This window comes from Roseibium sp. QJM3NY_11 (assembly GCF_056173175.1).
This window is the reverse complement of sequence record NZ_CM149660.1, coordinates 1,698,070-1,754,869: the sequence shown is the minus strand read 5'-3', so window position 1 is coordinate 1,754,869 and position 56,800 is coordinate 1,698,070. Positions and strand designations below refer to the sequence as shown.

Here is a 56,800-nt window from a genome sequence, read left to right as displayed (position 1 = left end):
CGATGGAATCGGGTCAGCGCAAGGACAAGTCGGGTGAACTCGTCCCGCGCCAGATCATCAACAAGTTCACCTGCGAATTCAACGGACAGGTTGTCTTCAGTTGCGACATGGACCCGGCGGTTTCCGCCAACCCCTACATGGAGTTCAACGCGAAGGTGAATGAACCGGGCACGTTCAAGTTCACCTGGGTGGACGACGACGGCAGCGTCTACGAGACGGAGAAGAAGATCGCTGTTGAATAGGGCGCGGGACAACCATCCGCGCAAATCGGGAGGAGACGATTTGGCCAAGACATACAAAAGCATAGCCACCCTGTTCACGGCGCTCGCGCTCGGAACGGGCATGGCGCTGGCCGGGGGGCCATCCGAAGACAAGCTCGTCATCGACGGGGAAATGGAAATCAGGACGCGCGTCGCGGCTCCGGAAGATCATCCGCTGGATGAGATCATTTCCGGCTGGCACTATCGCACGGAAGAAACCCGCGATCTCGAGGCGGACAGCTTTCAGAACCCCGGCATGCTCTATGTGGAGCGCGGCGAGGAAATCTGGAACACCGCGGACGGAGCCGCCGGCAAGTCCTGTGCCTCCTGCCACGAGGACGGTGCGGAATTCCTGAAAGGGCTGGGCGCGACCTACCCCAAATGGAACGCCGACGCCGGCAAGCCGTTCAACATCGAGTTGCAGATCAACCAGTGCCGCGAAGCCAACATGGAGGCCAAACCCTACAAGTTCGACGCGGCCGACCAGAAGGCGCTCACCACCTATATCAAGCATCAGTCGATTGGCATGCCGGTGGAAGTCGATCTGACCCAGGGCGACATGAAGGCCTGGTGGGATCAGGGCAAGGAAGTCTACTACACCCGCACGGGACAGTTGAACCTGGCCTGCGCCACCTGTCACGAGGACTACAACGGCAACTACATCCGCGCCGATCACCTCAGCCAGGGCAATGTTAACGGGTTCCCGACCTACCGCCTGAAACAGTCGGCGATGGTCTCCCTGCACAACCGTTTCCGCGGCTGTATCCGTGACACACGGGCAGAGTTTCCGGCGGCCTTCTCGGACGAGCTGATGGCCCTGGAGGTCTATGTGACCTGGCGTGGAACGGGCCTGGACGTTGAAACACCGGCGGTTCGCCAGTAGGCGCACCCGTCCTTTCCGGCGCGGACACAACTGCCGCGCCGGCTCCCTTGCCGCCAGTTCAGGGGTCCGGATCAGGAATTTCAGATCACGGGCATCGGGCGGAAAGACCAGTCATCATCCCGCCTTCGGGATCTTGGAGGCGCATGAGAGATCGTGCGCCAACGGGAAAACAATGCGCAATTTCAGCAGGCCTGACCGGCCTGCAAGCCGATAGATCCGGCCAGCAAATGGAGTGAATGGGTATGTTCTCGAGACGTGAGTTCCTGATGGCGGCGACGGCGACGAGCGCGCTGCTCGGCTCCGGCATGGCGGGATCCTGGTCGCGGCTGATGGCGCAGCAGGCGCTCACCGAGGACCAGTTGCTGACCATGGAGCCGGCCGGCCGGCTCACGCTTGTCCATATCACCGACATTCACGCGCAGCTCAAGCCGATCCATTTCCGTGAGCCGTCCATCAATCTCGGCATCGGCAACGTCGCCGGCAAGCCGCCCCATGTGACCGGGGCCGATTTCCTCAAGCTCTACAATATCGAGCCGGGCTCGCCGGATGCCTATGCGCTGACCTCCGAGGACTACGTCGCGCTCGCCCGGACCTACGGCAAGATGGGCGGCATGGACCGGGTCGCCACCGTGATCAAGCGGATCCGCACCGAGCGCGGTGCCGACAATGTCCTGCTTCTGGACGGCGGCGACACCTGGCAGGGCAGCTACACGTCCAACGAGACGCTCGGCCAGGACATGGTCACTGTGATGAACGCCCTGGAGCCGGACGCCATGACCGGCCACTGGGAATTCACCTACGGCACCGACCGGGTTGAAGAACTCATCGAAAGCCTGCCGTTTTCCTTCCTGGGGTCCAACATCTACGACAACGAATGGGACGAACCGGCCTTCGAGGCCTGGAAGATGTTCGAACGCGGCGGCGCCAAGGTCGCCGTGATCGGTCAGGCGTTCCCCTATACCCCGATCGCCAACCCGCGCTGGATGATCCCCGGCTGGTCCTTCGGCATCCGCGAGGAAGACATCGCCAAACACGTCGCCGAGGCCCGCGACGAAGGTGCGGAACTGGTGGTACTGCTGTCCCACAACGGCTTCGACGTCGACCGCAAGCTGGCCTCGCGGGTCGACGGCATCGACGTGATCCTCACGGGCCACACCCACGACGCCCTGCCCGAACCGGTGATCGTCAACGACACGCTGGTGATCGCCTCCGGCTCCAACGGCAAATTCGTCTCCCGGCTGGACCTGGACATCAAGGACGGCAAGCTGGCCGGCTATGCCTACCGTCTCATCCCGGTCTTTTCCGACATCATCACCCCGGACGCCGGCATGTCCGCGCTGATCGACGAGGTCCGGGCGCCCTTCGAGGACCAGCTTTCCCGCGTGCTCGGCAAGACCGAAAGCCTGCTCTACCGGCGCGGCAATTTCAACGGCACCTTCGATGACCTGATCTGCCAGGCGCTCCTGTCCGAGCGCGACGCCCAGATCGCGCTGTCCCCGGGTTTCCGCTGGGGCACCACATTGATACCGGGCCAGGACATCACCTTCGAGGACGTCCACAACGCCTGCGCCATGACCTATCCGGCGGCCTATCGCTCGACCATGACCGGCCAGACGCTGAAGGACATCCTGGAGGATGTCGGCGACAACCTGTTCAACAAGGATCCCTATTACCAGCAGGGCGGCGACATGGTCCGCGTCGGCGGCATGGGCTACACGATCGACCCGAACAAGGCGATCGGCGAACGCATTTCCGCCATGACCCTGCTTGCCACGGGCGAAGCCATCGATCCGGCGAAAGACTATGTCGTTGCCGGCTGGGCCTCCGTGAACGAGGACACCGTGGGCCCGCCCATCGACGAGGTCGTCGAAGCCCACATTCTCAAGAATCCCGTCGTCAGCCTGCCGGACAACCAGTCCGTCAAACTGGCCGGCTGACCGCATTTCCAAGCAAATCCTGAGGACACCCCCAAGGACACGATCATGAGTGATACCAAGGTTTCCCCACCCTCAAGTCTTTCCCGCCGTTCCCTGCTGAAAGCAGGTCTTGCGGCCGGCGCCGGTGCCGGCGCGGTCGCCGGCTCCGCTGTTGCCGCCCGCGCGGCGGGAGATCCCCTGATTACCGAGATCCAGGACTGGAACCGGTATCTCGGCGAAGGCGTCCAGGCGCGGCCCTATGGCGTGCCGTCGGAATTCGAGGCCCATGTGGTGCGCCGCGACGTCGAATGGCTGACGGCGTCCACGGAAAGCTCGATCAACTTCACGCCGCTTCATGAACTCGACGGCATCATCACGCCCAACGGCGTGTGCTTCGAGCGTCACCATGGCGGCGTAGCGGAAATCGACCCGGCGGACCACCGGCTGATGATCAACGGCCTTGTCGACACGCCGCTGGTGTTCACCATGGAGGACCTGAAACGGTTCCCGCGCGAGAACAGGATCTATTTCCTGGAATGCGCCGCCAACTCGGGCATGGAATGGCGCGGCTCCCAGCTCAACGGCTGCCAGTTCACCCACGGCATGGTCCATTGCGTGATGTATACCGGCGTGCCTCTGAAACTGATCCTGGAAGAGGCCGGCATCAGGACCAACGCAAAATGGGTGATGCCCGAAGGCGCCGATGCCTCCGCCATGACCCGGTCGATCCCGATGGACAAGGCGCTCGACGATTGCCTTGTCGCCTTCAAGATGAACGGCGAGGCCTTGCGCCCGGAACAGGGCTACCCGCTGCGCCTGGTCGTTCCCGGCTGGGAAGGCAACATGTGGGTCAAGTGGCTGCGCCGCCTCGAAGTCGGCGACGAGCCGTGGCACCAGCGCGAGGAAACCTCCAAATACACCGACCTTCTGGATACCGGCAAGGCCCGCCGCTTCACATGGGTGATGGATGCCAAGTCGGTGGTCACCAACCCGAGCCCGCAAGCCCCTGTCCCCCATGGCAAGGGCCCGCTGGTCATCTCCGGCGTCGCCTGGTCCGGCAACGGCCGCATCACCCGGGTGGATGTCTCCATCGACGGCGGCCGCAACTGGAAGACCGCCCGCATCGACGGCCCCAGCCTGCCGAAGGCGATGCATCGCTTCTATCTCGACATCGACTGGGACGGCTCCGATCTTCTGATCCAGTCCCGGGCCATGGACGAGAGCGGCTTCTATCAGCCGACCAAGACCGAATTGCGCGCCGCCCGCGGCGAGAATTCGATCTACCACAACAACGGCATCCAGACCTGGCATGTCAAAGCAGACGGGACGGTGGAAAATGTCGAAGTTTCTTAAATCAATCTGTCTCGCAACTGCTCTTGCCGCCCTGCCCGGACTTGCTGTCGCGGGCGATGCCGCCAAGGGCAAGAAGGTCTTCAAGAAATGCGCCGCCTGCCATGCGGTCGGCGACAACGCCAAGAACAAGGTCGGCCCCCAGCTCAACGACGTGTTCGGCCGGACGGCCGGCGCACTCGAGGGCTACAAGTATTCCAAGGCCATGATCAAGGCCGGCGAGGAAGGCCTGGTCTGGGACGAGGCCACCATGACCACCTACCTTGAAAAGCCGAAGGCCATGATCAAGGGCACCAAGATGGCCTTTGCCGGTCTGCGCAAGGAAGCCGATCTGGACAACATCATCGCCTATCTGGCGACCTTCTCCAGCGCAGCACCGGCCGCGCAGGAAGAAAGCGCTGCCGAGCCGGAAACCGATGAAGACAGCGAGGCCACGGCGGTCACGGCCGCTCCGGCGGCAGCTCCGGCAGCAGCTCCGGTCTCGGCAACCCGTGACGGCGGCGTGTTCGGCCTCGGCCGCAAGGCAACCGATGACGAGGTCTCTGCCTGGGACATCGACATTCGTCCCGACGGCCAGGGGCTGCCCATCGGCTCGGGTACGGTCGCGGACGGCGAACCGCTCTATACGGACAATTGCGCGGTCTGTCACGGCGACTTCGGCGAAGGCGTCGGCCGCTGGCCGGTGCTGGCGGGCGGTCACGACACCTTGACCGACGAACGTCCGGAAAAGACCATCGGCTCCTACTGGCCGTATCTGTCGACCGTCTACGACTATGTTCGAAGGGCCATGCCCTACGGCAATGCGCGCTCGCTCTCCGATGATAACGTCTACGCCATCACCGCCTATCTTCTCTATCTCAACGACATCGTCGAAGACGAGGATTTCGAGCTCTCCAACGAGAACTTCGTTGAAATCCGCCTGCCGAACGAAGACAATTTCATTGCCGACGACCGTTCGGAAGAAGAGCAATATGCGCGCAAGGGCGATCCCTGCATGAGCGACTGCAAGGCGGAACCCGTCAGCATCACCATGCGCGCAAGGATCCTCGACGTGACCCCCGGTTCCGTCGACGACAATGACGCCTCGGGGCTTGGAGGCGTCGACTGATCTGACGTGACCTGACGGGTTTGGGAGGGCCCTCAATGGACGGAGCGAAACGAACCGAACCCCTGAAAGCGCTCCTTGCCGGGAGCAGGACCATCGCCGCCTTGCCATGGCACGGCCCGGTGCCGTCCGATCTGACTGCAACCGCCGTTCAACCCCGGACCTCCCGCCTTGCGCCCCTCTCCCCCCTGAAGGGCGGAGAGGGGCGCAGGCGGAAAGGCACTCTCCTCTCTCGGGGCCTCGCGATCGCAAGAACGGCTCTCACACGCGCCTTGTCCCTGCTGGCACTGGCCATCCCCGTCCTTTTGCCGGTCCAGGCCACCGCCGAAGAAGGCAACCCGGTCAAAGGCGAGCAGGTTTTCAGGGCCTGCAAATCCTGCCACCAGGTCGGCGCGGAAGCCCGCAGCGGGGTCGGCCCGCATCTGGACGGATTGTTCGGCCGCCAGGCGGGGGTGCTGGACGGCTTCAAGTATTCCGGCGCCATGAAGAAGCTCGGCAAGGACGGGCTCGTCTGGAACGATTTCACCCTTGATCAATATCTGGAAAAGCCGCGTGCCTATGTGCCCGGAACGCGCATGTCCTATCGCGGCATGGCCAGCGAGGACGACCGCTCCGACGTGATTGCCTATCTGAAGGCCCTGTCCCGGGAAGCTCCGGCGGCGGACCAGAGCGAGGCAGAGGCCTCCCGGCCCGAACTCGGCGCGGCAGCAATGCATCTGGACGGCGATCCGGAGTTCGGCGAATATCTGGCCAGCGAATGCGTCACCTGCCACCAGGTTTCCGGCCGGGCCGACGGCATTCCGTCGATCGTCGGCTGGCCCAGGGAGCCGTTCATCCGGGCCCTGTTCGAATACAAGTCAAACATACGCAGCCATCAGGTCATGCAGAACATGACCACCAATCTCGGCAACGAGGAAATCGCAGCGCTTGCGGCCTATTTCGGCTCTCTTGATCCACAATAACAACACTCCGGGGAGCCTCCCGCCGCGCTGCACATCTGGGAGGAAGACAATGCCAATTATCTCACGCCGCACCTTCGGTCTGATGGTCGGGGCCGGAGCCTCGACCCTGGCGATGCCCTATTACGCCCGCGCCCAGGGCAAGCCGCGCGCGGTCGTCATCGGCGGCGGCGCCGGCGGCGCGACAGCCGCCCGCTACATGGCCAAGGACGCAGGCGAGGATCTCGACGTCACCCTGATCGAGGCCAACCCGCAATACACGACCTGTTTCTTCTCCAACCTGTATCTCGGCGGCTACCGCGACTTCGATTCCATCACCCACGGCTATGACCGGCTTGCCGGCAACTACGGCATCACCGTCGTCAACGGCATGGCCGCGGCCGTCGACCGGGACGCCAAGGAAGTCGTGATGGCCGACGGCTCGAAGGTGCCCTTCGACCGGCTGATCGTGGCACCGGGCATCGACCTGATCTACGACAGCGTCGAAGGCTATTCGGAGGCAGCAGCCGAAGTCATGCCCCATGCCTGGAAGGCCGGGCCGCAGACACAGCTCCTGAAGGCAAAGCTCGACGCCGTCGAGAACGGCCAGCAGATCATCATGGTCGCCCCGCCGAACCCCTATCGCTGCCCCCCCGGCCCCTATGAGCGTGTCTCCATGATGGCCCATATCCTCAAGGAGAAAGGCTTCAACGACACCAAGATCATCATCATCGATCCGAAGCCGAAATTCTCCAAGCAGGCGCTGTTCACCGAAGGCTGGGACAAGCACTATCCCGGCATGATCGAATGGTACGGCCCGGACGTGCATGGCGGCATCACCAGCGTCAATGCGGACACCGGCGCGGTCGAGACCGACTTCGACACGTTCACCGGCGATCTGGTCAACGTCATCCCGGCGCAGAAGGCCGGCATGATTGCCGCCAGCACCGGCCTGACCAACGACAGCGGCTTCTGCCCGATCGATCCGGCCTCGATGCGCTCAAGCGCGGATGACAACATCTTCGTCATCGGCGACGCCTCGATCGCCGGCGACATGCCCAAGTCCGGCTTTTCGGCCAACAGCCAGGCCAAGGTCGCGGCGATGGCGGTGCGCGGCGACCTGACGGGCTCGAAAGTGTTCCCGGCCAAATACTCCAACACCTGCTGGAGCCTGATCGAGACCAACGACGGCGTCAAGGTCGGCGCCCAATACGCCCCGGGCGACGACAAGATCGCCTCGACCTCGTCCTTCATCAGCCAGACCGGCGAAGACGCGGCCCTCCGCCAGGCCACCTACGAGGAATCCGTCGGCTGGTACAACGGCATCACGGCGGATATTTTCGGGAGCTGAGGGAAGTGAAGGGGTCTGCGGCCGGGTAGGTGCCCGGCCGTGGGGGGAAGCGTGCAAAGGCAGAGCATCGGGCGCCGAACGTTTGCTGCGCGTTCGTGCGAAACATATGCTGAGGTGAATTGACCTCGAAACTCAGGCTGAGACAAGGCGCTTGTTTCCGCGTCCAGGAATGATCCGAACGGGCCGAAAGCGGACTGGAGGATTGCGGGTCCTGTGTTCATCGAAGCGGACATTCACTTTGAACAGGCCGATGACCCTTTCCGGCCTCCGGACATTCGGGCCATGCCCTACGAAGGCCCGCTGTCCAAAGCCGTCATTGTGTCGAGGACTCACAATCAGAAAAGCCGCCTTACGCAGCAGCAAGGTCCGGCCCGCACCGCAGCGGGCTCTCGTTCAATCAGTCCTTGTCACACCTATTGCACAGGCGTCTAATTCCGAAACGTCAGGCTGCTTTGAGCGATCACCCTGCCTTTCAGGGCGGCGGTCATTCTTGCCCAATCAACTGCGCTGCTGTCGCGATGAGGCAAGGTTTCCGGAGCTGCCGTCAACGCAAAAAGCGTGATGGTGTATTCATGCAAGGCTGCCCCTGGAGAACACGGTGGCGTGTAACCCGTGAAGTTTCCATCCTTGTCGGACCCTTCATCTCCAAGCGAGCCGGGATTTCCCCTGGGGATCGCGCGCGTGTCGGCGGGGATGTTCCAGAGCAACCAGTATTGACCGGGGGCATCGCGGCCTTCGATTGTGCCGCGTGGATAATGATGCATGATCAGGGCAAAGCCTTTGGTGCCCTCGGGAGCACCTGCCCAGGCAAGCGGCGGAGAGACACCGTCGCCTCCATCCCGCACGCATTTCAGGTCGGCAGGAAGACGGTTCCCATCCTCCAGGGCTGGGCTTGTCAGATTGAAGAGGGCCTCTGCGGCGGCGCCCCCCGCGATGCCGCTAAGCACCGCAAGAAGCGACGTGATTGCCACGACCCGGAGCGGCGACCTCATCGGCAGAACTCGCCGGTTTGGATGTCGCCGCCATTGGTGACGGTTCTGGTCTCGAAATTGTAGCAGTTCTCGGTGTCTGATGGGCGGTAATGGATGTAATAGTCTTCCCCCTCATAGCTGTAATCCATACTGCGGCTGCCGTCTTCTTCCTGGGTGAAGATCAGGTTCTCGACGCCGCCCCGAGGAGGCCGCCCGGGGGCGGACCCACGACCCGTGGCGGCGTTGGTCAGCGGTGCGGTTCGGGGCAGTTCTCGCAGGTCTTCGACCTCTCCCATCAGGCACTGCACGATATAGGGGGCCTCTTCAGATGTGTGATAGCGATAGCCATACGTCTGGTCCGGCTGACCATTGCAGACGTCCAGCATGCCTTCGACAATCGGCGTGCCGTCGGGATTGTTGTCGCCGTAAATCGGGAAGCCGTCGAAGGCCCAGCCGATGATCGCGTCGTCGCCGGCGTTCTCCATCCGGGCAATCATGCAGACGGGTTTCATGTGGTAATGATAGTCGTCTCCGCGCCCCGCATGACCGCCGCAGATGTCGAGTTGCTGGGTCTGATAGGTGTCGTGCCGGGTTTGGTAATGGTAGAGATCTTCCTGTGCCATCTCGCCGCCGCCAGTATAGTCGAAAATCGGCACGCCATTGACCGCCACGCCAAGTGCAGCGTCACGGGTTTGCGGCGTGTCTCCCGGCACGGGCTCCAACGGGATTGGAGCATCATACTGTTTGGCGGGCACCGGCACCTGTTCGTTCGTGCCGACGATGCCGGTCATCAGATCGTGGTCGGGATAGGTGTCGGAAGAGATGATCGCCTTGCCGTCTTCACAGGTGACGGTAACGCTGTCGGAAAAGCCGGCTTCTTCGACCGAGGCCTTGACCGCATCGCACTGGTCCTGCACGCGGTGACTGTGATCTTCATGAGCCTGCGCCGGCGCGGCGAAACTTGCGGCTGAGCCAAACAGGATGGAGAGCATGCCAACGCCTTTGGCGGCAGAAAATTGTGTCATCGGAGGTTCTTTCGGAAAGGACTTCGGCGGCACAAGATCCGCTGAAGGAATGGAGCGTTCAGCGGTACAGGCGGGTTATTCGGCCGTCAGGCGGCACAGGACGGTGTTGTCCGTCTTCAGGTCGCCCCCCCAGATCAGCTTGGCGGACGGGACCCAGTCGACTTCGTCGTATCCGTCTTTCGGTCCGACTTCACGGGCGCTGTGCTCTGTGGCCGTGGTCCAGTCCGACGCGTCGAAGTCAGCTGTGTCCCAGCCCTCCGGCTCTTCGGTGATCTCAAAGCCGCAGACGCCTTCGCCCGCCACCGGATCGGTTTCGTCGGCGCAGGCGGTGTCCAGGGGGGCCTTGTGAACGACGAGGCATTGCCAGCCAGAATCCGACACCGCGACGAGCGCGCCATCAGCATCGTGAATCTGCACGATCGCCCCGCCATCGCCCATCTGCTGACGAGGGGTGCCGATATATTCAAGGCCTGTATCGTTTTGCTTGAAGTCCTTCATCTTCAGGCCGACCACGAAGGGCCGCTCGGCCTCGAAGATAAAGCTCTCCGCGTTGAAGGACCGTTCGGTTGTGATTGGCACGCTGTCTTCCGCAACCTGTTGCCCATCGACGCTCATGGAAAACCAGTTGTCCACCCAGACGTCGGCAGAGAAGGTTTCAGCTTGGGCCGCGCTGGCGAGGGCCACGCAAGAAGTCAGCATTGCGAGTTTGAGGCGCATGATCAGTTTCCTTGATTTTCGGGGCGCGAGGCCGCTTCTGCCATCCAGTATAGACACGCGGCTTTGCGGTGGCAGGAAGCGAAACTTACAAAGCTGTAAGGTAATTGCGCTTTGTCCTCGTGGACATTCACGACTAAGAATGAGGCGCGAAACGGCTGAATGTGTCCGGTGTCGGACCCGTCGCCTCTGAGAGTTGAGGCTGCAATTGAAAATCCTGCTGCTGGAAGATGATCTTGAGATCGGCGAGTGGGTGCGCGACGGGCTGAACCGTTGCGGCCATGTAATCGACTGGTTGCAAGACGGGCGCGAGGCGCTGGTCGCGGCGATGAGTACCGCCTATGACCTGTTGATCCTTGATCGCATGACCCCGGGGCTCGACGGACTGTCCGTGCTACGTGCCATCCGCGCGGCACAAAACAGCGTGCCGGTTCTTTTGTTGACGGCCCTGGGCGATGTGGATGACAGGGTCGAAGGACTGCATGCAGGCGCCGACGACTATCTGCCGAAACCCTTTGCCTTTTCGGAGCTTGATGCCCGTGTTGCCGCATTGGGGCAACGTCATGCCGAGTTGGACAACACTGAAGGTACCACCCTCGTCGCGGGTGATATCCAGCTTGATCTTCTCAAGCAGCGCTGCCTCAGGCAAGGCAAGCTGATCGATCTGAATCCAAAGGAATTTCGCCTGCTGGATACCTTTATGCGTTCGAACGGACGGGTGCTGACACGCGCTATGCTGCTGGAAAAGGTGTGGGACATGAACTTCGACCCCACCAGCAGTGTTGTGGAAACCCATGTCAGTCGCCTGCGCGCCAAGATCGAGAAGCCCTTTGGCGATGCGGTGATCAGGACAAGGCGCGGAGCGGGTTATGTTTTCGAACCGAAAATTTGACCTGATCTCCGTCTTGCGCATGTCGGCACTGCGCCAGGCCGTCATCATGACTTTGGCCTTTGTACTGATCGTCTTGGTCGCGGGCGGGATTGCGATTTCCGCCTTCGAGCGCGAGACGCAAAGGCGGATCGAAGATGATCTTCAAAGTCGGTTTGCAGAGGTGCGCGCCGACATTGACCGCCTCGGCTTTGATCTGGCCCGCTATCCTGATGCCAAGAACGAACGTATTGAATTTCGCCCCGGTCCCAGTGATATCCGGCCCGGAATTCACAATTCTCTGGATCTCAATTTGTGGTTCTGGACGAGCAACAGGGCCTCGTCGGCAGAAGGTCCTGATCCCGAAGGCCTTGAGGGTTGGATCTATCTGGCCGGTCCGGCAAAGGGTGGCCAGCTGATCGTTGCCACCGAACTGCACCGTCAGGATGACTTCCTGCAGATCATGCTGAAAACCATGGGACTTGTGGGGCTTGGCGCTGCACTTTCAGCTCTATGCCTGGGCCTCTATCTGGGCGCGCGGACGCAACGCCGGATCAATGCCATTTCCAGGGGCCTGACCGACTTTGGAGCCGGAAATTTGTCCGCACGCGTTGGAGGTCCCGCCCGGCGTGACGACCTTGGCGATCTGTCGCGCCAATTGGACACGACCCTGGATCAGCTCGACACGCTGATCCGACAGTCCCGTGATTTTGCCGGCAATATTGCCCATGATCTCAAAACGCCCCTGTCGCGACTGCGCATCCGGCTGGATCGTGCCTTGATGGCAAGCGAAGAAGACAGCGACAGCGCGACGGCCATCGAGGCGGCCATTGCGCAGACCGAACAGATCAACGCGATCTTTGATGCGTTCCTCCGCATTGCCAAGCTCGAAGCCAGAACGGCGCGTGCCTCTTTCTCGTCTGTGGATCTGGGGCAGTTGGCGGTCGAGATCTTCGAAACCTACCGCTATGTGATTGAAGCTTCGGGCCGGACCCTGGAGCTTGACAACTCCAACCCGGAAATCGTGCCCGGGGATCGCGTTCTGCTGTCTCAGGCGGTCGCCAACCTTCTGGAAAACGCAATCCGCCACACTCCCCGGGGGACGCAGATCTGGCTTTTGGCCCTTGGTCGCTCAATCGGCGTAGCCGATGCGGGACAAGGCATCCCTGCCGAAGAATTCGAGCACGTCACCCAACCACTATATCGCCTCGAACGCAGCCGAACCACCGAAGGCGCGGGGCTGGGTCTCTCCCTGGTAAAGACGATCGCAAATCTCCATGACGCGAAGTTGTTGTTCTCGAAAAACCCTCGGTTGCCGATGAATGCAGGGCTCTACGTGAAGATTGAAATGCCGTAGCCAGTCGCGTGACACTTGCCTGGCGTCACGAAAGAACTGTCATCACTCTACAACCCGAATTTGATCGAGCCGGAGACATCGCCCTGTCTGGGAACCGGTTTATGATGAAGGTATGGGAGGGCCTTGCACTGCCATACCTCCCGGAGGCCTTGGCTTTGCAAAGCTCCCTCACATTGCTGCCATTGGAGCATGACGCAGCGACTTCACGCTTCCCGCCCTTTACGCACGTCAGTGAAAAACGCAGCAAAAGACTGCTTCTCTGCCTCAACAGCTGCTGAAAAGCACCACGTTTCCGATCTCCGGCTTCAGGTCGCCGGTCTGCATGGAGGACGATCTGGACTTCCTGATCGTGCGGCAACCGCGACTGATGCGTTCCGCCAGATCGAGGTCTCCAACCGGTTGCGCAATCTGCCGACAACCTGCATCGTCAACAGCGTTCCTGGACAACCAGTCAGCTTGTCCCGTCCGAATTCGGCCACATCGACACAGCCTTCACCGACCCAACCGGCAAATCATCTCCCCCTCGAAAACAGGGCTGCGGCCCTTGCCCGGGCGAGTGCAGCACATGCTGGCGTCATCCCGGACAAGCGAAGCGCAGAGCCGGGGCCTGCTCGCAGGGCAATTTGTTGAACCGGTAGGAAGTTGGTCGGCGGCGTTTCTGCAAGTCATCCGCTCTCTGGAAATGAGTGGGCCCAGGCTCTCCCTCCGGTCGGCCGGGGTGACGCCAGCAAGTGCGGCAAATGTCCGGCCGACTGCGATGGCCCTGCCTTCAAATGCACCGGTCACGACAGGCAACCGGACCTGAAAAACAGGACATCCGCCCGCAATGTCACCATGACCGGATGCCCGATACGACTGCTCCGCCCGAAACTCCCCCTCAGCCCCAATCGCACAAAAACCGCTTTCAGGGTGACCGATTAAAATTTGTTCCATAGCCCAAATTTGGAGCAGGTGACCGGAATCGCCCACCATCCGGGATGTTTCCGGTAATGCCAAATTCTATGATAATACAATAATTTCAATATTTTAATTCAATACACAAGCCAGCAGAAGCCCGGCAATCCGGCACGCAGCCCCCTCCCGGCCCCGGCCCCTCCCGCCGTCGGCTGCCGCATTTTCAGGGCTTGCGCCGGACCAATTCCCCCTTGATACTGAGACCAATAAAGATTGGTTCACGATACGGTACGGCATGATTGAAGCGGAAAAGCCCTCACAGCGGAACTCGAGCCTGGCGCTCGAGCGGCTCAGGATCATCGTCGACCAGCTCACCGCCGAAGGCACCGAGCAGGTGCCGACCGAGCGCGAGCTGTCGGAGACCATCGGCGTCGGCCGCAGGGCGGTGCGGCGGGCGCTGGAAGTGCTGGAAACGGAAGGCAAGATCTGGCGACGGCAGGGAGCCGGGACATTCATCGGCCCCGAGCCCGCCCAGCCGGAAAAGCAGATCCGCGCTCTCAACGAGAATTCCAACATGCTGGAGGTGATGGAAGTCCGCCTGCAGATCGAGCCGGTGCTGGCCCGCCTGGCCGCCTTGCGCGCCACTCCGGCGGACATCGCCGCCATGCGCGACGTTGCCGGCCGCCTCGCCGAGGCCGAGGACATGGACGGACGGGAACTGTGGGACGGCGCGCTGCACCGGGCCATCGCACGGGCCGCCAACAACACCCTGTTCCTGGCGCTGTTCGATGTGGTCGACCGGGTCCGCCAGGATGCCGCCTGGCGCCATGTGCGCGAGGCGCTCAGGACCGATGACGCGATGACGCTCTACAAGTCCCAGCATGTCGACATCATCGGCGCCATCGAGACCCGCGACCCGATCTCGGCGGAAAAGGCCATGCGCGGCCACCTTCTGGCCCTTCAGCAGCGCCTTCTCTTCCAGAGCGCGACAGAGGTGGGCGATGACGAAGACCGCTGAAGCGCAGGGGGCGCCAGTCCTCGGCGTCAAAAATCTCGCGCTGCGCTTCAAGGGCGCCCCCGCCAACATCATCGACGGCATTTCTTTCCAGGTTCATCCGGGCGAGACCCTGTGCATCGTTGGCGAAAGCGGTTGCGGCAAGTCGGTCACTGCCCTGTCGCTGATGGGTCTGCTGCCGCGCACGCTCGCGCAGGTCATGTCCGGCACGGCCATGTTCGGTGATCGCGATCTGCTGACCCTGCCCGAACGCGCCATGGCGGACCTGCGCGGCAATACGATTTCCATGATCTTCCAGGAACCGATGACCTCGCTCAATCCGTCCTACCGGATCGGCGACCAGATCGCCGAGGTCGTGCTGCGCCACAGACAAGCGACACGGGCCGAGGCCAGGCAGCGTGCGCTCGACATGCTGGACCGGGTCAAGATCCCCGCCGCCTCCAGCCGTCTGGACGACTACCCGCATGAACTCTCCGGCGGCATGCGCCAGCGCGTCATGATCGCCATGGCCCTTGCCAACGACCCGGCGGTGCTGATTGCCGATGAGCCGACCACTGCGCTGGATGTCACCATCCAGGCCCAGATCATCGATCTGATCGAGGACCTGCAGAAAGAGACCGGCACCGCGCTCGTCATGATCACCCATGACCTCGGCGTGGTCGCGGAAGTCGCCGACAGGGTCTGCGTCATGTATGCCGGCCGCATCGTCGAGGACGGTCCCGTGGAAGCCATCTTCGACGATCCCCAGCACCCCTATACCATCGGCCTGATGAGCTCGGTGCCCTCGGTCGGGCCGCGCACGGGCCGGCTGACGACCATCGGCGGCATGGTGCCGACCATCGACCGGATGCCGGACGGCTGCCGCTTCACGCCCCGCTGCCCGTTCGCGCAACCGGCCTGCGAAGCCGCGTCGCCGCCTTTGACCGAACTCGGCCCCTCGCACCGGGCCGCATGCCACTATGCGCCGCTGGAAACCGCCTTCACAGAGCCTGCATCTGCGGAGACCGGATCATGACGGTCCTGAGGCCCCCGACCGCCGAGCGGATCATCGAGACCCGCGCACTCACCAAGCGGTTCACCAGCAGCAAGGGCCTGTTCGGCGGCACCGTCTCCGTCAGCGCCGTCAACGATGTTGCCCTGGACATTCGGCGCGGCGAGACCTTCTCCATTGTCGGGGAAAGCGGCTGCGGCAAGTCCACCCTGGCGCGCCTGCTGGTGCGGCTGCTGCCGGCGTCCGAAGGCGCGGTGCTCTACGAGGGCAACGACATTTCCGAGCTGTCGGAGCTGGAAATGCGGCGCCTGCGCAAGGATCTCCAGTTCGTCTTCCAGGACCCGTTTTCCTCGCTCAATCCGCGCATGACCGTCGGCGCGCTGATCGAGGAGCCGATCAAGGTCCACACACGGCTTTCCAGGTCCGAGCGGCGCCGGAAGGTGGCGGATCTTCTGAAAAAGGTCGGCCTGCGCCCGGCTTTCGCCAACCGCTACCCGCACGAGTTTTCCGGCGGCCAGCGCCAGCGCATCGGCATCGCCCGGGCGCTCGCCAGCGGACCCAAGGTGATTGTCGGCGACGAGCCCGTGTCCGCGCTCGATGTCTCCGTGCAGGCCCAGGTGATCAACCTTCTGGAAGACCTGAAGGCCGAATTCGACCTGACCCTGATCCTGATCGCCCATGACCTGGCGGTCATCCGGCACATGAGCGACCGCATCGCCGTGATGTATCTGGGCGAGATCGTCGAACTGGCGCCTAACGACGCCTTGTATGACAAGCCCCTGCATCCTTATACGCAGGCCTTGATGCGGGCGATCCCGATCGCCTCGCCCCATGGCCGGTCCATGGACGTATCGCTGACCGGCGACGTGCCCTCGCCGCTCGCGCCCCCGTCCGGCTGCCGCTTCCATCCCCGCTGCCCGCATGCGAGCGATGTGTGCACCACCGCCCGGCCTCCGCTGGCGGAGGCCGGTGCGCGCACGGTCGCCTGCCATCACTGGGAGAAAATCTCCGCGAGTTCCCCGGACATCGTCCGGGAACCGCCAAGAAGTGCAGACGCGGAAAAGCGCTTCGCGCTGTTTCGCGAAAAAAGTCAACGACAAGAGCCGACCACGGCCGGAACAACCGAAAACCGAACTTTCCGAGAGGTGTGACAACAATGCGTAAGCAATTCCTGGCAGCCCTGCTGCTCAGCGCGACAACCCTGGCAACGGCGGCCCAGGCCGCCGACCTGCGTATCGGCCTTCAGGACGATGCCGACGTGCTCGATCCGGATCAGTCCCGGACCTTCGTCGGCCGTATCGTCTATGCGTCGATGTGCGACAAGCTGGTCGACATCACGCCGGACCTTGAAATCGTTCCCCAGCTGGCCACCGGCTGGAGTTGGTCCGACGACGGCAAGGTCCTGACCATGGACCTGCGCGACGGCGTGACCTTCCACGACGGCACGCCGTTCGACGCCGAGGCCGTGAAGGCCAATATCGAGCGTTCGAAAACAATGCCGGAAAGCCGCCGCAAGAGCGAGGTCAAGTCCATCGAGAGCGTCGATGTCTCCGGCCCGCTGCAGGTCAAGTTCAACCTGACGGCACCGGACGCGACCCTGCTGGCCCAGTTCGCCGACCGCTCCGGCATGATGATGTCCCCGACTGCGGCTGCCGCTGCCGGCGTGGACTTCGGCGCCAATCCGGTCTGTTCCGGCCCGTTCAAGTTCGTGGAGCGCGTCCAGCAGGACCGCATCGTGCTGGGCAAATACGACGGCTACTGGAACGCCGATGCCATCAACTTCGACACGGTGACCTTCCTGCCGATCCCGGACACCACCGTGCGCCTTGCCAACCTGCGCTCCGGCGATCTGGACATGCTCGAGCGGCTGGCGGCCACCGACGTCGCCTCCGTCAAGGGCGATGACGCTCTCTCCTACGCCGAAGCCGTCAGCCTGGGTTACCAGGGCATCACGGTGAACATCAACAACACCGAAAAGGGCGACAATCCTTTCGGCAACGATGCGAAGATCCGCCAGGCCTTCAGCCTGTCGCTCGATCGGGACGCGATCAATCAGGTGGTCTTCGAAGGCGCGTTTGCTCCGGGCAACCAGCCCTTCCCGCCGACCAGCCCCTGGTACGACAAGGACTATCCCGTCCCGGCCCGCGACGTGGCCAAGGCCAAGGAGCTGCTGAAGGAAGCAGGCTATGACAGCCTCGATGTGGAAATCCAGGTCGCCAACAACCCGGTCCAGACCCAGATGATGCAGGTCGTCCAGTCCATGGCCGCCGAGGCCGGTTTCAACGTCAAGCTGAAGACGATGGAATTCGCCAGCCTGCTGGCTGACCAGTCCGCCGGCAACTACCAGGGCAGCCAGGTCGGCTGGTCCGGCCGTGTCGATCCGGACGGCAACGTCCACCAGTTCATGACCTGCAAGGGCGGCATCAACGACTCCAAGGTCTGCATTCCGGAAGTGGACAAGCTTCTGGATGAAGCCCGCACGAGCACCGACCTTGCAACACGCAAGGCCAAATACGATGCCGCGCGCGATATCCTGATCGAGGAACTGCCGATCATCTATCTCTATCATGTGACCTGGATCTGGGCGCTTTCCGACAAGCTGGAAGGCTTCACCCCCTATCCGGACGGCATGATCCGCCTCGAGAACGTCAAGTTCAAGTAAGTCGAACCAACCTCGGATCCCGGCTTTCCGCCGGGGTCCGCTTCAACTCGGGTCGTGCCTGAATGCTGTCCTATATCGCGCGCCGGCTGCTCATCGCCATACCGACGCTCATCCTCGTGTCGATCTTCGTCTTCGTCTTGCAGAAACTGCTGCCCGGCGATCCGGCGCTTGTGCTTGCGGGCGAGGAACGCGATCCCGAGATGCTCGAATTCATTCGCGAGAAATACCGTCTCAACGACCCGATCATCATGCAGTATTTCTACTGGGTGAAAGCTCTGCTGCAGGGAGACCTGGGCATTTCCCTCAGAACCCGCCAGCCGGTGCTGGACCTGATCGGCGACAAGCTGCCGGTCACCATACAGCTTGCGGTGATGGCGATGATCATCGCCTTCGCGATCGGCATTCCGGCGGGCATCCTCTCCGCCGTCAGGAAAGGCACAGCCGTCGACTACATTGCCAATTTCATTGCGCTGTCCGGCCTGTCGATTCCCAATTTCTGGCTCGGCATCATGCTGATCATGCTGGTCTCGGTAAACCTTGGCTGGCTGCCGGCCTCCGGCTATGTGTCGCCCTTCGAGGATCCGGTGAAATCGTTCCAGACCATGATCATGCCCGCCTTCGTTCTGGGCACCGCGCTTGCCGCCACCTTGATGCGCCACACCCGCTCCGCCATGCTCGGCGTCCTGAAAGCCGATTATGTGCGCACCGCCAGGGCCAAGGGCCTTCTGGAAAAGACCGTCATCCTGAAACACGCTTTCCGCAACGCACTGCTGCCGATCGTCACCCTCAGCGCGCTCCTCTTCGGCGAGCTGCTTGCCGGGGCTGTCCTGACTGAGCAGATCTTCACCATTCCCGGCTTCGGCAAGCTGATCGTCGATGCCGTCTTCACCCGCGACTACGCGGTGGTGCAGGGCGTCGTCCTGTGCACCGCCGCAGGCTTCATCCTGATGAACCTGATCGCCGACGTTCTGTACTTCCTTCTCAACCCGCGCATGAGGAGCAGCCTGTGAGCGCCGTGACCGCCACCGCCGAAGCTGCGGAAGAGACCGTCAGGCCGGAAAACCGCGCCTGGAAGAAGCTGAAAGCCAACCGCAGCGCCCGGTTCGGCCTGATCATCGTCGCCTTCTTCATCGGCATCGCGCTTGCCGCGCCCATCCTGCCCATCGACGACCCGATCGCCACAAGCTGGAGCGACGTTCGCAAGGCCCCGTCCGCGGCCCACTGGCTGGGCACCGACGAGATCGGCCGGGACATCCTGTCACGGATGATCTGGGGTGCGCAGGCCTCCCTGCTGGCGGGGGTCGTCTCGGTGTTCATCGCTGTTCTTGTCGGTGTGCCTTTCGGCCTCGTGTCAGGCTATTTTGGCGGCTGGACCGATCAGGCGATTTCGCGGGTCACTGACGCGCTGCTGGCAACGCCCTTCCTCATCCTGGCGATCGCGCTCGCGGCGTTTCTGGGGCCGAGCCTGACCAACGCGATGATCGCCATCGGCCTGTCCGCCGTGCCCATCTTCGTCCGGCTCACGCGCGGACAGGTGCTGGCGGTGAAGACCGAGGACTTCGTGGAGGGCGCCCGCGCCGTCGGATTGACGCATGTGGCCATCATGGACCGCTACATTCTGCCGAATGTCCTGGCCCCGATCCTGGTCCAGGCGACACTCACGGTGGCCACCGCGATCATCGCCGAGGCCAGCCTGTCGTTCCTGGGGCTGGGCCAGCAGGCCCCCGCACCCAGTTGGGGATCGATGCTGAACGTCGCCAAGAACTTCATGACCCAGGCGCCCTGGATGGCCTGGTGGCCGGGGGCCGCGATCTTCCTGGTCGTGCTCGGCTTCAACCTGCTCGGCGATGGCCTGCGCGACGCTCTCGACCCGCGCGAGACCTGAAACCGTTTTTTCAACCCAAAAGAGTAGATCATGTCGACTTTCACCACCCGTCCCGAAATAACCGGCTCCTTCGGAGTCGTTACCTCCACCCACTGGATTGCCAGCGCCGTCGGCATGAGCATCCTGGAAAAGGGCGGCAACGCCTTTGACGCGGCGGTCGCGACCGGTCTCGTACTGCAGATTCTCGAGCCGCACCTGAACGGTCCCGCAGGTGATCTCCCGGTCATCTTCCACGACGCGAAGACCAACGAGACCAAGGTCATTTGCGGCCAGGGGCCGGCCCCTGCAGGGGCGACCATTGCGCACTACAAATCCGAGGGCATGTCCCTCATCCCGGGCAACGGCCTGCTCGCGACCGTTATTCCGGGCGCCTTCGACGGCTGGATGCTGATGCTGCGCGACCGGGGCACGCTCAGCCTGCGCGATGTTCTGGAACCCGCGATCTACTACGCCGAACACGGCCAGCCGACATTGCCGGGCACGGCTTCGACCATCGCCGGCCTCAGTGATTTTTTCGAAAAGGAATGGCCGACCTCCTTTCAGACCTGGCTTCCGAGCGGCAAGGCCCCGAAGACGGGAGAGCTGTTCCGCAACCCGGTGCTGGCGCAGACCTGGAAACGTCTGCTTGATGAAGCCGAGAGCAAGAGCGGCCGCGAGCAGCAGATCGACGCCGCGCGCGACTGCTTCTACCGGGGCTTCATCGCCGAGGAGATCGGCAGCTTTCTTGAAACCGCCGAGGTCATGGACGGTTCGGGCAGCAAGCACAAGGGTGTCCTGACACGGGACGATCTGGCCAACTGGCAGGCCACTTACGAAGACCCGCTGACGGACGACTACCACGACTGGACCGTCGCCAAGACCGGCCCCTGGGGCCAGGGCCCGGTTCTGCTGCAGTCACTCGCGCTTCTGCGTGGGTTCGACATCGGCGCGATGGACCCGGCCGGGCCGGATTTCGTCCATCACGTCACAGAAGCCATGAAGCTCGCCTATGCCGACCGCGAGGTCTATTACGGCGATCCGGACTTCATCGACGTGCCGCTCCAGAAGCTGCTCGGCGAAGACTACAATTCCGCCCGCCGCGAGCTGATCTCGGGCAGCGCGTCCTTCGACCTGCGTCCCGGCACGCTTGCCGGTTTCGAGGACCAGGTTGCCCGCAGCATGGCGATGATCGAGCGGGCCGGGATCGCCGATACCGGGATTTACGAGCCGACCATGGCGCATCTGTCGGAGCGGCGCGGCGATACGGTGCATCTCGACATCATCGACCGCTGGGGCAACATGGTCGCGGCAACGCCGTCGGGCGGCTGGCTGCAATCCTCGCCAATCATTCCCTCCCTCGGTTTCTGCCTCAATTCAAGGGCGCAGATGTACTGGCTGGAAGAGGGGCTCGCCGCGAGCCTGGCGCCGGGCAAACGCCCGCGCACCACGCTGACACCGAGCCTCGCCTTCCACCAAGGCCGGCCGACGCTCGCCTTCGGCACGCCGGGCGGCGACCAGCAGGACCAGTGGCAGCTGTCCCTGTTCCTGCGCCTCGTTCATCACGGGCTCAACCTGCAGGAGGCCATCGACCTGCCGCTGTTCCACACCACCCATTTTCCGACATCCTTCCACCCGCGCCAGCGCCAGCCGGGCCACCTGATGGCGGAAGGCAATTTCAGCGCCGACACGATCAGGGAGCTCAGGGCGCGCGGCCATTCGGTCGAGGTTTCGGGCAACTGGACCATCGGCCGGCTGACCGCCGCCAGACGCGAGGCGGACGGAATGCTGAAGGCAGGCGCCACACCAAGGCTCATGCAGGCCTACGCCATCGGCCGCTAGCGCGTGTCGCGGCGAACCGGATCGGACGCAGGTCAGATCCGGTTGCCGGTCGAAGCGTCGAAGAGATGAATGTCCGCCGGCTTTACTTTCAGATCGAGCCGCGTGCCGGGCCTGAGGTCGGGGTCCGGTGCGAGCCGGGCGGTGATCTCCTGATCGCCAAGCATGCAGATCGCCATCGTGTCCGAACCGAGCGGCTCCAGCACATCGACCGTTACCCGGATCATGGCCTCGTCGGTGGGACAGCGGATCAGGTGCTCCGGCCGGACACCGACCAGGATCCGGCGGTCGTCGGCGAGCTGTGTTTGCCCGAGCGGGATCCGCGTCTCGCCGAAAAGCGCCGCGCTTTTGCCGTCCAGCGTACCGGATTTCGCTTCCAGTACATTCATCTTCGGTGAGCCGATGAACTCGCCGACGAACCTCGTTTCCGGCACCGTATAGACATCCACCGGTGCACCCTGCTGGATCAGCTCACCGTCCTTGAGGATGACCACACGATCGGCGAGCGTCATCGCCTCCACCTGGTCGTGCGTCACATAGACCATCGTCGTTTTCAGCATGCTGTGCAGGCGCTTGATCTGGGTGCGCATGTCGACACGCAGCTTGGCATCGAGATTAGACAGCGGTTCGTCGAACAGGAACACCTTCGGTCGCCGCACGATCGCCCGGCCCATGGCGACACGCTGGCGCTGACCGCCCGAAAGCTGTCCCGGCTTCCTGTCCAGAAGCTGGGTGATCTGCAGAATGTCGGCGGCCTCCTCGACCTGGCGCCGCCGCTCCCCGGCGGACATGCCGCGCATTCTCAGGCCGAAACCGATGTTGTCGGCAACAGACATATGCGGATAAAGCGCGTAGTCCTGGAACACCATGGCGATGTCGCGATGCTTCGGCTCGAGGTCATTGACCACCTTGCCGTCGATTTTCAGCGTGCCGCCGGAAATTTCCTCAAGACCCGCGATCATCCGCAGCAACGTGCTCTTGCCGCAGCCCGAAGGACCGACGAAGGCCACGAACTCGCCGTCCCGGACATCCAGGTCGATTCCCTTGACCGCACGAAAAGATCCGTAGTTCTTGACGATTTTGTCTAGCTCGATAGCGGCCAATTCTGTCCTCCCGCGCCTTTCGGCAGCTCTGCTTCCGGTTCGGTGTTCCCGGCCCGGCATCGGCGGTTTTCCGCTTTTTGCCGTCCGGGCTGCAACCGCGTTGTCCATTTGCCGCGATGCTTTCGCTTGCGTCGCCGCTTCATTATCGCTACATTATCGATAACGTTATCGATATTCAAGCAGCAGATCACAGACATGGCAGCGGAAAGCTTCGACACTCAGGAAAACGGAAAATCCGGGCACGCCCGGCAGCAGCCGCGCCGCGCCACCAAGCGCAGCCATGCGATCTTCGAGGAACTCCAGAAGGACATCATGCTGGGGCACCTGCCTCCGCGCGCCGCGATCCTGGAACTGCAACTGGCCGATCGCTTCGAATGCAGCCAGAGCACGATTCGCGAAGCGCTGATGTTCCTGCAGACGGATGGTCTGGTGGAGCGTCTGCCCCATCGGGGCACCTTCGTCGCGGACAGCCGCGGCGAGGATGCCCGCGAACTGATCCTGATCCGTCACGACATCGAGTGCCGGGGCGTGATCCGTGTCCTGAACCACTTCGGTCCGCTTCTGCGCAAGGAACTGGAAGCGGATCTGGACGCCATGCGCCGGGCCGCGAAAGAGGGCGACGAATACCGGCTCTCCCTCCATGACCGGAATTTTCATCTCAATCTCTACAACGCCGCCGACATGCCCAGCGTCAGCCCGATCCTGCGCCGGTGCCTCATTCACAATCACCGCTACAAGATCCTGAATTCCGAGCCGAACCGGGGTCTCGTGGAGACCGCCGAACGCCATGTGGCGATCCTGGACGCCCTCGCCGCCGGCGACGAGAAACAAGCGGTGGAGGCCCTGTCCCGCCACATCACCACGATCGTGGATTTCGGCCCGAGCATTCTCGCCGTCGATGCGGACACGGGTCCAGAGAAATTGGCCCCAGAGAAATCGGGATCGGCCAAATGATGTCCGCGACCCTGCCTATGCCCCTGCCCTCGGACGCGGACCTGATCCCGACACAGCGGATGCAATGGATCCTCGAGCGCCTCGCCAGGGAAGACGCCGGCCTCGGCGATCCGACGCTTCTGCCGGCGCGGCAAGGCCGCGAGCTTGCCGAACGGACCAATCTTCGCTGGAACAGCGACCTTCCCGATCTGTCCGTCACGGAATTTGCCGTCACCGCCGACGACGGACATTCGATCCCCTGCCGCCTGCTCAGCCCCGAAAAGGCCGACGGCCTGATCCTGTTCGTTCACGGCGGCGGCTGGGCCTTTTGCGACATGACGACCCATGAACGCTCCGCGCGGCTGCTGGCGCTGGAGGCAGGTGCTCATGTGCTGACCTTCGACTACCGGCTTGCGCCCGAAGCCCCCCACCCCGCCGGCCTGATGGATTGCCGGACGGTCTGGAATGCCGTCGCGGCCGGACAGTCAGAGCTGGCCGGGTGTTCGGGACCTCGAGCCCTGGCCGGAGACAGCGCCGGCGCCAATCTCGCGCTCGCCCTGCTGCTCATGATGCAGGAACAGCAAATGCCCGCTCCGGACGCCGCGCTTCTGTTTTATGGCGTCTATGACGCGAATTTCGAAACCGCGTCCTATCTCGGCCAGAAGGACGGCCCCGGCCTGACGCGCGCCAAGATGATGCGCTACTGGGACTGGTACGCCGCCGATCCGGCCGACCGGACCCGGCCGCTGGTGTCGCCGTTTCAGGCAACGGACGATGCCTTGCGCAAACTGCCGCCGATGTTCTTCAACGCAGCGGCCATCGACCCCCTTCGCTCGGATACGGAAAATCTGGTTGGCCGGCTACGCAGCCTGGGCCGGACCGATCCCTACATTCTTTATCCGGGCGTGGTTCACGGCTTCATGCAGATGAGCCTTGAATTGCCGGAGGCCCGCAAGGCTGCGGCGGAAGCCGGGAGGGCTTTCCGCGAACTCACAGGGTCTTGAGCAAAAACAGAAATAAAGTGGAGGAAACAATGTCAAAACTCATTTCGGCCGCGTTCGCGGTTGGACTTCTCGCCGGAACGACGGTCGCCCAGGCGGACGAAACCGTCCGTTTCTGGTATCATTTCGACAATGCCGACAATCCCATGTCGGAACTGGTCGCCAAGTTCGAACAGGCAAATCCCGGCATCAAGATCGAAGCCGAGAACATTCCCTGGAACTCCTATTACGACAATCTCTACACCTCGATTGTCGCCGGCAATGCGCCGGACGCCGCGATGGTCAAGATGTTCGCCCAGCCGCGTCTGGTCGAAATGGGCGCGCTGGAACCGATCGGCGCGCGGATCGACGCCTGGGACGGCAAGGCCGACCTGCAGGACAATCTCCTGAACCTCACCAGGGCCTCCGACGGCCAGACCTATTACCTGCCGGTTCAATATGTGGTGCTCTATCTCTATTACCGGCAGGACATGCTCGAAGAACTTGGTCTCGACGTGCCGAAGACCTGCGACGACTTCCGCGATGTCGCCATGAAGCTCACCCGCGACACCGATGGCGACGGCCAGCTTGATGTCTACGGCTTCGGCTTCAGGGGCGGCAAGGGCGGTCACGATCACTGGGGCAGTCTGGTGCTCTCGCGCGGTGTCGATTTCTCCGCCGGAAGCCTGACCAGTGATGCCGGCGTTGCCGGAACCCAGTGGGTCGTGGACCTGTTCGAAAAGGACAAGGTGTTCCCGCCGTCCGCGCCCAATGACGGCTTCAAGGAAGTCACCGGCGCGTTCAAGGCCGGCAAGACCGCAATGACGATCCACCACATCGGCTCGTCCAACGGCATGGTCGAGGCGCTTGGAAACGCGGTGTCCGCAACGACCGTTCCGGAATGCGGCGGCGGTCACTGGACCTCCTTCGGCGATGAATCCACGGCTGTCTTCTCCACGGCGGAAAACAAGGACGCCGCCTGGAAATGGATTTCCTTCCTGTCGACCGCCGGCAACAACGCCGAGTTCAACAAGGCAACCGGCCAGTTGCCTGTCACCAAAACGGACTCCGAAGGCTGGACACTGCACGAGAAACGCTTCGTCGATGCGACGGTCCAGTCGCTGCCCTTCGCCAACCTGCTGCCGAACACGCCGGAAACTTCGGACTTCGTCAACACGGTCTGGCCGGTGAACATGCAGCGCGCCCTGACCGGCGAGATCACCGCGGAGCAGATGAACGCCGAAATCGACAAGCTCTACAATCCCTGAGTCCTCCCTGGGCGGTCGTTGGCGGGCACGTTGTCCGGCAACGACCGTCCCCTTTTCCAACGGACACAAACAGCACTTGCCTGAAAACGGCAGACGAAAGACTTGAACTGCGTGCGGGAGACACCTCCCGCACCGAATGGAAATTCAACCATGCCCACCATCGACGAAGCGGCGGTCCAACCCGGATCCAGACCACCAGGCCGGGCGGCCCTTGCGCGCAAGGTTCTCCCCTACGCCCTGCTCTCGCCCGCAGTCCTCGTGACACTGGCCATCGTGTTCTTTCCGATGATCCAGGCCGCCTGGATGAGCCTGCACGACTATATTCTCTGGAAACCGAAGGACTTCTCCTTTGTCGGGCTGAAGAACTTCGCGGCTGCCCTCCAGGATGAGGTCTTCTGGATTTCGCTCAGGCATACGGTCATCTGGATTGCCGTGACCATCCCCGCCCAGCTTCTGCTCGGCCTCGCCACGGCCCTGCTGCTCAATCAGAAATTCGCCTGGCGGCCTCTCGCACGAGCGCTGATCATCATTCCCTGGGCGCTGCCGAGCGTGGTCATCGCGCTGATGTGGGTGTGGATCTACGATGCCAATTACGGCATCCTCAACGAGTTCCTGCTTCGGTTGGGCCTGATCAAGGCCTCGGTCCCCTGGCTCGCCGATCCCGACACCGCTCTCTACGCCATCATCCTGACGCTGACCTGGCAGGGCTTTCCGTTCTTCGCGGTGATGATCCTGGCCGGCCTGCAATCGATCCCGAGCAGCTACTATGAGGCCGCCTCCCTGGACGGCGCCGGCCCGCTGCGCCAGTTCTGGCACATCACCCTGCCGGGCATTTCCGGCGTGCTGATCACCGCCGTCCTGCTCAGGACGATCTGGGTCGCCAACTCGATCGACGTGATCTACGTCATGACAGGCGGCGGACCCGGCTATGCCACCTACACCCTGCCGCTCTACGCCTTCATCAAGGCGCGCACCAATCTGGACTTCGGCTACGGCTCGTCGCTTGCCGTCCTGTTCACGCTGATGCTGCTCGGACTGGTGATCGTCTATCTTCGCCGCGCAGGGAGGTCCGTTGACTGATGGTTGGACGCAAATCCCTTTTGCGGCGGCTGTTGACCGTCGATCTGCCGATGCTGCTCATCCTGGCCTTCACACTCGGGCCGTACCTCTGGATGCTGCTGACTTCTCTGACATCGGAAAGCCGCCTGTTCACCGAAGGCCCGAGCCTGATCGGGGCGACCCTTGAAAACTACATCCGGCTGTTTGCCACCGTCGGCTTTCTGACCAACCTGATCCACTCGTTCATCATCGCGGGCGGCACCGTCGTGGTCGGTCTCACCTTGAGCGTGACCGCCGCCTACTCCTTCTCCCGCTTCTCGTTCCGGGGCAAACGCTACCTGCTGCTGCAGTTCCTGATCATCAACATGTTCCCGGTGGTGCTGCTGATCCTGCCGCTGTTCGTGATGATGCGCGTTCTGGGCATTCTCGACACTCACCTGGCGCTCATCATCGCCAACGCCACGGTCGCCATTCCGTTCTCCGTGTGGATGATGACCAGCTACATGAACGGCATCCCGAAAAGCCTGGACGAAGCCGCCATGACAGACGGCTGCAGCCGGCTCGGCGCACTCTGGCGCGTGGTGCTGCCGCTGTGCACGCCGGGCATCATCGCCACCGGCATCTACATCTTCATCACCGCGTGGAACGAATATCTCTACGCTCTCACCCTGGGCGGGCGGAATGTCCGTCCGATCACCGTCGCCATCCAGACGCTTATCGGCGAATACGAGGTCGAATGGGGTCTGTTGACCTCTGGCGGCATCATCGGCGCCATGCCCGCGACCCTCCTGTTCCTGATCGTCCAGAAACGCCTGATCAGCGGCCTGACACAGGGCGCGGTCAAGGGATGACAATGAAAAGGCAATTGAAAGTGAACAACCCCGTCGGCATCATTTCCATGCAATTCGTGCGACCCTTCACCCGCGCCGACCTGGGTCTCTTCCGGCACATCCGCGAGCTCGGCTTCGATTTCGTCGAACTGCTGGTTCCCGAGCCCGACGACGACCTGGACCTGCGCGAGACCGCCCGTGCCCTGCAGGACGCGGACCTCGGCGTCGTGCTGGCGGCCCGTGTCAATCTCCAGCGCTCCATCGCCAGCGGCGACGCGGCGTGCCGTCAGGGGGGCATCGACTATCTGAAACGCTGTATCGAGGTTGCCTCCGCGCTCGGCGCCCGCATTATCGGCGGCCCGCTCTATGGCGAGCCGATGGTGTTCGCGGGCCGCCCGCCGGTCCCCTGGTCGGACGACGACATCAGAGCCCGTGCCGACAGGACGATCGAAGGCCTCGCCGCCGTGGCGCCGGGTGCCGCCGACGCCGGCTGTGTGTTCGCGCTGGAAGCCCTGAACAGGTTCGAGACCGATATCGTCTCCACCACGCGGCAGGCGATCGAGGTCTGCGACGCGGTCGACAATCCGGGCCTCGGGATCGTGCTCGACACGTTCCACATGAACATGGAGGAACGCTCCATCCCCGACGCGATCCGGGCCGCAGGATCGCGCGTCGTCCATTTTCAGGCCAACGAGAACCATCGTGGCTTCCCCGGCACCGGCCATCTCGACTGGCCCGTGATCATGAAGGCCCTGGCCGACATCGGCTATGACGGCCCCGTGTCTCTGGAACCCTTCCGCAGGGACGACGACCGGGTCGGCCTGCCCATCGCCCACTGGCGCGCGCCGCGCGAGGACGAAACCGGAAAACTGCAAGCCGGGCTGGCGCTTATACGCTCCTGCCTTGCCATGGCGGAGAACGCCCAATGACCCTGAACATCGGATGGATCGGCTGCGGCCGCCACGCCACCCAGATGCTGATGCCCCAGCTTGGCCGCAACGACATCAACATCGCCGCCGTCTGCGACGTCAACAAGGAAGCGGCCGCGAACGCCGCCTGGCAATATGGCGCCGATGCCGTCTACACGGATTACCGCGAGTTGATTGCCCACAAGGGCCTCGACGCCATCGGCATGGCCGTCGGGCCGGATCTCCATCATGTCGCCTCCATTGCTGCCCTGGAGCACGGTCTGCCGGTGTTTCTTGAAAAGCCGCCGGCGAAGGACACCGCCGCGGCAAGAGAGATCGCGGCCGCTTCCGAGCGCACCGGCAAGCCCGTTCTGGTCGGTTTCATGAAGCGCTATTCGACCGGCAACCGGATGGCCGGCAATGTCCTCCGCAAGGGGGATTTCGGCCAGGTTCTGGGCATCACCGGCAGCTACATGACCGCGCCGACCTATTTCGCCGGCGAGGTCGACTATACCGGGTTCTACCTCCACCACTGCGTCCACTACATGGATCTCATCCCCTGGTTCGCAGGCAGCGATTTCAGCGACATGGCGCTACGCAAGATCGAGCCGAAGCCGGGCCATCTGCTGTTCCATCTCAATTTCGAATGCGTCAACGGGGTCATCGGCACCATCGTCATGGGCACCGTCCAGTCCCGGGGCACGCCGATGGAATCCATCCAGATCATGGGCGATCATATCCGCCTGGAAGTCGACAACATCATCAACGTCGCCTGCTACCGCGATCCGCCGTTCAAGGCGGACGATCCGGACGCGACCCTGTCGGACACATCGGACACCCTGTCCTGGACGCCGAATTTTACGGCTGCCGCCAACGAGGATCACAAGGGCTACCACGCCCTGATCACCGACGTTGCCGCCGCCTTCCGTCAGGAAAAGTCGTCAGCCCCGGACATCCATGACGGCGTGCGCGCGATGGCAAACCTGGAACGGATGGTCGGCTTGATCTGACCTGATCTGATCTGATCTGACCTTAGCTGATCTGATCTGAGCCGGGCAGACCGGCCCCCGCGCTTTCCTCGCCAGCCACCACCCGGCCCGTTCAGGGCCCGGTGGCGGCTGGCGGAAGTCTGGCAGGTACCTGCTCAGAATTGCGGCATCTTGAAGAACGAGGCCGGGGTCAGGATCGTGTTGACCTGACCGACCAGGTAGCCTGCGTCCGAACTCAATTTGAGATATTCCTGCCACTTGGGATCGGCCGCCAGTGCAGCCCGTTTCGCCGCCCTGTCGGCCGCGTCCTCATAGACCCAGACATGCACGTAGGAATTGACGTTGCCCGTCTCGACCGCGCCGTAAAGAATGGGTTGCCCGAGATGTTTGGACTGGGTTGCCCAGCCGCTTTCCTCATAGAGCTTCATGTGCTTGCGGATCGTGCCGGGACGGCAGGTGTATGTGCGGTGATCGAAGATCATTGTTGTGTCTCCCTGGAGGAATTGAAGCCGGTCAGAAGCCTGAGCAGTTCGGCTGAAGAGTAGATGAGCATCACCGCCCCGGAGAGCGGGATGGTGATGTAGAACAAGGCGGTCGGCAGCCCCAGAATGGGCGTCAGGGCTTTCGCGCTGCGTGTCAGGTCGGCGCCATATGCCGTCATCACGACCAGAAAACAGATCGCGAGCAGCGTTGTCACCAGACGCAGGATCCGCGCCGGAATCGCAGGAAGGGACCGCTCCAGCCAGTCGACCTGGAAATGGTCCCTTTCCCGCCAGAGGGCGGCGGCCCCGATAAAGACCATCCACGCGAACAGCCCCTGGACGATTTCATCGAACCAGGAGAACCCGGCGAGCTGGAATGTTCGCGCGATAACGTTGGTCAGCAGCAGCAGGAACAATGCAGCCAGGCAGAAAACGGGAATTGCACGCAGTATGAATCCGGCAATCCTGTCGATAGTTGCAAGCATGGCTAGTTTCCGAGCAGAAGGTTGGGAAGCCAGGTCGACACGGCCGGAAAGGCGATGACGGCCAGAAGCACGACACAGAGCCCCGCAAGATAGGGAAGCAGGGCTTTCGACAGACGCCCGACGCTCAGTTTTGCGATCGAGGACACGGCGAACAGCACCATGCCCACCGGCGGTGTCAGCAAGCCGACCATGGAACACATGATCATGATGACCCCGAACTGCACCGGATCCACGCCGATCTGGGTCATCACCGGGTAGAACAGCGGCACCGTCAGGACAATGACCGCGATCCCTTCCAGAAACATCCCCAGCACCAGCAGGATCGCAACCACGATGCCCATGATGACGACCGGGTTGTCGGAAAATCCGATCAGGCTGCTGACCAATTGATTTGGGATGCGCTGATGGATCAGCAGCCAGCCGAAGAACCCGGCCGCCGCAATCACGAACATCACGCGGATCGTATGCTGGAGCGTTTCCCAGAGGATGCCCGGCAGGTCCCGGACCGTGATTTCCCTGTAGACGAACATCGACAGGACCAGAGCATAGGCACTTGCCGCGACGCCTGCCTCGGTGGGCGTGACGATCCCTCCGAAAATGCCGGCGATGATGATGACCGGCGTCAGCAGCGACAGGGCCGCGCCGAGGAAACTGCGGCCGATTTCCAGCCAGTCGATGCGGTGGCGTTTCGGCATGCCCCTGCGATGGGCGATGATCCAGACCGAGGCCATCAGCGCAAGGGCCATGAGAACGCCGGGCACGACGCCCGCCAGAAACAGCTTGGCAACGGAGACGCCGGTGATCGAGGAATAGAGAACGAAGGGGATCGAGGGCGGGAACACCGGCCCGATGGTTGAAGAGGCGGCCGTGATCGCGGCCGAGAATTCGGGATCGTAGCCCTTGTCCGCCATGGCCTTCAGTTCGACCTGACCCAGGCCCGCCGCGTCGGCGACGGCAGCGCCGGACATGCCGGAAAAGAACAGCGAGGCCAGAACGTTCACCTGTCCGAGGCCGCCGCGCACATGGCCCACGCACGCATCGGCGAACCGGAAGATCCGTTCGGTTATGCCGCCGGTGTTCATCAGGTTGCCGGCCAGGATGAAAAACGGAATGGCCAAAAGGGTGAACCCGGTGGTTGCCGAGAACATGCGCTGCGGCACCATCGCCAGGATGCGGAAATCGCCCTGCAGGGCATAGAAACCGACGGCGGTCAGTCCCAGCGACACGGCAACGGGAAGCCCGATGGCGATCAGGATGATCAGGGTGGCCAGTATCAGGAAGGTTGTCATGTGATGTCCCGGGCTTGCTGCCCCGTGGAAGTCACGGGGCAGCGAACCAGTGCGTTAATCGAGGAAGCTGAGGAAGGTGTTCATGTTGTCCGCACCGCTGTATTCCGCCACACGCTCACGGGCAGACCCCATCTTGGCTGCGAATTTCGAGTGATCCGGACGCGTCACCTTCATGCCCTTGGCTTCCAGCGCCGCGATTTCCTCTTCTTCCTGCGCAATCACGGCAGCGCGCATCATGTCTCCGGCCGCCTTGCTTTCCTCGCGCAGAATCTGCTGCTGCTCCGCCGTCAGGCTATCGAAGGTGTCCTTGTTGATGACATGGACCATCGAATTGTAGACGTGCCTGGTCAGCGCCAGATGTTCCTGAAAATCGTTCAGCTTGTAGTGGTAGATGACGCCGATCGGGTTTTCCTGGCCGTCGACCACACCCTGGTTCAGGGCATTCGGCAATTCGGGAAAGGCGATCTGGGTCGTTGCCGCGCCGAGACCTTCCAGGGCGGCGACGATCTGCAGCTCGGGCGGTGTGCGCAGCTTCAGCCCGACCACATCGTCCGGGCTTTCAATGGGACGAACCGAATTGGTAATGTTCCTGAAGCCGTATTCCCAGTTGGAGAGCATCACCAGGCCCTGCTCCTCGAGCTTCGGAGCCGCCCATTCCATGAAGGGGCCGTCCAGAACCTCGTGGGCATTCTCGTAGGACGAGAAGGCGAACGGCGTCATGACCGTGCCGAAGGCCTTTTCGTATTTGTCCAGCCCGCCCTGCGTGGGCAGGTTCATTTCGATCGCGCCGAGAATGGTCTGCTCAAGCTGCTCCGGAGGTGCGCCCAGCTCATTGGCGGGGTAAAGCTCCACTTCGATCGTGCCGCCGGTGCGCTCCTTGACGTTTTCCGCGAACTGGACCGCAGCAAGATGGCCGGGATGGGACTCCGCAGCAAAATGCGCCAGACGCATGGTAACGTCCTGGGCCATGGCCGCCGAGGCCATTGCAAGCCCGGTTACGGTAGCAAGTAATGTGGATCTGAGCATCTTTGGTTCCTCCCGTTTGATGCAAATGTAACCACCCCCGACGTCTTCCCTCGCCGTGGGGTGGGATCAGTCTTCCGTCTTCGGCGGAAGCGCGGCTTCCACGCCTGAAAACTCCTCGTAAGGCTTGATGACGGCGGTACAGCCCTCGTCCGCGTGCCCCATGATGGAGGCCAGCGCGTAGGTCTGGTGAATGGACTGGGCCATGAAGCCGGGCATACCGGCCGACTCGAGCCATTCCGCGTAGTAGCGGACGTCCTTCTGGGCGTTCGCCAGGGACATGTGCGGCGTGAAATCCCGGCGCAGGGTCATCTCGCCATAAAGATCCATCATGCCCGACTTGCCTCCCGCAGCGGAGATGATGCCGATGACCTTGGTCATGTCGAGGCCCTCCTTCGCGGCAAGCGCGAAGCCCTCACAGAAGCTCGCAACGTTGGCGAACGCAATGTAGTTGTGAATGAGCTTCAGGCGGATCGCGTGGCCCGCCGGTCCGACATGGAAAATGTTTTCCGCATAGGTATCGAAAATCGGCCGCAGGCGCTCCAGAAGCTCCTCGCTCCCGCCGAACAGGATATTGACCTCGCCCCGGTCCGCATGGATCGGCGTGCGGGTCATCGGAGCCTCGACATAGTCGATGCCGTGATCCTCGCAGGCCTGCCGCATCACATCGACATGCTCAACGGAAACGGTGGTGTGATCGAGAAAGATACTGCCGGGCTTCATCGCCGCCAGAACGCCGTTCGGACCCAAGGCAAGTGCCTGCACCGCTTCCGCGGTGGTGATGCAGACCGCAAAGACGTCCGCGTTCCTGGCCATGTCCACAGGCGAGGCCCCGGCCTTGGCACCCTGCGACACCGCATGAGCAACGGCGCCCGCATCCAGATCGGCAACCGTGAGATCCAATCCCGCCAGCAACATGTTCTTTGCCAGCCCCCGGCCCATGCCGCCAAGTCCGATCAGTGCGATACGTGTCGCGGTCATCCGCTTCTCCCTGTTGTTAATCGCAAGAAAACATAAAATCAGTTGTCAGACAACCTGTTTTCTGTTTTATTATTATTGTTGATGGCCACCGGCTCGAATTGTACTAGGTTGTCGAAAGCCTACCGGAGCACAGGAATGAACGAGAACTCACCCCTATTTGACCGTATCGACCGTCCACGCAGGTTGCCGGACGAAGTCGCGGTCTCGATCAGCAAAGCCATCGACAGCGGACAATTGCAGCCCGGAGACCGGCTTCCGACCGAGGCGGAACTGTCCCAGCGTTTCGGGGTCGCCCGAACGGTGGTGCGGGAGGCGATCTCGTTTCTGCGCTACAACGGCGTGGTCGATTCCAGGCGCGGGGTCGGCGCGTTCGTTGCGGATCCGAGCAAGCGGTCGGCGTTTCGGATAAGTCCCGCCTGTTTTGAAAAACGAAAACAGATCGTCCAGCTACTGCAACTGCGCACCGGGGTTCAGGCGGGAGCGTCCGCGATCGCGGCGGAGTCCCGCAGCGATGACCAGATGCAGGAAATCGAGGACATCTTCAGAAAAATGGAAGCCGCCGACCTGCTGGGGCCCGAGACGGCCCTGGAGGAGCGGGTTGATCTGGAGCTGCTCCTGTATCGCTCCATCACGGTGGCCTCGGGCAATCCCTACTATGTGGATGTCGTCGCCATGATCGAGACCAACATTCAGGACAACCTTCGCTCCGCATTCCTGAAGAATGCCGCCGCATCCGAATTCGGCGTGGAAATTCTGGACGAACATCGCGCTGTTGTCGACGCCCTGGCCAAAAAGGATGCCGAAGCAGCCCGACTTGCCACGCGCAGGCGTTTCGAGCGGGCCGCCGAACGGCTGGCCGCCCGGGAAGACTTCGCCTGAAAAACTCTTGAGGTGAAATTGTGAGTGAACTGTCAACGCGCCATGGCGGCGCGCTTCTTGTCGATTGTCTTGTTGCCCAAGAGGTCGAGCGCGTCTTCTGCATTCCCGGCGAGAGTTTTCTTGCGGCCCTGGACGGTCTCCGGGATTCGCCGATTGACGTGGTCGTCGCGCGCCAGGAAGGCGGAGCGGCCATCATGGCGGAGGCCGTCGGAAAACTGACCGGTAAGCCGGGCGTCGCCTTTGTGACGCGCGGTCCGGGCGCCACGAACGCGAGTGCCGGTGTCCATATCGCGTTTCAGGATTCAACACCGATGGTCCTTTTCGTCGGCCAGGTGGCAAGCGACCAGCGCGACCGTGAAGCCTTCCAGGAAGTCGACTACAGGGCGATGTTCGGTCCCTTGGCGAAATGGGTTGGGGAAATCGATCGCGCGGACCGCATTCCCGAATATGTGTCCCATGCCTTCCATGTCGCCCAGTCCGGGCGTCCGGGTCCGGTGGTTCTCGCCCTTCCCGAGGACATGCTGTCCGGCCCGGCCCAGGGTCAGGCGGCCTCCGCCGCGGTGCTGCCCTCCGGCAAGGCCGCGCAGGAAGACATTCAGGAAGTGATCGACCGGCTCAGACGTGCCCGGAACCCGATGGTCATTGTCGGCGGCGGCGGCTGGTCCGCAGAGGCCTGCGACGCGCTCGCCAAATTCGCGGATGATCTCGACCTGCCGGTGGGCGCTTCGTTCCGCTGCCAGGATTATCTGGACAACCGGCATCCGAATTATGTCGGCGATGTCGGTATCGGCATCAATCCGGCCCTGGCCCAAAGAGTTCGCGAGGCGGATGTCGTGCTGGCGCTTGGAGCCCGGCTGGGTGAAATGACCACGTCCGGCTACACATTGCTGAAATCGCCGGTGCCCGATCAGAGCCTTCTTCATGTCCACGCCGACCCGTCCGAGATCGGCAGGGTCTACCGGCCCGACCTTGCCGTTGTCGCCCAACCCGGCGCCGCCTGCATCCAGTTGGCTCAGGCATCCTCGAGATCGCTCAGGCGTCCGGAGCGGGTCCTTGCGCGGGCCGCCTATGACGCATGGCAGGAATTGCAGGAAACGCCGGGGGCCTTGAAAATGGAAAGGGTGATCGGCCACCTCAACACGGTGCTCCCGGATGACGCCATCCTGGCGAACGGCGCGGGAAACTATTCCGCCTGGCTGCACAGATACTACCGGTATCGCGGTTGGCGCACGCAGCTGGCACCGACATCGGGGTCGATGGGATATGGTCTGCCGGCGGCCATCGCCGCGAAACTTCAGCATCCCGAGCGCGACGTGATCTGCCTGGCCGGAGACGGCTGCTTCCAGATGGTCAGCCAGGAGTTCGGCACCGCCTGCGAGCAGGGCGCCAACGTCGTCGTCCTCATCAGCGACAATGGCATGTACGGCACCATTCGCATGCATCAGCAACGGCATTATCCCCAACGCCCCTCGGGAACGAAACTGACCAATCCCGACTTTGCCGCCCTGGCAAGAAGTTATGGCGGTCTGGGGCTCACGGTCTCCGCGGATGCGGAGTTTCCGGACGCCCTGGAACAGGCGCGACAGGCATCCGTTCCCAGCATCGTTCATCTGAAGCTCGACCCAAGGGCACTGTCGCCGAGACTTGAGCTGGAGGACGCCGGCTGAGCCGACGTGGATACGGGCGCAGTGACCAATGAAACCGAAATGGGGAGCGCCGCAAACCTGTCCGTCAGGCTTCCCCGAGTTTCCTTGCCACCAGATGCCGGATCCGTTCGGGCTGCGGATGATGGTCCGCCTTCTCGCTCATGCGGGCCCACAGGACCGCTTGCAGGGTGTCTCCTGTCAGCGTCATGAAATCATGCGCCAGCACCGCCGGGTCTTCGGAAACTAGAAGCCCGTCGCGGGCCGCGCACCAGGTTTCCAGGTGTGTCTCCAGCCTGGGGAAAGCCGCCGCGCGCAACGCGCACTCCGCCCGCAGGAACCGCTCCAGCGCCGCGCCGCCCCCTTTCGGGATCAGCCTGGTTGACAGCGTGCGTTCGTGGATCCCGTTCGCCCCTTCGTAGATCGCGGTGATGCGGGCGTCGCGGTAGCATTGCTCCAGGTGATATTCCTTCAGATAGCCGTAGCCGCCGAGCACCTGCATGCCGAGTTCGTTCGCGCGCATGCCCGCCTCGGTGCACCAGACCTTGGCGACCGGCTTCAGAACTTCGGCAAGATCCGGATCGGTGCCCGCCTCGATCGCCACCAGCGTCAGATGCGCCAGCGCCCGCCCGCCCAGCGCCAGGGCGTCGATCTCGTCGAGCATGCGCTTCACGTCCGCGTGCTGGTCGAGCGTCACCGGCTGTCCGTCCGCACCGCGGCCCTGGATCCGCTCCGCCGCGTAGCTTCGCGCGATATCGGCGGCCCGGGCAGCATGGGCGACGCCCTGCAGGGCGACATCGACGCGGGCGTGGTTCATGATCGTGAACATCGCTTTCAGCCCCTGACCCGGCGCGCCGATCAGCTCCGCGTCTGCTCCGTCAAACGACAGCTGGCAGGTCGGCGAGGCATGCAGCCCCATTTTTTCCTCGATACGGGTGACCGCGACCGCGTTACGGCTGCCATCCGTGCGCGTGCACGAGCACAGGAACAGCGACAGGCCCTTGATGCCGTCATCGGAGGTGCGCGCCAGCACCAGATGGTGGATCCTCGCGCTCATGTCCTGATCGCCGCCGGAAATGAAGATCTTCTCGCCCGTCAGGGACCAGCCATCGCCGGAAGATACCGCGCGGCAGCGGATACGCCCGAGATCCGAGCCCGCGTCCGGTTCCGTCAGGCACATGGTCGCCAGCGCCGTTCCGGACGCGAAGTCCGGCAGATAGCGCTTTTTCTGGTCCGTGGTGCCGTAGGCCAGCAACGTGCCGGTGGCGCCCGGCACCAGCCCGGTCACCATCTGCAGACTGTGGTTGGCGCCGGAAAAGATCTCCGACGTGATCGCCAGAACGGTCGCATCCAGCCCCTGCCCGCCAAAGTCCTCGGGCACCGTCAGCCCCGGCCAGCCTTGCTCCGCGTAGGCGCGGTAGGCATCGCCGAACCCGTCCGGCATGCGCACCCGGCCGTTTTCCAGCCGGCAGCCCTGGCTGTCTCCGGGCTCGTTGAGCGGCGCAAGCTGCTCTTCGGCGAAGGCCGCGAAGTGGCCGCCGATCTCCGATGCCAGCCCAAGATCCCACTGCGGCAGGGAAGACGCGCCGGCAACATGCTCCAGAGAGAACAGGATGTCGTCGAGGGGAGCTGCGAACGGTTTCATGCGTGACTGCCTTTCATGTTGCGTGTGGCGCGCCGAGCGCCGACTTCGCCACGTCCTTCCCCCTCATCCCGAGGAGGACCGGCAGCCCGTCTCGAAGGATGCCGACGCCATTTATATAACTCTGCCGTCCCGGCCCCCAGCCGGGACCTCCTGCAAACCGGCTGCAATCCCGGAAGTGGCCCCGACTCGAAGGCCGGGGCGGCGATGGAATGCGGAAAGAGACCGCCCTTGCGGCACACGATCTCCCGCCCTTTCTCTCCCCCTCATCCTGAGCAGAGTTGACGCCCCCTCTCGAAGGATGCCGACGCCATTTATAAACTCTGCCGTCCCGGCCCCGAGCCGGGACCTCCTGCAAACCGGCTGCAACCCCGGAAGTGGCCCCGGCGCGAAGGCCGGGCGGCGGTGGCGTGGCTGCACCCCACGCTCCCGGTCACCCCGGCCGACCGAAGGAAGAGCCAGGGCCCACTCGTTTCCAGAACGCATGCCGGTTCACAGCGAGCCGGACGAGCGCCCCCTGACTTCGGCAAGTTGCAGCGCGAGTAGACCCCGGCTCTGCGCTTTGCTTGGCCGGGGTGACAAACGGTCTGTGTCACAGGCACAGACCGACAAGACGGATCCTGCCCCTGCCCCTGCCCCTGCCCCTGCCCCTGCCCCTGTCCCGGCCCAAATGCCAAAACTTCACTCCACCGCGAACAGCGACACCTTCACCGCCGCGGCCAGCCGCTGGCCGGTGCCGACGAAGAGTATCCGGTTGACCCACTCGTGGCGCTGGTCGCCGGTTTCCAGCCGAGCCGTGGTGCGAAAATAGTAGCTCGCGGGATCGACGTCCTCGCCGCGGGCAATCGCCGCCAGAACGTCCGGCGGGCCGTGGCGCACGCCCTTGTTGACGATCTCGATCAGCGCCCCGTCGTCGGTCCGGAAGGCATAGCGCGTGTCGATGTCGGCGGAGCCGTCGCCGAAGACCGTCTGCCAGTCCGCTCCGAGATTCAGCACCGTTCCGCTGATCCTGCCCGACACGGCGCCCCCCGTGATCGGAATGATCCGGCGCTGCCCGGCCCGGCCCGGGCCCATTTCCATCGGCGCGCCGAGCGTGACCTCGACGTCGCAGAAGTGGCTGAGTGCCGGAGCCTTCATGACAGTCCCAGAAGCCGTGCCGCGTTGCCCTTGATGATGTCGGGCCTGAGTTCGTCCTTGATGGCGATCTTCTCGAAATCCGCCAGCCAGCGTTCCGGCGTGATCATCGGCCAGTCGGAACCGAACAGCACCTTCTTCTTCAGGATCGAGTTGCAGTATTTGACCAGGATTTCCGGAAAATACTTCGGCGACCAGCCGGACAGGTCGATATAGACGTTCGGCTTGTGCTGGGCGACGGCCAGCGCTTCCTCCTGCCAGGGGAAGGACGGATGGGCCAGGATGATCTTCATGTCCGGAAAGTCGACCGCCACGTCGTCCATGAACATCGGATTGGAATATTTGAGCCGCATGCCGTTGCCGCCGGGCATGCCGCTGCCGACGCCGGTCTGGCCGGTGTGGAACAGGGCGATGGCGCCCGCTTCCGCGATGGCCTCGTAGAGCTCGTAGGCCATGCGGTCATTGGGGTAGAAGCCCTGCATGGTCGGGTGGAACTTGAAGCCCTTGATGCCGAACTCCGAGATCAGCCTGCGGGCCTCGCGTGCGCCCAGCTTGCCCTTGTGCGGATCGATGGAGGCGAACGGGATCAGCACATCGTCATTCTCGGCGGCGAGCTCGGCAACCTCCTCGTTCTTGTAGCGCCGATATCCGGTCTCGCGTTCCGCATCGACCGGGAAGATCACCGCGGCAATGTTCTGTTCGCGGTAGTGGGCAGCGGTTTCCGGCACGGTCGGCGGATGTTTCCAGGGTGCGCGGAAATAGCTCGCCATCGTTGCCTGCAAGTCGTCGTAGCCGTCATCGGAATGACAGCCGCACGGCTCCTCGGCATGGGTATGGATATCGATCGCCCGAACTTTCGAAATGTCGACCATGTCGGTTTTCCCTCAAATTGTGACCACAGCCGGGTCGTCGTCCCTGTAAAGCCGCTCCAGCAGCGCTGCACGGCGTGTCAGTACCTTGCGGAAGTTCAAGTTGCCCTTGGCCGTCATTTCGCCGTCCGGCATCGACGCCGGTTCCGCCAGCACGATGGCCCGCGACACCCGTGTCGAGCTGCCGCTGATTTCGCGCGCGCGTTCGCCGAGGCGCCGGTGAATTTCGCCCCGCAGCAACGCACAGGAAAGAGCGCCGTCGTCCGCGGCCAGATCGAAGCCCTCGCGGGTCAGCTCCTCGGCATTGGGAAAGATCATCACACCGATCTGCTGGCGGTCTGCTCCGGTAATCACCAGGTCGGCGGCGAGCGGCGCCAGCAGCGACAGCATGTCGAGCCTCAGTTGTGCCGCGCGCACCCAGGTGCCCGACTGCAGCTTGAAATCCTCGGAAATACGGCCGTCGAAGCGCATGCCCTTGTCCGGGTCGTCCGGGTCCAGGAACACCATGGCGTCGCCGGTGATGAAAAAACCCTCTTCATCGAACGCCTCTTTGGTCCGCTCGGGGTCGCCGTGATAGCCGGGCATGATATTGGGACCCTTGACGCGCACTTCACAGCGCATGTCCGCGTCCGGCAGGAGCTTGACGGTGACACCATTGACCGGAACCCCGACAATGCCCGAACGCGGCGCCGGCTCCTGCTGCATCATCGCGCAGGGCGCGGTTTCCGTCAGACCCCATGACGAGGTCATCAGCGGGACCTCGCCCGCCACCTCCATCGCCATGCGTTCGAAGCCGGACCAGACCTCCTGCGGCAGGGACGCACCGGCATAGAAGATCAGGTCCAGATCCTGAAAGAAGCGCCGGCGCAGGTCCGCGTCCTTTTCCAGGGCCGACAGCAGCATGCCGAAACCCAGCGGCACGTTGAAGGCCAGTGTCCCGGTCTTCAGATTGAGGTTCTCGAGTGTGCGCTCGAACAGGCCCTTCACCGGCTTGCCGTCATCGATGTAGAGACTGCCGCCATTGGCCAGCATCATGTTGAAATTATGCGATCCGCCGAAGACATGGTTCCAGGGCAGCCAGTCCAGGATGACGGGCGGACGCCTGCGCAGGAACGGCAGGGCATCCGCCAGTTGGACCTGGTTGACGCACATCATCCGGTGGGTGGTCAGAACCCCCTTCGGACTGGAGGTCGACCCGGAAGTCATCAGGATCTTTCCGACCGTATCGGGCGTCACCTTCGAGAAGGCCGCATCCACATCGACACTGTCATCGCCCCTGAGCAGATCGGCGAAGGAGGTCACGGCCCGTCCATCCGCTCTCCCCCCCGCCTTGCCGCCAGCCTTGCTTTCCGGGCGGCTGGCGACGATCTCGACACCCTGAAGCGCCTCCAGGGCAAGGGCTTCACCGAACCGGGCGGCATCGTCCACATAGGCCAGCTTCGGGTTGATCAGGCCGATGACGTTGCGCAGACGCCCGTGAGCCCCGTGAACCAGGGCGTATTGCTCGGCCACCGGAACCAGTGGCACGCCGACATACTGGGCAGCGAGCGCCAGGATGCCGTGATCGACACCGCTGCCGGACATCACCAGGATCGGCGTTTTGTCGTCCAGGCCCCGGGCCAGCAGCGCCGCACCGACGGCGCGCACCTTTTCCAGGACGCTTCTGTAGTTCTCCTCGCGCCAGCCGGCACCGCTGCGTTCGGCCAGGAAGACCCGCCCGGGCGCCGTATCCGCCCACTGATGCAGCCAGTCGCCGGTCCGCTCCACGCTCGCGCTCAGCGGATGTTTCGAGTGCAGCAGGATCGAGCCGTCCGCGCGGGTCTGCCGTTCCACCGAATGAGGCTGAAAATCCGATGTGCGCTTCATCCTTGCTTCTCCCAAAAGCATCTCAGCCCTCCCGGCTGCGATTGGCTTCTATCAATTGCATCACCTTCATCGCGCTCGTCAGCGCATCGGGACTGATGCCCTGCGTGAGCCGGTTCTCATGCACCTTGACGGCGGCAATCGCGTTGTCGCACAAGTGCCGTCCGGCCAGCGTTGCCTTGAGCGCATAGGCCCTGCGGTCCTGGGGCAGACGATCCCGGACGATCAGGTCGCGCCGCTCCAGTTCATCGATGATGACGACCAGGTTCGGCCGTTCGATATCCATCGCCTCGGCCAGTTGCGACTGGCGCAGGCCGGGATTGTCGACGATCAGGACCAGCGCCGAATAGGTGATCATCCTGAGATCGAAGGGCTTCAGCGTCCGGTTGAGATCCGACTGGATGACATTGAAGGTCCGCTTGATCTGATAGCCGTGAAACGACCGCAGGCAGCGGTCACTGACATGGCTGACGGTCGTCTGCAATTCGGGTGGAACAGGATTCTTTCTCATCGGATCACCTGAAGTTCGGGGAGCGTTTTTCCAGAAAGGCCGCCAGCCCCTCCAGAGCGTCCGGGCTGGTCTGGGTGATGGCCGCGCACAGGCTCTCGGTAAACAGGCCATCGGCCTTCGACATGTCCGAGATCCGCGCCAGCGCCTGGATCATGATGTAGTTGGACAGCGGTGCATTCGACGCGATCCTGCCGGCCAGCTCCCGCGCCTTTTCGAGCGCCTCGCCTTCGCCGACCGTGTAGTGCGTCAGTCCGAGCGACTGGCCCTCCCCGGCGGAGTACCTGCGGCCCGTCAGCATCATTTCCGTCATCCGGTCCGCCCCAAGAATCCGGCCGACACGCACGGATGCGCCGCCGCCGACGAAGATCCCGCGCCGGCCTTCCGGCAACTGGAAGAAGGCCGACGGCTCGGCGACGCGCACATGGGTGGCGCTGGCGAGTTCCAGCCCCCCGCCGATGACCGCGCCGAACAGGGCGGAAACCACCGGCAGGCCGCCGAACTGGATCCGCTCCATCACCTGGTGCCAGCCGCGGGAGTGGCGCATGGTGCCTTCCGCGTCGCGGGCGACATGTTCGCTGAGGTCGAGGCCCGAGCAGAAATGCCCCGCCGTTCCGGTCAGCACCACGGCCTTGACCTCTTCCGGCGGTTTTGAAAAGAACCCGTCGATGGCCTCGAGCAGCGCATCGCACATGGCGTTGCGCTTGTCCGGGCGGTTCATGGTCAGGGTCGCGACAGCGCCGCTCACCTCGATGTTCAGGATCGGTTCGCTCATCGATTTGTCCTCAGCGCGGCGGCAGGCGCACAGCGCCGTCCAGACGGATGGTCGTTCCGTTGAGGAACGGATTGCTTACGATGTGCCCGGCAAGCAGGGCGAATTCGTCAGGCTCGCCCAGGCGCGGCGGGAACGGGATGTTGGCCGTGATCTTGGTGGTGACCTCTTCCGGCAGCCCCTCCATCATCGGCGTGCGGAACAGGCCCGGCGCGATTGACATGACACGGATGCCATGCTGGGCAAACTCGCGCGCAGCCGGCAGGCTCATCGCGGCAATTCCGCCCTTGGAGGCGGAATAGGCGGCCTGGCCGAGCTGACCGTCCTCGAAGGCGACGGAGGCGGTGTTGACGATCACGCCCCGCTCGCCGGTCTCCAGCGGGTCTTCCCTGAGCATCCGCTTTGCCGCGTGGCTCATGACGTTGTAGGTGCCGAGCAGGTTCACCCTGAGTGTTTTTTCGAACGTGTCGAAGGACTGCTTGCCCTCCCGGCCGACGATGCGCGCGGCATGGCCGACGCCGGCGCAATTGACGACGATCCGCGGCGCGCCCTCCAGCAACCCGGCAGCCTCGTCGAGCGCACGCCCGACGGCCGCCTCGTCGCCGACATCGGCCTGGACCGCATGGCCACCGATCTCGCCGGCGACCATACGTGCCCTGTCGATATCGAAATCGAGCAGGACGACCCTGGCGCCCTGCGCCGCGAAATACCGGGCCGTGGCAGCGCCCAGACCGCTGCCGGCCCCGGTCACCAGTGCGGTGTTGCCCATCAGCTGCATCGCGTTTGCTCCGGTTCAGTGTGATCTATCATTGTTATAATTCATACCTATTTGCATGTGCCGAAACGCCTTGCCTGACGCCCCGGCCTTCCGGGCGGCGCTAGCCGCCCAGAAGAAACAGTGTGATTGAAGGGAACAGCACCAGAAGGATGACCCGGACGATGTCAGAGGTAACGAACCACAGCACCGCCTTGTAGGTTTCCGTCATGGGTGTCGACCGGTCCATCGAATTGATGATGAACAGATTCATGCCCACAGGTGGCGTGATCAGCCCGACCTCGACCACGATCAGGACGATGATGCCGAACCAGATCGCGACATGTTCCGGGCTCATGCCGAATTCCAGAACGCTGATCACCGGAAAGAAGATCGGAATCGTCAGCAGGATCATCGACAGGCTGTCCATCAGGCAGCCGAACACCAGATAGAACAGCAGGATCAGCGTCAGCACCGTCCAGGGGCTGAAGCCCTGGCCGATCACCCAGCCGGAAAGTTCCTGCGGAAGCTGGCTGAGCGCGAGAAAGCTGTTGTAGAAACTGGCGCCGAGAATGATGAAGAAGATCATCGCGGTGCTCATCGCCGTCTGGAGAATGCTGTCGAGAAACATCTTCCGGCTCAGGTTGCCGGAGACAAGGGCCAGCACGCCGGTTCCGGCCGCGCCCACCGCCGCCCCTTCGGTCGGCGTGAACCAGCCCAGATAGATGCCGCCGACCACCAGCCCGAACACCAGCAGCACCGGCCAGACATCGAGCAGCGCCCGGATCCGCTCCGCATAGGGCACCGGCGCCCGCGTACCCGCCGCACCGGGATTGACCCGCACATAGATCGAGATCGTGATCATGTAGCCGATGGCCGCCAGGATCCCGGGAATGAAGGCGGCCAGAAACAGCTTGGCAATGTTCTGTTCCGTCAGGATCGCGTAGATCACCAGAATGACGGAAGGCGGTATGAGAATGCCGAGCGTGCCGCCGGCGGCGAGCGTCGCCGTCGAAAAGCCGCCGGAGTAGCCGTAACGGCGCAGTTCCGGCAGGGCGACACGGCTCATGGTCGCGGCGGTCGCCAGCGACGATCCGCAGATCGCCCCGAACCCGGCGCAGGCGCCGACCGCGGCCATCGCCACGCCGCCCTTGCGGTGTCCGAGAAAGCTTTCCGCCGCCTTGAACAGCGATGACGACATGCCCGAATGGGTCGCGAACTGCCCCATCAGCAGGAACATCGGAATGATCGTCAGCGAGTAACTGGAGAAGGTCGAATAGGTTTCGCTCTTGAGCTTCGACAGGAAAATGTTCGGGCTGCCGGTGGCCAGGTAAAGGCCACCAAGTCCGCAGATCATCATCGCGAGCCCGATCGGCGCACGCAGGAAAATCAGGACAAGCAGGACGGGAAAGGACAGATATCCCAGTTCAAGCAGGCTCAATGGACGGCCCCCTCGGCTTGCGGCTCGGTCCGGCGGCCCGTGAGCAGATCACGGATCCGGACCCCCGCGCAATAAACCGCGACGAGCGAGGCCACCAGCGAGGCGCAGAAGCTCAGCGCGAACGACCACCAGATCGGAAATTGCAGCAGGAAGGTGGTTTCATTGTAGCGCATCTTGTCTCCCATGCCCACGAACAGGCGCCAGGTGATCACGAGGATCAGCGCACTCAGAAGCACTTCCCAGAAGGTCTCGAGGAGCCGGTTCAGCCAGCGCGGAAATCCGTTCGCGAAGATATCGACGGTGGCATGTCCGCGCCGCAGCTGGCAGATCGGCAAAAAGGCGAAAATGGTGAAACTGATCCCGGCCTCGACGAGTTCGAAATCTCCCGACACCGGACCGACTCCGGTCGCGATCAGGGCGTCGGCGGCACTTTCCGAAATCGACTTCAGGAATTCGGAATGTCCAAGCGTGTTCAGTCCGCGGCCCAGCACGCTGACGCAGGTCAGCGCGATCAGCGCCGTGAGCACGAGACCGCCAAGGATCGCCATGTAGCGCGCGAGGCGCTCCACCAGTGTGAGCAGCATTGTTCAGGTATCCTGTGGGAAGGTGGTCCCCGGAAGACATGCCTCCGGGGACCGTCCGCTATCGCGTGGTCAGTTGGCCATCAGTTCGTCGGCCCTGGCTTTCAGAGCCTTGCCGTCGATCCCCTTGGCGTCCATCTCGGCGAACCACTCGTCGATGCTGCCCTGGGCAGCCGCTTGCCACTCTTCAGCCTGCTCGGGCGTCAGTTCGATGATGTTGTTGCCCATCTCGACGGCCGCGGCGCGCGGTCCGGCATCGTCGGCCTGCATCTGCTTGCCGGCGAATGCGGAGAACTCGACACCGGAATTGTTGTCGATCACCGCCTTCAGATCGTCCGGCAGGGATTCATACCGGTCCTTGTTCATCGCGAACAGGAAGGTGGTCGTGTACAGCGCGTTGCCGGGAAACTCGGTGTGGTTCTTCACCAGCTCGTTCACCTTCAGCGCACCGACAACCTCCCACGGAATGACGGTCGCATCGACCACGCCCTTGCTGAGCGCCTCGGGGATCGCCGGCACCGGCATTCCGATCGGCGTGGCGCCGAGATTGGAAAACAGCTTGTTGGTGACGCGGGTCGGCGCGCGCAGCTTGACACCGTTGAGATCCGACAGCGCGGTGATCGGCTTGCTGGAATGGATCACTCCGGGACCGTGCACCCACAGGCCGAGCGGCTTGAACGGCGCGAACTCGGTGTCCATCATGGTTTCTTCGGCGAGGGTCCAGTAGGCGCGCGACATGGTCTCGGCATCGGTCATGGTGAACGGAAGTTCAAACACCTCGGCCCGCGGGAAGCGGCCGGGCGAGTAGCCGGCAACGGTCCACACGATGTCGACGACACCATCGACGACCTGGTCGATCAGTTCCGGCGGCTTGCCGCCCAGCTGCATGGCCGGATAGCGCTCGATCTTGATGCGGCCACCGGATTCGGCTTCGACCTTGTCCGCCCAGGGTGTCAGGACGTTCTTTGGAACATTGGCCTGCGCCGGCAGGAACTGATGCATGCGCAACGTGACTTCCTGCGCCAGCGTGGTCGACGCCGCACCCGCAATCGCGATTGCGGAGACGGTCGCCGCCGCGGCCAGCCGGGCGAGTTTGCTATTCAAGTTGATCATGGTTTCCTCCCTGTTCGATCAACTTCGGGGCCTGACGGGGGTCCTCCTCCCCATCAGGTGATGGCTTATAATAGTTATATATTATAACTTTATTCAAGCCATTATTTCAGGGAAGGTCAGTCAGGACATGTCCTGTTTCCGCGCAAGCGCTGTCTTTCGGCAAGCGTTTCCTCCCTTCCTGTCTCAAAGCATCACAACATATCGTGATTTTTACCGGAGTTTGTGATGAATTGATTTCGAACGCAAGGACTTCCGTACGGTCGGCAGACGGAATGGAGAAAGAAACCTGCTCTTTCCAGATATTGGGCAGATATCAGGCCGGATCTTGGCCGGCCTCACGGTGCTCTCCGAGAGGACGCTCCCGTGAAAAATCCGGCGAGTCGATGAGAGCACCGCGCGCTTGTTCGAACGCACGCTGGCTCTCGTCGACCCGCCGGAAGGTGTCCGGCCTCACGCGGACCGGGAGGTCAAGGCCGGAGAGTTGACAAGTTGTTCGAACAGGCGCGCAACGGCTTCCGCTCCGGGATCGTTGTGGCCGGACAGGTTCGCCTCGGATACATAAGCCGCCCGGCCCGCCCGCGCCCGGGTGATGCGGGCGGTCGCGTCTGCGCCCTGGCGGGCTGATTCAGCGGCGACCCCGATACCGTTTTCCAGGCCATTCAGTGCCGGTAGAAGAGCGTCGATCATGGTCCGGTCACCCGGTCCGGCACCCCCCACTTGCATGATCCGGTCGAGACCGGCCTTCAGTGCACCTATGGCACCGCGCCCGCTTGAGGACGCATCGCCCGCCGCCGCGAAGAAGATCGCCAGCAGCACCCCGGAAGAACCGCCCATGGTCTGGCTGAGTTCCAGTCCGATAGCCCGGTAGAGCTGGGTAAGATCCGCCAGCGGCAGGCGGTCGAGGGCCTGGATCAGAGCCCGTGCCGCGGTTGCCAGCGTGCTGCCGGTGTCGCCGTCGCCGGATTTCGCATCCAGCGCGTTTAGGTCGTCCTCCGCAGCAATGAGGATATTGCAGCAGCGCTCGATGAATTGCCGCGTCTCGTCGTTAACCGAGGGCAGTGGCCGGATCGGCGCCAGTCCGTCCGGCAGCGGCCGCACCGAAACCGGGCCGAGCGCAAGGCAACCGGGCCAGGCCCAGGGCGCGACAGGCGCCTGCAGCAACGCTTCCTCCGATTTACCGACGGGCAGCAGCGACACGGAAAACCCGTGCATGTCCAGCGAAGTCATCAGAGCCGCCGGCCCGATCACCCAGCGGATCCGGCTGCCTATGCGTGACGCGGTCATTTCCTCAAGCAACACGGACATTTCAAGAGGCGTGGTGCTGCCGAGATTGTTCAGGATGGCCACATGCGGCCCGGGGGTCAGGTTCGGTTCCAGCCGGTCAACGACCATGGCCATGGCCGCCCGGGCATTGGAATAGTCGACCTGCTCGATCCCGGCCTCGCCGTGGATACCAAGACCGAGTTCTGCCTTGCCGGTGGCGATGCGGTCCTCCTTTGGTGAACCGGGAATTGTGCAGGTGTCGAGCGACATGCCGATGGAGATCGCGCCGTCGATTGCCCGCCCGGCCGCATCCGTGATGGTTTCGAGATCGGCCCCCTGATCGGCCAGTGCACCTGCAATCTTGTGTACGAACAGCGTACCCGCGACCCCACGCGCCTGAGGCAGATCCGGCAGAGCGACATCGTCATCGACGATGACCATGCTGACCTTCAGCCCGAAGGCCCGGGCCCGTTCCGCCGCCAGACCGAAATTCAGCCGGTCGCCGGTATAGTTCTTGACGATCAGCAGGCAGCCGGCCTTGCCGGTAACAGCCAGAATGCCCGCCAGCACCGCGTCGACAGAGGGCGAGGCGAAAACCTCGCCGCAGACGGCTGCCGTCAGCATGCCCTGACCGACAAAGCCGGCATGGCTCGGCTCGTGGCCCGACCCGCCACCGGACACCAGCGCCACTTTCGACTTGTCCCAGTCGGTGCGCACGACAACCTTGATATGCGGGTAGCCATCCAGCCGGGCAAGACGGCCGCCGGCTGTCCTGAGCATGCCGTCGATCGCCTCGGTGACAAGCGTTTCCCTGGTGTTGATGAACTGCTTCATGTCCGTCTCCTCAGACCAAAGAGGTTTGAATGTCAGTCACCTGATGGCTCGTTTCCGTCTGCCGGCAGGGCACAGCGCGCCACTCCGGCCGGTTGACCGGGCGAGCGGCGCGACAACGTCTTTCAGGCGAAAACCGGTCACAACAGGCAAAAACTGGATTGGTCATCATCATCAATACTCTTCGGTATCAGGCAATTCGGGCGCCACTGGCGTCGAAGAAAAGCGGATTGCGCGGCTGGATGTCGAGTGTGCCGCCGGGTTCGTGGACCGCACGGTTTTCAGAAAGCGTGACGATATCGTGGCCGTCCAGCGACAGGTGCAGGCGGGTCTGGTCGCCCAGATGTTCCACCCGCGTGATCCGCGACGGCTTGCCCTCGCCCTGGGCCACATGCTCGGGCCGCAACCCCATCGTCGTGGCACCTGCCGGAGCGCCGGCAAACAGGTCCGCCGGCAGCACGTTGATGCGCGGCTGGCCAAGGCGTCCGGCCACGTAAAGATTGACCGGGCTTTCATAGATCTCCCGCGGCGATCCGAATTGCACCAGGCGGCCCTGGTCCAGAACCCCGACGTGTGTCGCCATGGTCATTGCCTCGATCTGGTCGTGGGTGACATAGAGCAGGGTCGCGCCGAGGCTCTCCTGAATACGCTTCAACTCGATCCTGAGATCGGACCTGAGCTTGGCGTCGAGAGAGCTCAATGGCTCGTCCATCAGGTAGATGGACGGATTGCGCACCAACGCACGGCCGATGGAGACCCGTTGCATTTCACCGCCCGACAGGTTGGTCGCCTTGTTGTGGAGCTTGTGCGAAATCCGCAGGACCTCGGCCACCTCCGCAACTTTCCGGTCGATCTCGTCAGCCGGCGTTTTCAGAATTGGAGAGCGCAGCGGAAATGCAAGGTTGTCGCGCACGCTCAAATGCGGATAGAGCGAATATTGCTGGAACACCATGGCAACGTTGCGTTGCGCTGGCGTGTCGCCGGTGACGTCTCGTCCGCCGATCACGACCTCGCCCGCGTCCGGCTGCTCGAGCCCCGCGATCAGCCGCAGGATAGTAGTCTTGCCGGCACCGGTCGGCCCGAGCAGCGTCACAAACGCCCCGTTGGTGATTGTCATCGTCAGATCATCGACGGCAACCGTTTCCCCGAATGCTTTCGACAGATTGGCGAGCCTGACCTCAGACATGTGCAAGCACTCCCTCGTTCAGCTCGGAGCGCAACGCCCGCCCCGATTGATTGTCGAAGAGGGTCACGCTCGGCCCGTTGAAATCCAGCCCGACGGTCTCCCCCGTGCGCACCGCCTGATCCGACGGTATCCGGGCCTTGAGTTCGCCATTGGCGGTCTTCACCGTGACAATCTGCGTGGTGCCGAGATATTCCGCTGCAACGACCTCTCCCCGATAGGGTCCGTTGTCCGTGAGCGACACCTGCTCCGGCCGTATGCCAAACACCATGTCGCCCTCGAACGGCTCTGTCTGCCTTGGCACAGCGATGTCCACATGGTGCAGGTTCACCGTCGAGGAGCCTGCGTGAACCTGACCGTGGAAGCGCAGGAAATTCATCGAGGGTGAGCCGATGAATTCGGCCACGAACAAGGTCGCCGGCTTGTCGTAGATGTCCTGCGGCGTGCCGAATTGCTCGATCACGCCATGGTTCATCACAACGATCTTGTCGCCCATCTGCATGGCTTCAAGCTGATCATGAGTCACATAGACGGTGGTTGCGCCCATCCGGTCGTGCAGGGCTCGCAATTCCTCTGCCATGTGTTCGCGGAATTCCGCATCAAGCGCCCCAAGGGGCTCGTCCATCATGAAGGCCTTGGGGTCGCGGACGATGGCCCGGCCCAGCGCGACACGTTGACGATCACCTCCCGAAAGCCCACCCACGGGCCGGTCGAGAATGCCGGTGATGCCCAGGATTTGAGCGACCTCGGCAACCTTCTCGCGCACCTGGAGTTTCGGCATGCCCTGGCTGACCAGCGGATAGCTGATATTCCTGCGCACGTTCATGTGCGGGTAAAGGGCGAACATCTGGAAGACAAAGGCGATGTCGCGTTGACTGGCGGGTCTGCGGCCCACTTCCTCGCCATCGATATAGATCTCGCCGGCGGTCGGCAGTTCCAACCCGGCGATCATGCGCAAGGTGGTGGTCTTGCCGCAGCCGGAGGGTCCCAGCAGCATGAAGAACTCGCCGTCCTCGATCTTGAAGGAGGAGGATTGCACGGCCGTGAACGCGCCGAACTCCTTCCTCAGGTTCCTGATCACGATCTCAGCCATTCAGATCACTCCGGAAAGTGGCTGACGACGATGAACATCACCGTACCGATCAGCGTGACTATAAAGGAATAGGTGTAGGCCCAAAGAACCAGCGGCTGCATCAGCATGATCACGCCAAGAGCGATCAGGATGGACGCCAGCATTTCCCAGGACCCGCGGCGAAAGTGGACAAGGCCGGTGACGAACGCACTCATTTACGCACTGCTCCGAAGGTGATCCCGCGCAGCAGGTGCTTGCGCAGAAGAATGGTGAAGACCATGACCGGGAGGAGAAACAGGGTCGCGCCGGCAGCGACCGCTGGCCAGTCCTGGCCGCCGACGCCGATGATCGTCGGGATGAACGGCGGCGCGGTCTGCGCCGTACCGGAGGTCAGCAGAACCGCGAAGGCGTATTCGTTCCACGAGAAGATCAGGCAGAAAATGGCCGTGGAGGCAATTCCCGTCGCCGCCTGCGGCAGCACCACCTTGAGAAATGCCTGAAAGCGCGTGTAGCCGTCGATCAGCGCCGCCTCCTCGTATTCACGCGGGATCTCGTCAATGAACCCCTTCAACAGCCACACCGCCAGCGAGATGTTCACCGCCGTATAAAGCAGGATCATGCCGAGATGGGTGTCCGACAGGCCGAGCGTGCGGAACATCAGAAAGATCGGAATGGCGACCGCGATCGGCGGCATCATCCGGGTGGACAGGATAAAAAACAGGAGATCGTCTTTCAGCGGCACCTTGAACCTGGAAAAGGCATAGGCGGCCAGCGTTCCCAGGAAGACGGACAGGAAGGTCGAACCGAACCCGATGATCACGGAATTCAGGAACCGCTCGCCGTAGCGCGACGGTCCGGCGATGACCATGTCGCGGTTGCGCACGATCTCCTCATACCAGGTCGCCGGCGGCGGAAGGGCCTCCAGCTGCTCGGGCGATACCCGGGTCCGCGTGGTGAACAGGTTCACATAGCCCTCCATGGAAGGCTCGAAGGTGATCCTGGGCGGATAGGCGATGGCATCGACCGGCGACTTGAAACCCGTTGTCAGGATCCAGACCAGCGGCAGCAACGTGATGACCGCATAGGCGATGACAAGCGACCCGGCCACCCATTTCTGCCGCGCGGACGGTTCCGTGATGGAATAACTGCTCATCTTTCCTTCACCTTGTTGAGCGCCTTCACATAAATCGAAGCGAGGCCGAAGACGGTCACGAACAGGATGATCGCATAGGCGGATGCATAGCCTGTGCGCCATTTCTCGAATGCTTCGCGCTTTAGATTGATTGAGGTCAGCTCGGTAATCGAGCCCGGGCCGCCACCGGTCAATTGCACGACCAGATCGAACATCTTGAAGTTTTCGATGCCACGGAACAGGACGGCCAGCATGAGGAACGGCAGCACCATGGGCACCGTGATGGTCCAGAATTGACGCCACTTGCTGGCCCGGTCGATTTCCGCCGCCTCGTAGATGTAGTCCGGTATCGATCTCAGTCCGGCCAGGCAGATGAGCATCACGAACGGGGTCCACATCCAGGTGTCGACAATCACGATGGACCAGGGCGCCAGCGCAACATCACCGATCATCTGGAACGAGGACGGGTCGACGCCAGTCAAAAAGGAAACCCCGTAGTTGAACAGGCCGATCTGCGGCTGATAGAGGAACGTCCAGAAATTGCCGACCACAGCGGGCGACAGCATCATCGGCAGCACGATCAGGGTCGTCCAGAGGTCGTTGCCCCTGAATTTGCGGTTGATCAGCCAGGCCAGCGTGAAGCCGATGAGCACCTGAAGAACAATCGTCCAGAACAGGAAATGCGCCGTCGCCTGCATGGTCAGCCAGATGTCGCCGTCGGTCAGGATGCGCTCGTAATTGCGCAGGCCGACATAGTCGATCTCCCGGTTTGGCCGGTTAGCGCGGAAGTTGGTGAAGCTCAGGTTGATCGTCCAGATGAGCGGAAAGATGTTGACCGCAAGCAGCAGGAAGATGGTTGGCGCGACAAAGAGCCAGGCAATGGTGCGGTCGGAGAACCCCCTGATTTTCGTCGCGACCGACGGTGGGGTCGTCTTAGCAATGTGGTCGATCGGTGTAACGGCCATGAGATGCTCTTCAATGGAAACGGTGCCGGAAAGAACCGGACAGAGCCCGGGTGAACGCCGGGCGGATTTCCGGCGCGGTCCCGGCGGCCATCCGCCGGTTGAAACTTTTTTGTCCTTGAGCAACAGCCGGCCTGGCGAAAACATGCGGGCCGGCTGTTTCTGTTCTCCGGATCAGAGCTTGCCTTCATCCTCGAAGGTTTCCGTCCAGTCCTCGATCAGCTTGTCGAGCGCCTCCTGGGCGGTCCCCTGGTCCGCCACAACGTAGTCGTGCAGACGCTTCTGCATGGCAAGCAGCAGCTCGGCATAGGCCGGCTCCTGCCAGAAGTCCTTGACGTTGTCCATGGCCAGAAGGAAGTCGGAGGCAAACGGCGCACTGTCCGGGAAACCCGGGTCGTTCAGCACGCTGACATGACAGGAATAGCCGCCAAGATCCCACCATTTCTTCTGAACGTCAGGCTGGGCGAACCACTTGATGTACTCAAGCGCCGCGTCCTGCTTGTCGGAATAGGCGACAACGGAAATCCCCTGCCCGCCGAGCGTCGACGCCTCGACATTCTGGCCGGGATTGACGAAGAAGCCGATCTTGTCGCCGCCGACATCCGGATCCGCGTACAGTCCGGGGAAGAAGGCGAACCAGTTCATCGCCATGGCAACCTGGCCGGACTTGAAGGCATCAAGCGACTGCTCCATGTAGCTGTCGGTATAACCCGGAGGCGTCGCCGTCTGGTAGAGCTCCTTGTAGAACTCCAGCCCCGCGACCGCTTCCGCGGAATTGACCGCGCCTTCCATGTCGTATTTGCCTGGCGTCATCTCGTATTTGAAACCATAGGGATACATGGAACTGGTGGCACCCATCGTGATGCCTTCCGAACCGCGTTCGGTGAAGATGGCCGCGCCGTAGCGAGTCTGGCCATCGATTTCACGTTCCTGGAAGAATTGCGCGATCTCCAGAAGCTCTGCCTGCGTTTTCGGCGGCGCCAGATCGCGGCCGTGCTTCTCCTTGAACGCAGCCTGGATCTCCGGCTTTTCGAACCAGTCCTTGCGGTAGAACCAGCCGTTGGCATCGCCCATGGCCGGCAGCGCGTAATAGTTCGGCGTTCCCTTCGGCCAGGTGGAGTAGGCATAGACGGTCGCTGCAGCGAAGTCGTCCATGCTGATGCTCTCCTTGTCGAAGAAGTCGTTCAGCTTGACGTAGTGACCGTTTTCCGCACCGCCGCCGATCCACTGGCTGTCGCCGATCAGAAGATCGCAGAGCTTGCCACCGGAATTCAGTTCGTTCTGCATGCGGTCCGCGAAGTTCGGCCAGGGCACAAACTCGAAACTCATCGAGTGCCCTGACTCGGCCTCGAATTCCTTGGACAATTCCACAAGCGCGTTGGCCGGATCCCAGGCCGCCCAGCACAGCGTCAGGTCTTCGGCCTGCGCATTCGAAACAGTTAGTCCGCTGACCGCCACGATTGCGGTCGCCGCGAAAAAATTCGCAGTTTTCATCGGTGAATTCCTCCCGAAAAGATCGCGCACCGGCGCATGCCGGGCGGTGCACTCCTCCAAGTGCCCGGTCACGGTAAATGACATACGTATGTCAAGTCAACAAAAAAACTGACATACGCCTTTCTTTGAGTGTTTGGAAAGAGCTGTGCCGACGGGCCACCCGGTCTGCCGTGATCTGTAGAGCGACAAGAATGAATGGAAGTTCTGCATTCGCGCCTGGCCGAAACCCGGCCTGAACAAGTGCGGAATCAGGTCAATACAGGTTTTCGCGCATGATGATCTCGATGCGGATCTTTTCCTGTGCCTCGTAGATGCCCCTGCCGTCGCACTTGGCACGCAGAACCCTGAGAGCGCTGCGCACGAGATGACCGACGTTCTGGGCAATCACCGCATCCAGTTCGCCGTCCGCCAGAGCCTGGCGGGTCACCGTTGTCAGGTCGTGCGCGATGACAACAAGCCTGCCGAGCTCCCCTTGCTCCCTCAGGGCATCCAGCATGGACGCATTGCCCGAGCCCATGGAATAAACAGCCTTCAGATCCGGATGATCCCGAAGCGCATGGGCCAGGGTTTCCCGAATACGATCCGGATCGTCGTGAAATTCGATCGTCGGCAGCGCCTTCAGGTCTGGAAAATTCTGAGATAGCACCTCATCCAGCCCGAACCGCCGCTCGATGCTGTCGCGCGATACCATTGAGTTGGCCGCAACCAGAATGCTGCCGGTTTCATTGCGCAGGAATTTTCCAAGCAGGGCACCTGCCGTCTTGCCGGCGGAGAAATTGTCGATCCCCGCGAAGTAGTGACGGCCTGAATTTGGCAGATCGGAAATCAGCGCCACTACATAGACACCGGCACTTCTGATATGGGCAATCGCATCGCGCACGTGGGGCGTTTCCGGCACCATGATCGCCACCCCGTCCAGATCGGGCAGGTTCAGACGTTTCAGCTTGTCGACGACTTCATGCGGGTCCGCTGCGTTCACCAGAAGAATGCCGACGTCCGTGCGGTCTGCGACCTGCGCGCCCGAAGCCTCCTCGACGGCGGCAACAAGTGTCTCGATAAAGTGGTTCGGTCCGTCGGGAAGCACAAAAACAAACCGGTAGCGACGCTGCCTGGCGAGGTTTGCCGCAGCGGTGTCGCGCACATATCCCAGTTTCTGGACCGCCGCCTTGACCCGCTCCGCGTTCTTCGGGCGCACATCCGTACGGCCATTCAGAACCCTGTCAACGGTCGACAGGCTGACCCCGGCTTCGCGCGCAATGTCGTGAACGGTTGGCTTGACCATGCCGCCTCCTCAGTCCGACCAATGTCGCGCGGCAACCTGACATACGTCAATC

The 56,800-nt window shown here is 62.7% G+C and carries 52 protein-coding genes (1 of these 52 cut by a window edge); 25 read left to right on the top strand and 27 right to left on the bottom strand.

All coding sequences use genetic code 11. From position 1 onward, the window contains the following. The 7 genes from soxZ to AC0VX3_RS07970 all read left to right on the top strand — a co-directional run. Positions 1–242 carry the 3' portion of a thiosulfate oxidation carrier complex protein SoxZ gene (gene soxZ / locus AC0VX3_RS08000; protein WP_475524259.1) on the top strand. The gene continues 85 nt to the left of window position 1, outside the view, so the window shows 242 of its 327 coding nt (coding positions 86–327); its start codon lies off the left edge, out of view; the stop codon is at positions 240–242. Between the two features lie 100 nt (positions 243–342). After that, on the top strand, positions 343–1,143 hold the full coding sequence (gene soxA, locus AC0VX3_RS07995; RefSeq protein ID WP_475525155.1) for a sulfur oxidation c-type cytochrome SoxA: 801 nt from the start codon (positions 343–345) through the stop codon (positions 1,141–1,143). A gap of 242 nt (positions 1,144–1,385) precedes the next feature. Then, entirely contained in the window at positions 1,386–3,080 is a 1,695-nt protein-coding gene (gene soxB, locus AC0VX3_RS07990) for a thiosulfohydrolase SoxB (RefSeq protein WP_475524258.1), read from the top strand. A 45-nt stretch (positions 3,081–3,125) separates the two neighbouring features. Then, a complete protein-coding gene (gene soxC / locus AC0VX3_RS07985) occupies positions 3,126–4,412 on the top strand; it encodes a sulfite dehydrogenase (protein WP_475524257.1) in 1,287 nt (428 codons plus the stop codon). Next, positions 4,396–5,517, top strand: a complete 1,122-nt coding sequence (locus AC0VX3_RS07980) for a c-type cytochrome (protein ID WP_475524256.1) — start codon at positions 4,396–4,398, stop codon at positions 5,515–5,517. The genes soxC and AC0VX3_RS07980 overlap by 17 nt, the downstream gene beginning before the upstream one ends. Positions 5,518–5,552: 35 nt before the next feature. Next, a complete protein-coding gene (locus AC0VX3_RS07975) occupies positions 5,553–6,476 on the top strand; it encodes a c-type cytochrome (protein ID WP_475524255.1) in 924 nt (307 codons plus the stop codon). A gap of 49 nt (positions 6,477–6,525) precedes the next feature. Continuing rightward, positions 6,526–7,803, top strand: a complete 1,278-nt coding sequence (locus tag AC0VX3_RS07970) for an FCSD flavin-binding domain-containing protein (protein ID WP_475524254.1) — start codon at positions 6,526–6,528, stop codon at positions 7,801–7,803. Between the two features lie 428 nt (positions 7,804–8,231). Here the strand turns inward: AC0VX3_RS07970 and AC0VX3_RS07965 are convergent, their stop codons facing one another. The 3 genes from AC0VX3_RS07965 to AC0VX3_RS07955 form a co-directional block, all read right to left on the bottom strand. Further along, positions 8,232–8,795 (bottom strand): YbhB/YbcL family Raf kinase inhibitor-like protein, encoded by a 564-nt coding sequence (locus tag AC0VX3_RS07965; protein ID WP_475524253.1) that lies wholly within the window; start codon positions 8,793–8,795, stop codon positions 8,232–8,234. Then, entirely contained in the window at positions 8,792–9,799 is a 1,008-nt protein-coding gene (locus AC0VX3_RS07960) for a YHYH protein (protein ID WP_475524252.1), read from the bottom strand. Before AC0VX3_RS07960 ends, AC0VX3_RS07965 begins: the two co-directional genes overlap by 4 nt. A 75-nt stretch (positions 9,800–9,874) precedes the next feature. Continuing rightward, positions 9,875–10,516, bottom strand: coding sequence for a PEBP family protein (locus AC0VX3_RS07955; protein ID WP_475524251.1), 642 nt, complete (start codon positions 10,514–10,516; stop codon positions 9,875–9,877). 205 nt (positions 10,517–10,721) lie between these two features. Between AC0VX3_RS07955 and AC0VX3_RS07950 the strand changes: the two genes are divergently transcribed. The 9 genes from AC0VX3_RS07950 (at position 10,722) to AC0VX3_RS07910 (ending at position 22,003) form a co-directional block, all read left to right on the top strand. After that, positions 10,722–11,405 carry a response regulator transcription factor gene (locus AC0VX3_RS07950; protein WP_475524250.1) on the top strand — a complete coding sequence of 228 codons (684 nt, stop codon included), beginning with the start codon at positions 10,722–10,724 and terminating at the stop codon, positions 11,403–11,405. Then, the gene (locus AC0VX3_RS07945; protein WP_475524249.1) at positions 11,383–12,738 is read left to right on the top strand and encodes a sensor histidine kinase; all 1,356 of its coding nucleotides are present in this window, start codon (positions 11,383–11,385) and stop codon (positions 12,736–12,738) included. The genes AC0VX3_RS07950 and AC0VX3_RS07945 overlap by 23 nt, the downstream gene beginning before the upstream one ends. Before the next feature lie 1,189 nt (positions 12,739–13,927). Beyond that, positions 13,928–14,650 (top strand): FadR/GntR family transcriptional regulator, encoded by a 723-nt coding sequence (locus tag AC0VX3_RS07940; RefSeq protein WP_475524248.1) that lies wholly within the window; start codon positions 13,928–13,930, stop codon positions 14,648–14,650. Continuing rightward, positions 14,634–15,662, top strand: coding sequence for an ABC transporter ATP-binding protein (locus AC0VX3_RS07935; protein WP_475524247.1), 1,029 nt, complete (start codon positions 14,634–14,636; stop codon positions 15,660–15,662). Before AC0VX3_RS07940 ends, AC0VX3_RS07935 begins: the two co-directional genes overlap by 17 nt. Then, positions 15,659–16,789, top strand: coding sequence for an ABC transporter ATP-binding protein (locus AC0VX3_RS07930; protein ID WP_475524246.1), 1,131 nt, complete (start codon positions 15,659–15,661; stop codon positions 16,787–16,789). The genes AC0VX3_RS07935 and AC0VX3_RS07930 overlap by 4 nt, the downstream gene beginning before the upstream one ends. Positions 16,790–16,794: 5 nt before the next feature. Then, on the top strand, positions 16,795–18,300 hold the full coding sequence (locus AC0VX3_RS07925) for an ABC transporter substrate-binding protein (protein WP_475524245.1): 1,506 nt from the start codon (positions 16,795–16,797) through the stop codon (positions 18,298–18,300). A 62-nt stretch (positions 18,301–18,362) separates the two neighbouring features. Next, positions 18,363–19,310, top strand: coding sequence for an ABC transporter permease (locus tag AC0VX3_RS07920; protein WP_475524244.1), 948 nt, complete (start codon positions 18,363–18,365; stop codon positions 19,308–19,310). Continuing rightward, complete coding sequence (locus AC0VX3_RS07915) at positions 19,307–20,185, top strand: ABC transporter permease (protein WP_475524243.1); 879 nt, start codon at positions 19,307–19,309, stop codon at positions 20,183–20,185. Before AC0VX3_RS07920 ends, AC0VX3_RS07915 begins: the two co-directional genes overlap by 4 nt. Before the next feature lie 30 nt (positions 20,186–20,215). Beyond that, positions 20,216–22,003, top strand: a complete 1,788-nt coding sequence (locus tag AC0VX3_RS07910) for a gamma-glutamyltransferase family protein (protein ID WP_475524242.1) — start codon at positions 20,216–20,218, stop codon at positions 22,001–22,003. A 32-nt stretch (positions 22,004–22,035) separates the two neighbouring features. On the opposite strand, the gene AC0VX3_RS07905 is transcribed toward AC0VX3_RS07910, so the two are convergent. Continuing rightward, entirely contained in the window at positions 22,036–23,103 is a 1,068-nt protein-coding gene (locus AC0VX3_RS07905; protein WP_475524241.1) for an ABC transporter ATP-binding protein, read from the bottom strand. Positions 23,104–23,298: 195 nt separating this feature from the next. Here AC0VX3_RS07905 and AC0VX3_RS07900 point away from each other — a divergent pair, with 195 nt between their 5' ends. The 7 genes from AC0VX3_RS07900 to AC0VX3_RS07870 all read left to right on the top strand — a co-directional run bounded on the left by AC0VX3_RS07900 (position 23,299) and on the right by AC0VX3_RS07870 (position 30,091). Continuing rightward, positions 23,299–24,057, top strand: coding sequence for a GntR family transcriptional regulator (locus tag AC0VX3_RS07900; protein ID WP_475524240.1), 759 nt, complete (start codon positions 23,299–23,301; stop codon positions 24,055–24,057). Next, positions 24,054–25,040, top strand: coding sequence for an alpha/beta hydrolase (locus AC0VX3_RS07895; protein WP_475524239.1), 987 nt, complete (start codon positions 24,054–24,056; stop codon positions 25,038–25,040). The genes AC0VX3_RS07900 and AC0VX3_RS07895 overlap by 4 nt, the downstream gene beginning before the upstream one ends. Positions 25,041–25,069: 29 nt before the next feature. Continuing rightward, complete coding sequence (locus AC0VX3_RS07890) at positions 25,070–26,284, top strand: ABC transporter substrate-binding protein (protein ID WP_475524238.1); 1,215 nt, start codon at positions 25,070–25,072, stop codon at positions 26,282–26,284. Positions 26,285–26,434: 150 nt separating this feature from the next. Beyond that, entirely contained in the window at positions 26,435–27,364 is a 930-nt protein-coding gene (locus AC0VX3_RS07885; protein WP_475524237.1) for a carbohydrate ABC transporter permease, read from the top strand. After that, on the top strand, positions 27,361–28,194 hold the full coding sequence (locus tag AC0VX3_RS07880; protein ID WP_342893193.1) for a carbohydrate ABC transporter permease: 834 nt from the start codon (positions 27,361–27,363) through the stop codon (positions 28,192–28,194). Before AC0VX3_RS07885 ends, AC0VX3_RS07880 begins: the two co-directional genes overlap by 4 nt. A 20-nt stretch (positions 28,195–28,214) precedes the next feature. Further along, entirely contained in the window at positions 28,215–29,102 is an 888-nt protein-coding gene (locus AC0VX3_RS07875; RefSeq protein WP_475524236.1) for a sugar phosphate isomerase/epimerase family protein, read from the top strand. Beyond that, a complete protein-coding gene (locus AC0VX3_RS07870) occupies positions 29,099–30,091 on the top strand; it encodes a Gfo/Idh/MocA family protein (protein WP_475524235.1) in 993 nt (330 codons plus the stop codon). The genes AC0VX3_RS07875 and AC0VX3_RS07870 overlap by 4 nt, the downstream gene beginning before the upstream one ends. A 134-nt stretch (positions 30,092–30,225) precedes the next feature. On the opposite strand, the gene AC0VX3_RS07865 is transcribed toward AC0VX3_RS07870, so the two are convergent. From AC0VX3_RS07865 to AC0VX3_RS07845, 5 genes are all read right to left on the bottom strand, one after another. Beyond that, positions 30,226–30,552, bottom strand: coding sequence for an NIPSNAP family protein (locus AC0VX3_RS07865; RefSeq protein WP_475524234.1), 327 nt, complete (start codon positions 30,550–30,552; stop codon positions 30,226–30,228). Continuing rightward, a complete protein-coding gene (locus AC0VX3_RS07860) occupies positions 30,549–31,037 on the bottom strand; it encodes a TRAP transporter small permease (protein ID WP_475524233.1) in 489 nt (162 codons plus the stop codon). Before AC0VX3_RS07860 ends, AC0VX3_RS07865 begins: the two co-directional genes overlap by 4 nt. 2 nt (positions 31,038–31,039) lie before the next feature. After that, complete coding sequence (locus tag AC0VX3_RS07855) at positions 31,040–32,326, bottom strand: TRAP transporter large permease (protein WP_475524232.1); 1,287 nt, start codon at positions 32,324–32,326, stop codon at positions 31,040–31,042. 54 nt (positions 32,327–32,380) lie between these two features. Beyond that, a complete protein-coding gene (locus AC0VX3_RS07850; RefSeq protein ID WP_475524231.1) occupies positions 32,381–33,352 on the bottom strand; it encodes a TRAP transporter substrate-binding protein in 972 nt (323 codons plus the stop codon). A gap of 66 nt (positions 33,353–33,418) precedes the next feature. Next, positions 33,419–34,330 carry an NAD(P)-dependent oxidoreductase gene (locus tag AC0VX3_RS07845; RefSeq protein ID WP_475524230.1) on the bottom strand — a complete coding sequence of 304 codons (912 nt, stop codon included), beginning with the start codon at positions 34,328–34,330 and terminating at the stop codon, positions 33,419–33,421. Between the two features lie 135 nt (positions 34,331–34,465). Between AC0VX3_RS07845 and AC0VX3_RS07840 the strand changes: the two genes are divergently transcribed. Next, a complete protein-coding gene (locus AC0VX3_RS07840) occupies positions 34,466–35,209 on the top strand; it encodes a FadR/GntR family transcriptional regulator (protein ID WP_475524229.1) in 744 nt (247 codons plus the stop codon). A gap of 20 nt (positions 35,210–35,229) precedes the next feature. Next, positions 35,230–36,876 carry a thiamine pyrophosphate-binding protein gene (locus tag AC0VX3_RS07835; protein ID WP_475524228.1) on the top strand — a complete coding sequence of 549 codons (1,647 nt, stop codon included), beginning with the start codon at positions 35,230–35,232 and terminating at the stop codon, positions 36,874–36,876. 64 nt (positions 36,877–36,940) lie between these two features. Here the strand turns inward: AC0VX3_RS07835 and AC0VX3_RS07830 are convergent, their stop codons facing one another. From AC0VX3_RS07830 to AC0VX3_RS07745, 18 genes are all read right to left on the bottom strand, one after another. After that, complete coding sequence (locus AC0VX3_RS07830) at positions 36,941–38,497, bottom strand: acyl-CoA dehydrogenase family protein (RefSeq protein ID WP_475524227.1); 1,557 nt, start codon at positions 38,495–38,497, stop codon at positions 36,941–36,943. Between the two features lie 678 nt (positions 38,498–39,175). After that, the gene (locus AC0VX3_RS07825) at positions 39,176–39,631 is read right to left on the bottom strand and encodes a DUF3237 domain-containing protein (protein WP_475524226.1); all 456 of its coding nucleotides are present in this window, start codon (positions 39,629–39,631) and stop codon (positions 39,176–39,178) included. Further along, positions 39,628–40,500: an amidohydrolase family protein gene (locus tag AC0VX3_RS07820; protein ID WP_342892713.1), complete on the bottom strand. Its 873-nt coding sequence runs from the start codon at positions 40,498–40,500 to the stop codon at positions 39,628–39,630. Before AC0VX3_RS07820 ends, AC0VX3_RS07825 begins: the two co-directional genes overlap by 4 nt. A gap of 12 nt (positions 40,501–40,512) precedes the next feature. Continuing rightward, a complete protein-coding gene (locus tag AC0VX3_RS07815) occupies positions 40,513–42,363 on the bottom strand; it encodes a feruloyl-CoA synthase (RefSeq protein ID WP_475524225.1) in 1,851 nt (616 codons plus the stop codon). Between the two features lie 22 nt (positions 42,364–42,385). Continuing rightward, the gene (locus AC0VX3_RS07810) at positions 42,386–42,871 is read right to left on the bottom strand and encodes a MarR family winged helix-turn-helix transcriptional regulator (protein WP_348150290.1); all 486 of its coding nucleotides are present in this window, start codon (positions 42,869–42,871) and stop codon (positions 42,386–42,388) included. 4 nt (positions 42,872–42,875) lie between these two features. Further along, complete coding sequence (locus AC0VX3_RS07805; protein WP_475524224.1) at positions 42,876–43,643, bottom strand: crotonase/enoyl-CoA hydratase family protein; 768 nt, start codon at positions 43,641–43,643, stop codon at positions 42,876–42,878. Positions 43,644–43,653: 10 nt separating this feature from the next. Next, on the bottom strand, positions 43,654–44,418 hold the full coding sequence (locus tag AC0VX3_RS07800) for an SDR family NAD(P)-dependent oxidoreductase (RefSeq protein ID WP_475524223.1): 765 nt from the start codon (positions 44,416–44,418) through the stop codon (positions 43,654–43,656). A gap of 100 nt (positions 44,419–44,518) precedes the next feature. Further along, positions 44,519–45,835: a TRAP transporter large permease gene (locus AC0VX3_RS07795; RefSeq protein WP_475524222.1), complete on the bottom strand. Its 1,317-nt coding sequence runs from the start codon at positions 45,833–45,835 to the stop codon at positions 44,519–44,521. Beyond that, a complete protein-coding gene (locus AC0VX3_RS07790) occupies positions 45,832–46,419 on the bottom strand; it encodes a TRAP transporter small permease (RefSeq protein ID WP_475524221.1) in 588 nt (195 codons plus the stop codon). The genes AC0VX3_RS07795 and AC0VX3_RS07790 overlap by 4 nt, the downstream gene beginning before the upstream one ends. A 69-nt stretch (positions 46,420–46,488) precedes the next feature. After that, on the bottom strand, positions 46,489–47,529 hold the full coding sequence (locus AC0VX3_RS07785) for a TRAP transporter substrate-binding protein (RefSeq protein WP_475524220.1): 1,041 nt from the start codon (positions 47,527–47,529) through the stop codon (positions 46,489–46,491). Positions 47,530–47,979: 450 nt separating this feature from the next. Continuing rightward, positions 47,980–49,626, bottom strand: coding sequence for a dihydroxyacetone kinase subunit DhaK (locus AC0VX3_RS07780; protein ID WP_348150304.1), 1,647 nt, complete (start codon positions 49,624–49,626; stop codon positions 47,980–47,982). A 187-nt stretch (positions 49,627–49,813) separates the two neighbouring features. After that, complete coding sequence (locus tag AC0VX3_RS07775) at positions 49,814–50,809, bottom strand: ABC transporter ATP-binding protein (protein WP_348150307.1); 996 nt, start codon at positions 50,807–50,809, stop codon at positions 49,814–49,816. Beyond that, positions 50,802–51,899 carry an ABC transporter ATP-binding protein gene (locus AC0VX3_RS07770; protein ID WP_342892723.1) on the bottom strand — a complete coding sequence of 366 codons (1,098 nt, stop codon included), beginning with the start codon at positions 51,897–51,899 and terminating at the stop codon, positions 50,802–50,804. The genes AC0VX3_RS07775 and AC0VX3_RS07770 overlap by 8 nt, the downstream gene beginning before the upstream one ends. Positions 51,900–51,904: 5 nt before the next feature. Continuing rightward, on the bottom strand, positions 51,905–52,093 hold the full coding sequence (locus AC0VX3_RS07765) for a hypothetical protein (protein WP_342892724.1): 189 nt from the start codon (positions 52,091–52,093) through the stop codon (positions 51,905–51,907). Continuing rightward, positions 52,090–53,031 (bottom strand): carbohydrate ABC transporter permease, encoded by a 942-nt coding sequence (locus AC0VX3_RS07760; RefSeq protein ID WP_475524219.1) that lies wholly within the window; start codon positions 53,029–53,031, stop codon positions 52,090–52,092. Before AC0VX3_RS07760 ends, AC0VX3_RS07765 begins: the two co-directional genes overlap by 4 nt. Further along, entirely contained in the window at positions 53,028–53,975 is a 948-nt protein-coding gene (locus tag AC0VX3_RS07755) for a carbohydrate ABC transporter permease (RefSeq protein WP_475524218.1), read from the bottom strand. Before AC0VX3_RS07755 ends, AC0VX3_RS07760 begins: the two co-directional genes overlap by 4 nt. A 171-nt stretch (positions 53,976–54,146) precedes the next feature. Next, the gene (locus AC0VX3_RS07750) at positions 54,147–55,466 is read right to left on the bottom strand and encodes an ABC transporter substrate-binding protein (protein ID WP_342892727.1); all 1,320 of its coding nucleotides are present in this window, start codon (positions 55,464–55,466) and stop codon (positions 54,147–54,149) included. 253 nt (positions 55,467–55,719) lie between these two features. Further along, a complete protein-coding gene (locus AC0VX3_RS07745) occupies positions 55,720–56,748 on the bottom strand; it encodes a LacI family DNA-binding transcriptional regulator (protein ID WP_475524217.1) in 1,029 nt (342 codons plus the stop codon). Between the last annotated feature and the right edge of the window lie 52 nt (positions 56,749–56,800).

What these genes read in the sequence shown, in the direction of transcription:
- soxA (WP_475525155.1), top strand. Translation starts at nt 343, where the DNA reads ATGGCGCTGGCCGGGGGGCCATCCGAAGACAAGCTCGTCATCGACGGG.
- soxB (WP_475524258.1), top strand. Translation starts at nt 1,386, where the DNA reads ATGTTCTCGAGACGTGAGTTCCTGATGGCGGCGACGGCGACGAGCGCG.
- soxC (WP_475524257.1), top strand. Translation starts at nt 3,126, where the DNA reads ATGAGTGATACCAAGGTTTCCCCACCCTCAAGTCTTTCCCGCCGTTCC.
- AC0VX3_RS07980 (WP_475524256.1), top strand. Translation starts at nt 4,396, where the DNA reads ATGTCGAAGTTTCTTAAATCAATCTGTCTCGCAACTGCTCTTGCCGCC.
- AC0VX3_RS07975 (WP_475524255.1), top strand. Translation starts at nt 5,553, where the DNA reads ATGGACGGAGCGAAACGAACCGAACCCCTGAAAGCGCTCCTTGCCGGG.
- AC0VX3_RS07970 (WP_475524254.1), top strand. Translation starts at nt 6,526, where the DNA reads ATGCCAATTATCTCACGCCGCACCTTCGGTCTGATGGTCGGGGCCGGA.
- AC0VX3_RS07965 (WP_475524253.1), bottom strand. Translation starts at nt 8,795, where the DNA reads ATGAGGTCGCCGCTCCGGGTCGTGGCAATCACGTCGCTTCTTGCGGTG.
- AC0VX3_RS07960 (WP_475524252.1), bottom strand. Translation starts at nt 9,799, where the DNA reads ATGACACAATTTTCTGCCGCCAAAGGCGTTGGCATGCTCTCCATCCTG.
- AC0VX3_RS07955 (WP_475524251.1), bottom strand. Translation starts at nt 10,516, where the DNA reads ATGCGCCTCAAACTCGCAATGCTGACTTCTTGCGTGGCCCTCGCCAGC.
- AC0VX3_RS07945 (WP_475524249.1), top strand. Translation starts at nt 11,383, where the DNA reads ATGTTTTCGAACCGAAAATTTGACCTGATCTCCGTCTTGCGCATGTCG.
- AC0VX3_RS07940 (WP_475524248.1), top strand. Translation starts at nt 13,928, where the DNA reads ATGATTGAAGCGGAAAAGCCCTCACAGCGGAACTCGAGCCTGGCGCTC.
- AC0VX3_RS07935 (WP_475524247.1), top strand. Translation starts at nt 14,634, where the DNA reads ATGACGAAGACCGCTGAAGCGCAGGGGGCGCCAGTCCTCGGCGTCAAA.
- AC0VX3_RS07930 (WP_475524246.1), top strand. Translation starts at nt 15,659, where the DNA reads ATGACGGTCCTGAGGCCCCCGACCGCCGAGCGGATCATCGAGACCCGC.
- AC0VX3_RS07925 (WP_475524245.1), top strand. Translation starts at nt 16,795, where the DNA reads ATGCGTAAGCAATTCCTGGCAGCCCTGCTGCTCAGCGCGACAACCCTG.
- AC0VX3_RS07920 (WP_475524244.1), top strand. Translation starts at nt 18,363, where the DNA reads ATGCTGTCCTATATCGCGCGCCGGCTGCTCATCGCCATACCGACGCTC.
- AC0VX3_RS07910 (WP_475524242.1), top strand. Translation starts at nt 20,216, where the DNA reads ATGTCGACTTTCACCACCCGTCCCGAAATAACCGGCTCCTTCGGAGTC.
- AC0VX3_RS07900 (WP_475524240.1), top strand. Translation starts at nt 23,299, where the DNA reads ATGGCAGCGGAAAGCTTCGACACTCAGGAAAACGGAAAATCCGGGCAC.
- AC0VX3_RS07895 (WP_475524239.1), top strand. Translation starts at nt 24,054, where the DNA reads ATGATGTCCGCGACCCTGCCTATGCCCCTGCCCTCGGACGCGGACCTG.
- AC0VX3_RS07890 (WP_475524238.1), top strand. Translation starts at nt 25,070, where the DNA reads ATGTCAAAACTCATTTCGGCCGCGTTCGCGGTTGGACTTCTCGCCGGA.
- AC0VX3_RS07885 (WP_475524237.1), top strand. Translation starts at nt 26,435, where the DNA reads ATGCCCACCATCGACGAAGCGGCGGTCCAACCCGGATCCAGACCACCA.
- AC0VX3_RS07870 (WP_475524235.1), top strand. Translation starts at nt 29,099, where the DNA reads ATGACCCTGAACATCGGATGGATCGGCTGCGGCCGCCACGCCACCCAG.
- AC0VX3_RS07865 (WP_475524234.1), bottom strand. Translation starts at nt 30,552, where the DNA reads ATGATCTTCGATCACCGCACATACACCTGCCGTCCCGGCACGATCCGC.
- AC0VX3_RS07860 (WP_475524233.1), bottom strand. Translation starts at nt 31,037, where the DNA reads ATGCTTGCAACTATCGACAGGATTGCCGGATTCATACTGCGTGCAATT.
- AC0VX3_RS07855 (WP_475524232.1), bottom strand. Translation starts at nt 32,326, where the DNA reads ATGACAACCTTCCTGATACTGGCCACCCTGATCATCCTGATCGCCATC.
- AC0VX3_RS07850 (WP_475524231.1), bottom strand. Translation starts at nt 33,352, where the DNA reads ATGCTCAGATCCACATTACTTGCTACCGTAACCGGGCTTGCAATGGCC.
- AC0VX3_RS07845 (WP_475524230.1), bottom strand. Translation starts at nt 34,330, where the DNA reads ATGACCGCGACACGTATCGCACTGATCGGACTTGGCGGCATGGGCCGG.
- AC0VX3_RS07840 (WP_475524229.1), top strand. Translation starts at nt 34,466, where the DNA reads ATGAACGAGAACTCACCCCTATTTGACCGTATCGACCGTCCACGCAGG.
- AC0VX3_RS07830 (WP_475524227.1), bottom strand. Translation starts at nt 38,497, where the DNA reads ATGAAACCGTTCGCAGCTCCCCTCGACGACATCCTGTTCTCTCTGGAG.
- AC0VX3_RS07825 (WP_475524226.1), bottom strand. Translation starts at nt 39,631, where the DNA reads ATGAAGGCTCCGGCACTCAGCCACTTCTGCGACGTCGAGGTCACGCTC.
- AC0VX3_RS07820 (WP_342892713.1), bottom strand. Translation starts at nt 40,500, where the DNA reads ATGGTCGACATTTCGAAAGTTCGGGCGATCGATATCCATACCCATGCC.
- AC0VX3_RS07815 (WP_475524225.1), bottom strand. Translation starts at nt 42,363, where the DNA reads ATGAAGCGCACATCGGATTTTCAGCCTCATTCGGTGGAACGGCAGACC.
- AC0VX3_RS07810 (WP_348150290.1), bottom strand. Translation starts at nt 42,871, where the DNA reads ATGAGAAAGAATCCTGTTCCACCCGAATTGCAGACGACCGTCAGCCAT.
- AC0VX3_RS07805 (WP_475524224.1), bottom strand. Translation starts at nt 43,643, where the DNA reads ATGAGCGAACCGATCCTGAACATCGAGGTGAGCGGCGCTGTCGCGACC.
- AC0VX3_RS07800 (WP_475524223.1), bottom strand. Translation starts at nt 44,418, where the DNA reads ATGCAGCTGATGGGCAACACCGCACTGGTGACCGGGGCCGGCAGCGGT.
- AC0VX3_RS07790 (WP_475524221.1), bottom strand. Translation starts at nt 46,419, where the DNA reads ATGCTGCTCACACTGGTGGAGCGCCTCGCGCGCTACATGGCGATCCTT.
- AC0VX3_RS07785 (WP_475524220.1), bottom strand. Translation starts at nt 47,529, where the DNA reads ATGATCAACTTGAATAGCAAACTCGCCCGGCTGGCCGCGGCGGCGACC.
- AC0VX3_RS07780 (WP_348150304.1), bottom strand. Translation starts at nt 49,626, where the DNA reads ATGAAGCAGTTCATCAACACCAGGGAAACGCTTGTCACCGAGGCGATC.
- AC0VX3_RS07775 (WP_348150307.1), bottom strand. Translation starts at nt 50,809, where the DNA reads ATGTCTGAGGTCAGGCTCGCCAATCTGTCGAAAGCATTCGGGGAAACG.
- AC0VX3_RS07770 (WP_342892723.1), bottom strand. Translation starts at nt 51,899, where the DNA reads ATGGCTGAGATCGTGATCAGGAACCTGAGGAAGGAGTTCGGCGCGTTC.
- AC0VX3_RS07765 (WP_342892724.1), bottom strand. Translation starts at nt 52,093, where the DNA reads ATGAGTGCGTTCGTCACCGGCCTTGTCCACTTTCGCCGCGGGTCCTGG.
- AC0VX3_RS07760 (WP_475524219.1), bottom strand. Translation starts at nt 53,031, where the DNA reads ATGAGCAGTTATTCCATCACGGAACCGTCCGCGCGGCAGAAATGGGTG.
- AC0VX3_RS07755 (WP_475524218.1), bottom strand. Translation starts at nt 53,975, where the DNA reads ATGGCCGTTACACCGATCGACCACATTGCTAAGACGACCCCACCGTCG.
- AC0VX3_RS07750 (WP_342892727.1), bottom strand. Translation starts at nt 55,466, where the DNA reads ATGAAAACTGCGAATTTTTTCGCGGCGACCGCAATCGTGGCGGTCAGC.
- AC0VX3_RS07745 (WP_475524217.1), bottom strand. Translation starts at nt 56,748, where the DNA reads ATGGTCAAGCCAACCGTTCACGACATTGCGCGCGAAGCCGGGGTCAGC.